We start from the raw sequence: 56,946 nt of genomic DNA on the forward strand, positions 1-56,946 counted from the left end.
ATCATTCAGAGTTAAGTGACGATAGCCTAGGAGATACACCTGTACCCATGCCGAACACAGAAGTTAAGCCCTAGAACGCCGGAAGTAGTTGGGGGTTGCCCCCTGTGAGATATGGTAGTCGCTTAGCAAGGTTGAGTCTAGTGGAAACTAGGCTCATTTGGGAGTTTAGCTTAGTTGGAATTGAGAGGCAATCGAGATTCCAATCGGCGGATAAGAGAAACGTAGTTTCTCACCGTTGGCTGAGTTAAACGACCATTTGGGAGTTTAGCTCAGCTGGGAGAGCATCTGCCTTACAAGCAGAGGGTCAGCGGTTCGATCCCGTTAACTCCCATAGGTCCCGTAGTGTAGCGGTTATCACGTCGCCCTGTCACGGCGAAGATCGCGGGTTCGATTCCCGTCGGGACCGTAGAAACGAAGTTTCTAGCAGATAATGATACGACTCGTTAGCTCAGTTGGTAGAGCAATTGACTTTTAATCAATGGGTCACTGGTTCGAGCCCAGTACGGGTCATTATAGCGGGTTTGGCGGAATTGGCAGACGCACCAGATTTAGGATCTGGCGCTTTACGGCGTGGGGGTTCAAGTCCCTTAACCCGCATAAAAGAATAATAATGAGCCGGCTTAGCTCAGTTGGTAGAGCATCTGATTTGTAATCAGAGGGTCGCGTGTTCAAGTCATGTAGCCGGCATTTTTTTATATAAAGAAACAGATGCGAACGTAGTTCAGTGGTAGAACACCACCTTGCCAAGGTGGGGGTCGCGGGTTCGAATCCCGTCGTTCGCTTGAGGAGGCCGGGGTGGCGGAACTGGCAGACGCACAGGACTTAAAATCCTGCGATTGGTAACGATCGTACCGGTTCGATTCCGGTCCTCGGCATAGACTTAGGTTGGAGAAGGCGCACCCTTAGCTCAACTGGATAGAGTACCTGACTACGAATCAGGCGGTTAGAGGTTCGACTCCTCTAGGGTGCATGGTCGCAAGACTATGTAAGAATTGAATAAGAATGAGCACCCTTAGCTCAACTGGATAGAGTACCTGACTACGAATCAGGCGGTTAGAGGTTCGACTCCTCTAGGGTGCATAAAGCGTAAGCTTTAGTTCGGGAAGTAGCTCAGCTTGGTAGAGTACTTGGTTTGGGACCAAGGTGTCGCAGGTTCGAATCCTGTCTTCCCGATATTATTGAAAGGTCATATGACCTTTTTTGTTTTGTAAAGAAAAAAGGCCATTAGGCCTTTTCTTTTATAAGAGTTGGTATTCATCAATCAGCATGATTGTTTCTCGTCCTTTGTTATCAACAATTCTGACTTGTCTTGGATAATAGGGGTCGAAGGGAATTAGGAAATCAACTGCGATTTCTAAAGGAAAGTCTTTTTGACTGAACCGTAAGGTTGTTTTTCCTTTCCGATTGATGAGTTCAAATTTTAAAACGGGGTTTAAGGGATAGACATGTTTGAGGTAGTTGTCAATAACAAACCAGAAACTATCGATGATATCATCCGGTAAGCTGGTTACGACCCCAAAACTTGCATAGCGACCTCTTGTATTTGTAAACGCCATAGTGTCTCCCTTCCTATTTTTATTAAGTACATAGTACTTGTTTTAGGTGGATATTGCAAGTATTAAGTTCGAAAAAAAGAGCTTTCGCTCTTTCCAACTTTATTTATTTCGCAGTTCAACATAACGGTTGTACCAAATTTTAATGTATTCCTCAGAGAATGGACCTAACTGGTTGTTAATCCAGTCGACAAGAGTTTTGACATTTTCTTTTAGGATAAAGTCAATGTCATCTGAATAGTTCATTTTGCGTTTGTGCTGTTCGTATTCTTCTACGTCCAGCAGTTTCTTATCACCATCTGGAAAGACTTTGACATCAAGATCATAATCAATATACTTTAGTGCCTCTTGGTCCATATAATATGGACTGGCAAGATTACAATAATAGGATACTTCATTATCTCGGATCATAGCAATGATATTAAACCAGTACTTCTTATGAAAGTAGACGATTGCTGGCTCTCGTGTAATCCATCTTCTACCATCGCTCTCTGTAACGAGAGTATGATCATTGACGCCAATAAGTGCGTTTTCCGTAGTTTTTAGTACCATGGTGTCCCTCCAGGTTCGGTGGAGACTTCCATCATGTTTATAACTTTGAATTGTAATAAAGTCGCCTTCTTTAGGTAGTTTCATAACTTACCAACTTTCTACAATCTAAGTACATCCTCTATATTGTATCATATTTTCATGAAAATAAGGGATTTTCATGTGATTTTTTATTTAAAGGAATTCGCGAAGTGCTGTAGAAATGTCTGAGTAGTCGTATCCCTTGCGCGCAAGGGCTTGAGTGAGGCGTTGTTTAAGCTCGTAGCCCTTGTATTTTCGGGAGTATTTCTGGTGCTGTTTTTCTAGTTCCTTCATAATCAGGTCAAGAGTTTGTTCCTCGTCTGGTTCGATATCTAATTGGTGATAGGCTTGCTTGGCAACTTCATAACTAAAGCCTTTATTGATAAGAGTTTGTGTGATTTTATCTTTTAAGGCTCTTGGTGGAAGTTTCTTAACGTATTGCTTGGCTAGTTTCTGAGCAGTTCGTTGAACCACTTCGGAGAAATCAAATTCTGAGGTGATTTTGTCGATATAGTGGGAAGAGACACCTTTTTGAATGAGCTTTTGCTTGAGGAGATAGGGGCCCTTGTCTCCTGAGAGGTGATTGGATTGAAAGATAGCCCGAGTATAGGCCAAGTCATCGATCCATTTGTCTTCTTTTAGGGTGTTAATGACGGTTTCGATGGTAAATTCGTCGATTTCGTGCTTGATTAAGTAGTCTCTAACCTCGCGAGCTGTTCGTGCCTTAAAGGAAAGGTGATAGAGGGCCAAGTTTTTAGCATGGGAAAGCTGGGCATAGGTTTGAATTTCCTTGAGTTCTTCCTGGCCAATCTCTTTGTCTCGTGAGAGCATGAAGCGGACGATGGTGTCTTCTGTAATGTAGAGGGATTCGGCTTGATCCAGCTCTAGAAGGTAGAGACGTTTTTTCTTTTCTAATTTGGTAATTTTCATAGGTTTCCTGTTTCGTTTGTGTTTTATTGCGGTAAATGATCAGTCTTTCTCTTTATATTATTCGTAGTTCTTTTGAGAAATGGTCCCTGATTCCTTGTTTTTCTTCTCAATTCTATCATATTCTAAACGAATGAGAAACTACATGGTATAATAGACATATGAATCTAAAAGTTAAACAAAGAATTCCCTTGAAAATCAAGCGAATGGGAATTAATGGTGAAGGGATTGGCTTTTACAAGAAGACCTTGGTCTTTGTGCCTGGGGCTTTAAAGGGTGAAGATGTCTTTTGCCAAATTACGGCGATTCGGAAGAATTTTGCAGAAGCCAAGCTCTTGTCCGTCAACAAGGCTTCCAAGTATCGGGTAACGCCAACCTGTGATATTTATGAGACCTGTGGGGGCTGCCAAATCATGCATCTGAAGTACAGCAAGCAGTTGGAGTTCAAAACAGACTTATTGCAGCAGGCCTTGAAAAAATATGCTCCTAAAGGCTATGAAAATTATTTGATTCATTCGACGCTTGGGATGAAAAAACCTCAGTATTATCGGGCTAAGCTCCAATTTCAGACGCGTAAATTTAAGGGGCAGGTCAAGGCTGGTTTATACGCTCAAAATTCCCATTATTTGGTGGAATTAAGGGACTGTCTGGTCCAGGATCCGGTCATTCAGGAAATCGCTAATCACGTAGCTGAGCTATTGACCTACTACCAGATTCCGATTTCAGATGATCGGAAGCAATTGGGAGTTCGAACCATCATGGTGCGTCGGGCTCGTAAGACTGGACAGGTCCAAATGATCGTGGTGACGAGTCGACAAATTAATTTAACAGACTTGGTCGCAGACCTAGTAGAAAAATACCCTGAAATTGTAACGGTGGCAGTCAATCTGAACACTTCTAAATCAAGCGAGATTTATGGGGAGAAGACGCAGATTATTTGGGGACAGGAGACCATTCGTGAAGGGGTCTTGGATTATGAATTTTCCTTGTCTCCTCGGGCCTTTTACCAGTTAAATCCTGAGCAAACTGAAGTCCTCTATAGTGAGGCTGTCAAGGCCTTAGATGTATCACCAGAGGATCATTTGATTGATGCATACTGCGGGGTTGGAACTATTGGTTTTGCCTTTGCGGACAAGGTCAAGAGTGTACGGGGGATGGACATTATCCCTGAAGCGATTGAGGATGCTAAATACAATGCTAAGCAGATGGGATTTGATAACACCCACTACGAAGCTGGGACGGCTGAGGAAATTATTCCTCGCTGGTACAAAGAAGGCTATCGGGCGGATGCAGTCATTGTGGATCCACCACGGACAGGACTGGGTATTCAATTGATTGATACCTTGTTGCGCTATGCCCCTCAAAAGATGGTCTACGTTTCTTGCAATGTTTCCACCCTGGCGCGGGACCTTGTGGACTTGACCAAGGTGTATGATGTCGTCTACATCCAGTCAGTAGATATGTTTCCCCATACAGCTCGGACAGAAGCTGTGGTGAAGTTAGTCAAGAAAGCTTAATAGAACAGGAATCAACAATGGATATTTGGGAAATCATGTATGAAAAGGCCAAAGCCCTCTATCGTCCCCATGAAGTATCTGATTTTGTCTATGCGCAACACGTGGTTGCGGCTATTGAGGCAGAGGATGGGCAAATCTATACAGGCTTTTGTATGGAAGGGACCTGTGGAGTCTTTCATTTGTGTGCAGAACGAGCGGCTCTCTTTAATATGTACCAAGCATCTGGTCAAACCAAGGTGAAACGAATTTTAGCCTTCCGAGATCGACCACCTTATGGCGGCGACTCTGGAATGCCTTGTGGGGCTTGTCGAGAGTTCTTAATGGAACTTGATCCAGCCAATAGCCAGTTGGAGTTTATGGTCGATTATGAGAGTCGAAAGACTATTACTCTGGGAGAATTGATGCCCTTTTGGTGGGGAGAAGAACGGGCCAATCAGAGGGCTGAGGAGCTTCCCCAGGAGGAGTCTTAGTTTCCCAGGAGCTAAGATGAGAGAAGAAATGTGAGAGTGAGAGATGGACAATAAAATTGATGTATCGATTCCAGTGGCTCAAGTCATTGACCAACATCCAGAAGTATTGGATTTGTTGGTGGAATTGGGCTTTAAACCCTTAGCCAATCCGATCATGCGCAATACAGTTGGGCGCAAGGTTTCTTTGAAACAAGGATCAAAATTAGAGGGAACTCCCATGGAAAAGATTGTGCGAACATTAGAGGCCAATGGCTATGAAGTAGTGGGGCTAGACTAATGAGCGATGAACGAATTCATGTCTTGAGAGACATCTTATTAGACCTTCATCATGGAGCCTCTCCTGAGTCGGTCCAAGAGCGCTTTGATGCGACCTTTAGCGGGGTGTCTGCGATTGAGATTTCCCTCATGGAGCATGAGCTAATGAACTCTGATGCAGGCATTACCTTTGAGGATGTCATGGAGCTTTGTGATGTCCATGCCAATCTCTTTAAGAACGCTGTACAAGGGGTTGAAGTAGCAGATACTGACCATCCAGGCCATCCGGTTCAGATCTTTAAACAGGAGAACCTGGCCCTTCGAGCGGCTATGATGCGGGTCCGTCGTTTGCTGGATAATTATGAGACGACAGAGGATCCTGAGATGATCCAGGAGATTCACAAAGGCTTGTTGCGTCAGCTAGGCTTGGTGGGTCAATTTGATCGGCATTACCGCCGCAAGGAAGAGTTGATGTTTCCTATTATGGAACGCTATGGACATGATTCCCCTCCCAAAGTCATGTGGGGGGTAGATGACCAGATTAGAGACCTCTTTGCGAAAGCCTTGGAAGTAGCTAAGGAACTTCCTAATTGTGCCATTTCGGAGGTCAAAGAGCGCTTTGAAGCCTTTGCGCAAGAGTTTGAAGCCATGATCTTCAAGGAAGAGTCCATCCTCTTGATGATTTTGCTGGAGGCCTTTAGCCAAGATGATTGGCTCTCCATCGCGGAAGAAAGTGAGGCTTACGGTTATGCCATTATCATTCCGAGTGAGAAATGGGTGCCGAAACGTGTGGACTTTAAGGAAGAGGAAGCAAGAGAGACAGAAGGTTTAGGTGAAGCCCTTCCTTCTTCAAATGGAGGCGAGCAGCGACAGGTCATTGAGACTCCAGAGGGGCAGTTGACCATTACCTTCACGCCTAAGAAAAAAGAAGAGAGCTTCGATCGTCAGCAACCACAGGCTTTTGGCCATGGCTTCCTCTCTGTAGAGCAGGCTAACTTGATCTTGAACCATCTACCGATGGAGATCACTTTTGTTAATAAGGATGATATTTTCCAATATTACAATGATGCAGCACCTTTTGAGGAGATGATTTTCAAACGGACACCGTCGCAGGTAGGACGCAATGTCGAATTGTGTCACCCTCCGAAATACTTGGAGAAGGTCAAAGCAATCATGCAGGGGCTTCGCGAAGGAAAAAAAGACAAGTACGAAATGTGGTTCAAATCAGAATCACGTGGTAAATTTGTCCATGTTACCTATGCAGCAGTGCGCGATGAAGCGGGAGAATTTCAAGGTGTCTTGGAATATGTCCAGGATATCCAACCCTATCGGGAGATCGATAGTGAGTTTTATAGAGGATTGGAGTAAGAATGAGCTACGAAAAAGAATTTATGAAAGAATTTGAGGCTTGGATCAAGACCCAGGTCATGATCAATGAGATGGCCCTGACAGAAAGCAAAAAGGTCTATGAAGAGGATCAGGACGAGCGGGCCAAGGAAGCCATGATCCGCTATGAGAGTCGTTTGGATGCCTATCAATTCCTTCAAGGGAAGTTTGCCAACTACCACGCAGGGAAAGGTTTCCATGATCTTCCAGATGGCTTGTTTGGAGAGAGAACCTATTAAAGGCTCTCTGTAAAGGCTTTTGACTAGCTGGATTTGGCTGAAAATAGTGCAATGACTTGATTTTTCGAGGGATTGTGTTACAATAAAAAAGTTGAACAGACATCAACGAATTATTGAAAGTAATATTGGTGATGAAACCTTGTTGCCTTAGGGATTGATCACTGGATACTTAGGAGGAAAAATGGCAAAGAAGAACGTTAACCGTGCGAAACAATACAAACATCAAAATAGACATCTTGTGAAAAAAGCTGTCGCAACTGTAGGAGCAGCTGTTAAAGAGGCACCTAAGAAAGTTGAGAAAGCAGCAAAAGCAGCAGCGAAAGAAGTGAAACAAGTAGCTTCTTCAGTGGAAGAATTCGCTGCAAGCTTGGAAGGTGTAGCCCTTGATCGTGCGCAAACATTCTATGATGAAGGTATTCGCTCTGTTGCGGACTTCGCAAACTGGACAGAGAAAGAGTTGTTGGCCCTTAAAGGAATCGGCCCAGCAACTATCAAAAAATTGCAAGAACTTGGTGTCAAGTTTAAATAATCGCTTTTGTGATTTCTTGCTATTTCCGGGAAAACTTGATAAAATAAACCTGTTAGAGGTGTTTTGAATTCCACATTTTACAGAAAGTGGCGGTGCTGAGAAGTCCACAAATGTGTCAAAACTAGTTGCTAATGGATGAAAATGAAATAAACAAAGTTGCGGGCAAGGGCCCGAAATTGGGTGGTACCGCGGATAAACACATTCGTCCCTGTCAGATTGATGGCAGGGACGTTTTTTCTTTTATCCCCTAGCCAAAGGAGGTTGTTATGAAACAATCTTTTAAAACAAGTAAGCTCTACTATGGTTTTCCTATCTTCATCTTGGGCTATCAGGACCAGAACTTTGGGCACAATATCACGACCTGCAGTTCCTCTTATAGTCTGGGAGATTGGTTGGTCATCGGTGTTGGTGCTGAGGAAAATGCAGCTGACCAGATTAAGCATTATCAACAGTTTACCGTGAACATTCCTGGTGAACATTTCATGCTGGAGATGGAGCAAGCTGGTTTCATCAGCCACCGTGAAAAGTTGGAACACTTGGGATTAGACTATGAAATTTCTGAACGGACCCAGGCACCGATTTTAAAGGCTTGTCTAGTCGTATTGGACTGTCAGGTAGATCGGATTATCGAGGAAGATGGCATCTGCCATATCTTTGCTAAGATTCTAGACCGACTGGCTGATCCAGAACTACTAGACGATAAAGGGCATTTTAAAAATGACCGCTTTGCCCCGACTTACTTTATGGGGGATGGCAATCAACGTGTTTACCGTTATCTAGATGACCGAGTCGACCCCATGGGAAGCTTTATCAAGAAAGCGAGAAAAAAGATGACCAGAGCAGAACTACCTGAACGAATCGAAACGGAGCGTCTGGTCCTGCGAGTCCGTACAGTGGCGGATGCCGAGGATATCCATGCCTACGCCAGTTTGCCGGAGGTTGCCTACCCAGCAGGCTTTCCACCCGTCAAAACCTTGGAAGATGAGATTTATTATCTCGAGCATATCCTTCCTGAGCGCAATCAAAAGGATAATCTCCCAGCAGGCTATGGCATTGTGGTCAAAGGAACGGATACCATCATCGGCTCTGTGGATTTCAATCATCGCCACGAAGACGATGTACTGGAGATTGGCTATACCTTGCACCCAGACTATTGGGGTCGAGGCTATGTTCCAGAAGCGGCGCGTGCCTTGATTGACTTAGCTTTTAAAGATCTGGATCTTCACAAGATAGAACTGACTTGCTTTGGCTACAATCTCCAAAGTCAACGAGTCGCTGAGAAACTTGGCTTTACCCTTGAAGCTCGCATAAGGGATCGCAAAGATGCCCAGGGAAACCGTTGTGATAGTCTGATATACGGCTTGTTGAAGAGTGAGTGGGAGGTGGATTGATGCATGTTTTCATCATTGGAGCTCCAGCTTCAGGGAAAATGACCATTGGTCAGGAACTTTCGAAACTCACCGGCGCGACTCTCTTTTTCAACCATCAACCCATTGATTTTGCCCTCGAAATCTATCAAGATTTTACAGAGGAAATGTGGGAATTTGTTCGTGGAATTTACTTTTCTTTTCTTGGGACAAGCGCCAGGAATCATCGGTCGGTGATTTTAACAGGCGTAATTGACTTTTCAAATCAGTACAATCTGATGTATTTAAAGGAAATTCAGAATTTGTTGGATGATTATCATCAAGAGATTCTTTTTGTTGAGTTGGAAACAAGTCTTGAAGAGCGCTTACGTCGAAATCGAACGGAAAATCGATTAAAGCACAAACCCTTAAAACGACATATTGAGGTATCTGAAAGAGAAATTTTAGAGACCGCTGAAACACTTCAATTAAATTCTCAATTTCAACCAAATGAGTTGCACCACTACTTTAAAATAAATAATACGAATTTGTCTGCAGAAGAAGTTGCTAAGCAGATTCAAAATAAAATAAAAATAATAGAGAAAGGACACACACATGTCTAAGGAACTTTCACCTAAATACAATCCAGCCGAGGTTGAGGCTGGTCGTTACCAAAAATGGCTTGACGCTGATGTTTTCAAGCCTTCAGGAGATCAAAAGGCGAAGCCTTATTCGATCGTGATTCCACCACCAAACGTTACAGGTAAACTTCACCTTGGTCACGCTTGGGATACAACTTTGCAAGATATCATCATCCGTCAAAAACGCATGCAAGGTTTTGATACACTTTGGCTTCCTGGTATGGACCACGCGGGTATCGCGACTCAGGCTAAGGTTGAGGAGCGTTTGCGTGGTGAGGGCATTAGCCGTTACGACCTGGGTCGTGAAAAATTCCTCGAGAAAGTCTGGGAATGGAAAGACGAGTATGCCACTACCATCAAGGAACAATGGGGCAAGATGGGTCTCTCTGTAGACTACTCTCGTGAGCGTTTCACTCTTGACGAAGGTTTGTCAAAAGCTGTTCGCAAGGTCTTTGTGGACCTTTACAAGAAAGGCTGGATCTACCGCGGTGAGTTTATCATCAACTGGGACCCAGCAGCTCGCACAGCCCTTTCTGATATCGAGGTGATCCACAAGGACGTCGAAGGTGCCTTCTACCACATGAACTACATGCTGGAAGACGGTTCACGCGCCCTTGAAGTGGCGACCACTCGTCCTGAGACTATGTTTGGGGACGTTGCCGTTGCGGTCAATCCAGAAGATCCACGCTACAAGGACTTGATCGGTAAAAACGTCATCCTTCCAATCGCTAATAAACTGATCCCAATCGTTGGAGATGAGCACGCAGACCCTGAATTTGGTACGGGTGTTGTAAAAATCACGCCTGCCCATGATCCAAACGACTTCTTGGTTGGTCAACGCCATAACTTGCCACAAGTCAACGTCATGAACGACGACGGAACTATGAATGACTTGGCCTTCGAATTTGCGGGTATGGACCGTTTTGAAGCTCGTAAGGCAGTCGTTGCTAAGTTGGAAGAAATCGGTGCCCTTGTTAAAATCGAAAAACGTATCCACAGCGTTGGTCACTCAGAACGTACAGGTGTAGTAGTTGAACCACGCTTGTCTACTCAATGGTTCGTCAAGATGGACCAATTGGCTAAGAATGCCATTGCCAACCAAGACACAGAGGACAAGGTCGAATTCTACCCACCTCGTTTCAACGATACCTTCCTTCAATGGATGGAAAATGTCCACGACTGGGTTATCTCTCGTCAGCTCTGGTGGGGTCACCAAATCCCTGCTTGGTACAATGCTGAGGGTGAATTGTATGTCGGCGAAGAAGCTCCAGAAGGTGACGGATGGACTCAAGACGAAGATGTCTTGGACACTTGGTTTAGTTCTGCCCTTTGGCCATTCTCAACTATGGGCTGGCCGGATGTAGACTCAGAAGACTTCAAACGTTACTTCCCAACTTCAACTTTGGTGACTGGTTATGATATTATTCCGTTCTGGGTGTCTCGGATGATTTTCCAAGGTTTGGAATTTACTGGCAAGTCGCCATTCAAAAATGCCTTGATTCATGGTCTCATTCGTGATGAGCAAGGACGCAAGATGTCGAAATCTCTTGGTAACGGGATTGATCCAATGGATGTTATTGATAAGTACGGAACAGATAGCCTTCGTTGGTTCCTTTCAAACGGTTCTGCACCAGGCCAAGATGTCCGCTTCTCTTACGAGAAAATGGATGCTTCATGGAACTTCATTAACAAGATCTGGAACATCTCTCGCTACATCCTCATGAACAATGAAGGCTTGACCCTCGAGCAAGCAACGGCCAACGTGGAAAAAGTGGTCAAGAAGGAAGCTGGTAATGTCACAGACCGCTGGATTCTCCACAACCTCAACGAAACGATCGGAAAAGTCACTGAAAACTTTGACAAGTTTGAATTTGGTGTAGCTGGTCACATCCTCTACAACTTTATCTGGGATGAGTTTGCGGACTGGTACGTTGAGTTGACTAAGGAAGTCCTTTATAGCGATAATGAAGAAGAGAAAGTCATCACACGTTCTGTTCTCCTTTACACTTTGGATAAGATACTTCGTCTCCTTCACCCAATCATGCCATTCGTGACAGAGGAAATCTTTGGACAAATCTCAGAAGGTTCTATCGTTACAGCAGAATACCCAACTGTCAACCCAGCCTTTGAAGACCTTGCGGCTCACACAGGTGTGGAAAGTCTTAAAGACTTGATCCGTGCCGTTCGTAATGCGCGTGCGGAAGTAAACGTTGCCCCAAGCAAACCAATCACCATCCTTGTTAAGACGAGTGATAGCGACTTGGAAGCCTTCTTCAACAGCAATGTTAACTACATCAAACGCTTCACAAATCCAGAACACTTGGAAATCGCTTCAAATATCCCTGCACCTGAACTGGCTATGTCAAGCGTCATCACAGGAGCAGAAATCTACTTGCCTCTCGCAGACCTCCTCAATGTCGAAGAAGAACTGACTCGTCTCGACAAGGAACTGGCTAAATGGCAAAAAGAACTGGACATGGTCGGTAAGAAGCTCTCTAACGAACGCTTCGTAGCCAATGCCAAACCAGAAGTTGTCCAAAAAGAACGCGACAAACAAGCCGACTACCAAGCTAAGTACGACGCGACCGTCGCACGTATTGATGAAATGAAGAAGTTGGTTAAATAAACATAGAAACACGGCTGAATGCCGTGTTTTTTTGGTATAATAACATCAAACATACATTAACAGAGAGGTAGAATTATGCCTTATGAATCAGGTGGAAGAGCGGGGAAATTAGGGAATAATTATGAACTGAATTGGATTGTTTTAAAATTAATTGATATTGTTTCCGAAAAAATTGAAGCTATTAAGGTTGAAGCAATAGGTGAAGAAGAAGAGGGAGTGGACGTTTGGGTTAGATATTTTAACGGAAATACAGAAGCCCAACAATGTAAAGGAAGAAATGCTAGTAAAGATTATTGGACTTTATCAGATTTAAATAGTCGTGGAATTTTGAAAAGTTGGAAATTTCATCTAAGCAGAGACTTGATAACTACAGTTTCATTAGTTAGTCCACTTCCGTTTACAAACTTTTCTGATTTAATTTATAGGGCTAAGACTAATGATAATGCTCAGTCTTTTATTGATTATCAAGTTAATACATCTTCAGAGATAAAAAGCTTATTTGATAACTATATTAATTATTTAGGATTTTCTAAGGAAAATGATATTCTAAAAATTATAAATTTTTTAAGTAGAACTATGATTAGACAAGAGCCATCTCCAGAAAATGAAGAATATATTAGAGATAAAGTTAGTCAATATTTTATTGGTGATACTGTTAGCATAAAGTCAAAATTCATAGATTTAATTTCACGTGGTGAGATTTTTGGAAGATGGTTTACTCTTAGTGATTTAAATTCATTTTTAGCTAAAGAAAAAATTGAACTAAGAAATTTGGCACGTGATGATAGGATCCTCCCTAGAATAAAGACTTTAAATTATGAGTATAAAAATGGCTTTAGAACATTGGATTCCGGTCTAAAAATCCGCACACAATTTAGTGAATGTAAGAAATATATTGAAGAAGGAAAATCAATTGTCATTCATGGAAAAGCTGGCAATGGAAAAAGTGGCTTAACAGAAAATATTATTGATTGGTGTGATAAAAATAACATTTTACACTTAGATTTAAAACTAGATTGTTATATTCCCGAGGATACAACACAAAGATGGGGAGAGAGATTAGGGTTTCCTGCTAGTATCAGTTATTGTTTGAATGCTTTTTCTAAAGATAGGAATGCTGTTCTTATATTAGATCAACTAGATGCATTAAGATGGACAGCAAGAAATTCTAAAAACTCACTTGCGACTTGTTTAGAGTTGATTAGTGAAATAAGGGATCTTAATTCGGACAGGGAAAACAAAATTTCAATTATTTTCGTTTGTAGAACTTATGATTTAGAAAACGATAACGGAATTAAATCACTATTTGACAGAGAGATGAAAAATGATACTGAAACTTGGAAAAGAGTTGAAGTTAGTGAATTAATGGAAAATGAAGTTGAGGAAATCTTAGGGAGTAGATACCATAGTTATCCAAATAAATTAAGACAGTTACTAAGGCCCCCTAGTAATCTCTATATATGGGAGCAAATTAATAATAAAGAAGAATACTACCAAATAACAAGTACATATAATCTAGTTAATAAATGGTGGACAGACTTATCAGAAAAGTGTCAAGATGCCAATTTAAATGAACATAACCTGAGTGATCTAAAAGAAAAACTTGTTAAACTATTTACCGACACTGGTAAAACTGTATTTAGTAAGAGAAGAATAAAAGTTGATGAGAAGGCATTACGGTATCTAATTAGTCAAGGAATGCTAACGGAGCGTTCCAACAAAGTCTCTTTTGTTCATCAATCATTCTTAGACTGTTTTGTTGCAGAGAGAATGATTCTTGATTACTACAATGATTATGACGATATTAACGAAATAATTGGAAATAAAGCACAACAGAATCCAACAAGACGCTATCAATTTCAAATTTTTCTTCAATCATTATTAGAAGAGTCAGAAAAAGATTTTTTAGATTTTGGAACTAAACTGTTAATGAATGATAATGTCAGGTTTAATTTCAAATATGTTTTCTTTGAAATCTTAGGAAGTATTGAAGAACCATCTGAAGAGATTTTAAATTATGTAGAAGAGCTGATTCAAAATACAGAATATAGAAATCATTTGTGCCAAACGGTAATTAGTGGTCATCAATTGTACGTTAATTTTTTAACAAAAAAGAGAGTTTTACAAAAATGGTTAGGTATAAATAGAGCACTTGTAATTAACTTACTTAGTAGCATTTCACCATATTATACACCTGAAACCACTCAATTTATAAAAGATTCAATAGAAAATTCTGATGATAAAAATGAGTGGCGAGGTTGTTTCTTTAATGATTATCATAATGATTCAGAAGAATTTTTTAAGGTGAGATTGTATTATTGGAAATCTTACCTTAAAACCCCAGATTTGTCGGATGATTTATATAAAAATATAAATGCATATACAATTAAAATTTTATGCTTATTTCTTGATAAATTTCAAAATAGTGATGACAGTGTGCAATTCTATAGGGAATCGAAAAAGTTTGATAAAGTATCAAAAGAGTATATAAATAGAAATTGCAAGCACATCATACATATATTGTTGCCTTATCTTCAAAAGTTTTCAGAAAGTAATTCTACCAAATATAACTTTGCAAGAAAAGAACGAGATCATCTACAAAAATATTATCTTGATTTATTACATGAAGCAAATAAGTGTCTAATTTCGAAACATCCTAATATTTTTTTTGAAACTTATAGCAATTATATGGGAAGTGGTGATTATCTTTATAATGAAGTTATTTTAGATGCAATGTATTATTTGCCTACGAAATATTTTGATAAGTGTATTGAATATTTACTGATTGATTTTGACAAAACACTTTTTGAAAAGTCTCAAGGTTATGAAAAAAAATTAACTTTAGCCAAACGATTAATTTCTAAAGTCTCAAAGAAATGTTCAATGGAAATGTATGGTAAACTTGAAAAACAGATTATTCACTATATATCACCAGAGGCCACACAAAGACTAAAACGGAGGATTGACACAAATAAATCTAAAAAGGATTACAGGGTTTATTGGCCGTTCTGGGGAGATTTACAGTTTAGATTGTTATCGATTTTACCGAAAGAAAGAATGAGTGCAGAAGCTATTGAATTATTGAAGGTATTAGAACGCTCTAATAGGCTTCCCGATTCTTTTTATGATTCACACTGTGGAAGTGTAGTTTCTCCATTACAAGGTAAGAATATCTCTCCTGAATCTTGGAGGAATATTCTTATCAGTCCCAAAGGTGATACTAAATGTAGATGGAATAGTGAGAGAAACGTATTTATTGAATCTTCTCCTAGAGAATTAGCTGGGGATTTTAGAAATGCTGTTTCTAAAGATCCCCATGTATACATACCTTTGTTTTTACAATTGTCTTCCAAGAATATCATAAATGTAAACTATATAGATGGTTTATTGGGAGGGATTGTGGACTTGGAAGAAATTCCAGTTTTTATTCTAAGAGATATTGAATTTATTTTATTAAATTATGTAAAGGAAGATAGTTGGGATAATCTTTATCATTTTTTCCAAGTTATAGAGAAACATTCAGATATAGCATGGTCCAACAAAGTTTTAGAAAGACTTGATTATTATCTTAAGAAAACTGATTTAGATTCTCTTGATAAATTTAATGAGAATCATTCACTAGAAGATTATCTGCATCAATCGTACTCAACTTTGAGAGGTTATGGAATTCATGCTTTGACGAAACTAATAGAAAATTCATCAACATATATTTCGTACTTCAATGATACTATTATTTCACTTGCTAATGATAAGACTGACTATGTACGATTAAATTCTATTTTTCTTCTTCATATAATTTTAGATTTGAATAAAGATTTTGCTAGAGAGTTATTTATTGGGATTTTTAAAGATAAAAAGATGTTAGTTCATTTCCATAGTAACTACATTTTGTATAGACTATACGAAGATGAAAAAGAACGAATTCAATCTCTATTGCAATTAGCTTTCGACTCAAAAGATACATTACTTGTAAAAAATGCCTCATCTCTGATTACAGAAATTTACTTAAATAAAGGAGAAATGGAATCATTTGTTTATAGTGGAAGTGGACTTCAAGCAGAAGGTATTTGCCAGATGGCAATTAATTATTTAAAGATAAAGAAACATGAAGAGAAATCAAAGAAGATTATACTTCATTATTTAAGTGAGAATATTACAAATTTAGAAAAAATTTTACCTCAGTTATTCAGGGATGGTTTGTTGGATATTAAAGAAGATAGAGATTTAATACTTAAACTACTAACTTCAGAATATAAAGATAAGTTATATTATTATTTTTTAGAATCTCTTGAAAAACAAGTATCGATTTCAGATTATGCAACCATCATTTTTGAAACGGTGTCTAATATTGTTAGCAAAAACAATGAATTGAAATTGGAACCATATTATTATAGACGAATAGAAGAATATCTTTCTAGGTTAATGATACAGCTTTATGATGAACACAAAGGCGATGATGTTGCTGATAAGTGTTTAGATATTATTGATCAAATGTTTGAAAATGAGTTTGGTAGCTCACGAATTCTAATCGAAGAATTGATGAATAAATAAAAAATGCTGAATCTCTGTTCTCAATGAATTATTCATGTTATACTAGAAAAGTCAATATTTTAGAAAGCAGGTTACTACATGACAAATTCTGTAAGTTCGAACCGACCTGAGAAGTACAACATTGCAGCTTTCTTCTCAGGTGTTGGGGGAATTGAGTTGGGATTTGAACAGACCAACGAGTTCAGAGTGGTGTATGCCAATGAATTTGATAAGTATGCGCGTCAGACTTATCAGTTAAACTATCCAGATACCTATTTGGATGGTCGTGATATTCACGCTGTTCAGCCAGAGGATATTCCGAGTGAGCGCGTGGATGTGATTATGGGTGGTTTCCCTTGTCAGGCCTTTAGTATTGCAGGTTATCGCAAGGGTTTTGATGATGATCGTGGCGATCTTTTCTTTGAGTTGCTTCGGATGATTGAGGGATGCAAACCTCGTGCTATCTTCATCGAAAACGTCAAGAATATGGTCGGTCATGACCATGGCAATACCTTCAAGGTTATTCGTGAAGCCTTGACGGAGAACAACTACTTTATCAAGTGGAAGGTTCTCAACGGGAAAGACTACGGAAATATCCCACAAAACCGTGAGCGGATCTACATTGTTGGTTTTGATACTAAAGAAGCCTACGACTTATTTGAATTCCCAGAGGAAATCAAACTAACAACGACCTTGAGTGATGTTATTGATTTTGGTGCCAAGCCAGATGAGGCCTACTATTATCGAGAAGGCAAGCAAAATTTCTACGACCAATTGAAGTTTGAAGTGACTAGTCAAGATACGGTTTACCAATGGCGTCGTCAGTATGTCCGTGAAAACAAAAACGGTGTAGTCCCTACCTTGACAGCCAATATGGGAACAGGAGGGCACAATGTCCCTCTTATCCTGACAGATAGTGGGGAGATTCGTAAGTTGACACCAAAAGAAACCTTTAATGTCCAAGGCTATCCTAAATCCTTTAAAATTCCAGAAGGGGTTTCTAACGGTCAGCTCTACAAGCAGGCTGGAAATAGTGTGGTTGTTCCTGTGATTAAACGCATCGCAGAGCGGATTTCTTTTGCCCTTAATGAGAGCAATGGGCCGTCACAACTGGATCGTTCAGGAAAATTTGCCATTATCTACACAAAGATGAATGGTCAATTTGAAGGCCAGTCTTATGTGAAAGATTTTGTCTCCACTTATGAGGAAGCAGAGAAGAAGATTGCCTCCTATGAGGATGGGCTTGCAATTTTATCTGATGAAGATTATTTCAGATTGGTAAAAAAACGTGGAAATTTAGAGTTTTATAGCATTATTTAACGAATTATATAAATAAGGGGACTAGTGAAAAACTAGTCTTCTTTTGATATACTTAAATAAGAAGTGAGGATTGATTTATGTGGGAACACCTAAAACAAGAACAAAAAGAGAAATACAAGACTCTCATTACCAACTTTGCTAGTCTGAGTGAGGCCTTTTCTCAGAAAGCAGAAGGTGAAGATTCTGATGATCGAGAAAGCTATGTTGCTCCGATTGTCAATTCAAAATTTCAAGAGACTGTTTTTCAAAAGGCTTTTCATGCCGTTGGTGAGGATATTGCCAATACTTCCTATGATGCTTCGCTTGTCGTTGATGAGCAACATAAGTATTTGGTTGGGATTAAATCCTTTGGTTTGGACTCAGGGGATCAAAAGATTGCGCAGTTCAAGAAAGATTCACAGTCTTGGAATGAGTTGTTGAGTGAAATTCGATTTCACGCTGAGATTTCACCGGACAAGGAGACAGCTGATAAAGAGAATAGTGCTCGTTATGAAAAACTGGCCCTTGAGATTGCGACCTTGCGAAATCAACGGATTGAATCCTCAAAAGCACTGATAAGGGGATTTCATTCTGATTCTAGCCATGTGGAAGCAGTATATCATGTCTTGATGCCGACTTTCAAAGGACACAAGCCTCAGATACATGTAGGAGAGACAACTTATCTGCCTGTTGACCTAGACCATCTCAAGATTCTGGGTTCTACAACCAAGAATAATCCGACAAATTTCCGTTTTACAGATGGCCAGCACGATTACAAATACACGGCTGCAGATAGTCAGCTCCATATGACTTTTAGGAATAAGGAGATTGTAGTTGACACCTGGGATGTGAATTATGTCGAAGATCCCTTTTATCTTTTTGAACACCTTCATTTATTGACTTCGGAGAAAAGTGATTCGGAGATTCTTGAGTCGGTGTCGTGGGTGATCACAGATAAGCATGGAAATGTAGAAGAAAATTCTGGCTTTAACGCTTTTAATGGTGGTTCAAAGTTAGCCAAGAAAGATCGCTTGCCACGAATTTTAAAGATTCAGGATAAATTTAAAGATAGTCTGGCTCCAGAAGAACTAGCTTTTGTAACCTTCTCTTTGGAAGAAATCCTCTTGAAAAAATGGTCTACCAAGGAAGAAAAAGCTCAGATGAAGTCCATTCGTGAGGACTTGATTCGCTTTGTACATGGGACAGGGAACGAAAAACTCATTAAAGAAATTGAACAGCTGGTGTATCGTCCGGTTAGTGAAGTGTATATCCCTCTTCCAGACTCCAAACATTTCCATGAGGAGCGTCCAGACTTTTTTGGTAAAGGGATAGGTAGGTTTGAGCCAGGTACTAGTAAACTTGCGCTTCCAAAAGAGGAACGGACCTTTAAGCTACGATTTTTATCATCAGGTGATGTGATTACTGCCTATATCAACCAAGAAGCTGGGAAGGCCATTCAATCAACTGATAAGCAAGAAATCCTTGGGAATTGGATCCTTCGAGGGGTCTTTCAGTTAAAAGACAGAGAGATCCTAACGGGTAAGAAATTATCTCAGTTAGAAATCAATGGTATCCGTCTTTCCAAATTCAAAAACGGTGAAATCGGCATTGACTTCATCTGGATCGATGTGGACAATCCTCCTGTAGACGCGATTGGTTGGGTTGCGAAATCCTCTTCATCTAGATGATAAAAGAACCTCCTAGTTTTCTAGGAGGTTGCTTTGTATTCTGTGGTGAGGCTGTGGCCTAGGTAGGTATAAATCCGTGTCAGTGGGGATTGGGGATGGGTAGAGACGCGAAAGTGAAAGTAGTGGTCACGATGGTCGCGACTCTGGGTGTGGTGGAGTCTGAAATAGTTGCGCTGGCCTGTCGACATGGAACGGAGCAGGTCATCTTCTAAAAAGACCAAGGGGGTCGCAGTCGTTGCCAAGCGGTAAAAATCATGCTCGAACTGCTGGTAATTGTCTGAAAAATAATCGAATTGGAGTTCGTGTTTATTCAGGGCTGGTTTCATAGCTAGAATCTCCTGGTTCAATAGAAAAAATTGTCGAAAGAAGGAGAGAGTGGTAGTGCTGGCCATTTTTAATGAGGACTTCAGAGGGGCTTAAGGTATAGACCTGGCCGTAGTAGACGGCGATTTGATCGTCCTGGAGGGTAGAGAGGGAGAGGGGAGACTTTTGCTGGTAAGCCTGCTCGAGAAGGCGACGCATTTCTTCGTTTGAGAGGAGGCGGAGCTCTTCTAGGGAGAGGTGCTTTGTTTGTAAGGCCGTCGAATGCTCAGAGAGGAAGAAGCCAGCCCACTTGGCCATGCCTCGGTCTTGAAAGTCCCGTGCCGACTGATAGGGGAGATAAGAACGATCGATCATGCTAAGCCATCTAAACCTCCTGCAGAGTGGCCTCCGGTCAGTTTGCTTCGAGCCAGAGCGCGTGAATTTTCTAATAGGGCAGATCCCTTCTGTAGAGAAGCAAAGCCAAATCGGTCACGGATGTGGTCAATGGTCTCTTGGAGGGCTTCTTCTTTTTGAGTTTGCTCAGGGTCATCAAATAGGGAGATCAGCTGGAAGCTCTCCTCTACGAGCTTCCCATAAAAGACTCCAATCTGCCGGATGGCTCCTCCCTGGTAGTGAGAGCGAAAGAGCTGGATGACTTCCTTGGCTAATTGAGCTGTAGAGTTGGTCGGTTCAATCTTTCGCTGGCAGTGGATGGAGGGGAGCTGTTCCTGTTTGGAGTAGCTAGCGTGGATGGAGACCAATTGGGTCTTTTTCTTTTCCCGACGCAAGCGGATAGCGACCTGCTCGGCCATCTCACGAAAGACTAATTCAATATCGCTTTGGCGGTGGTAGTCACGGGGAAGGATTTGCGAATTTCCTAGACCGTGAGACTTTGGCCGATAGGGGCGATGGACATTACTTTCATCGATCCCATGGGCATGAAACCAGAGCTGAACGCCCATGACTCCAAATTCTTTTTTGAGATAGTCTGGATTGGCCTGGGCCAGTTCATAGATGGAGTGAATGCCGAGCTTGTTCAGGCGTTTTTCTGTTCGATGACCAATCCCCCAGAAATCAGTTAGTTTTTTTATCTGCCAGACACGACTGGGGACGTCTTCGTAAGACCAGTTAGCCCGCATGGTTTTCTGGTGCTTGGCTTCGTTGTCTAGAGCCAGTTTGGCTAGGAGCGGATTGGCATTGCTCATCCCGACAGTAGCATAGATCCCAGTTTGCTGCCAAATGCGCTTTTGGATCCGAGCAGAAAGGAGATCTAGCTTGGAGCGTCGGTCTAGCTGAGGATCAGGAATAAAGTAGTTGAGAGAGCTGGTCAAATCGATAAATCCCTCATCGATGGAATAGGGGTAGATATCATCTGGAGCAGCAAATTCTTGAAAGACTTGCTGGATTTCCATGTTGACCTGGATATAGGCGTTCATGCGAGGGGGCACGATAAAGGTACGCTTGGCCCAACTTTCGATATAGTGGACAAAGGATGGATCTGTAGGGAGGCCTTGCTTACGGGCCAAGTAGTAATTGAATTTCCTAGTCTTGAGATCAAAGGGCAGATCGTAGCTACGCCCGACATTTTTCTTTCCAAAGACTTGCTTAAAAACGGGGGAACTAGCTAAGATGAGGCCAGCAGAATTATCGCTCCGACTCATGACACAAAGAGACGTCGTCAAGGGATTGAGGCCGAGGCGGACACACTCACAACTGGCATAGAAACTTTTCATATCCACAAAAGCAATATCAGACCTTGGCTCACGTGAATAATCAAAAAGCATATCTAGACCTCCAGAGGGAGGAAGTGGCCGACCACGATACCGACAATTTTTGGTTCATCTTCGTAGGGAGCAAAGAGGTCATCATAGGCGGGATTGATGGACTCTAGGCGGAGGCCCTCCTCTTCCCGATAGACTTTTTTGATATAGGTCTTCCCGTTCCACATAAGGGCGTAGACCGCTCCATCATAGTCAAATCCTGTCTGTTTCATCAAGGCAACGGAACCGTTTGGATAGCTTGGTTCCATCGAATCACCAGAGACCCAAGAGGCAAAGTCGTGTTGGATCTCTTGGTCAAAATAAACGGTCTCGTAGTCGGTCTCATTGTCATAAAAGGTATGACCATGTCCAGCTGCCAAGTCGATAGAGAGGACACGGTAAGGGACCAAAGAGACCACCTTTTCTTGCTCTGCTAAGAGTTGGCTAGCCAAGAGATCGACCTTTTTCTGATGGGGTGGGGTTAATAAAGGGTAGGTGAAAAGCGCTGAGCTCTTGTCGACAAAGTAGTCCTCTTTAACGGAGAGGCGCTTGGCCAACCTCCTGAGATTTTTATCGTGTGGCTCTGCTAAGCCATTCTCCCAACTAGAGTAGGCCTTGCGACTAATCTCTAAGGATTCGTAGACCTGGGCTTGGGTTAGGCCCAGCTCCAGTCGCCGGTCTTTTAATTTTTTTGCATCAAACATTTGCATTCTCCTATGTAACGTTTTAAAAGTTACGTATAGTATAGCAAAAATAAATTCGGACTTCAAGAGAAAAGTGAGAGGATTTTTCTTTGGCGGCGAAAGGGATTTGGTTCAGCAGATCTCAGAATGTAGAAGGTGGGTGTTTTTGTATCTTTTATCCAAATTTTGATATAATAATCTCTATGAAGATTGTATCAGGTACCTATGGAGGGCGTCCTCTTAAGACGCTCGAAGGAAAGACAACGAGGCCCACTTCAGATAAAGTGAGAGGGGCTATGTTTAATATGATCGGTCCTTATTTTGATGGGGGGCGGGTCTTGGATCTATATGCTGGCTCAGGTGGCTTGTCCATCGAAGCGATATCTCGGGGGATGGAGCAGGCTGTCTTGGTCGAGAAAGACCGCAGAGCCCAAGGGATCATTGCCAGCAATATCCAAATTTCAATTGCTGAAGATGGAGGCTCACCAAGCACTCAGTCAATTGCAGGGGACGTTTGACCTTGTTTTCTTAGATCCTCCCTATGCCAAGGAGCAGATCGTAGCCGATATTGAAACCTTGGCTGAACGAGACTTGCTGGGAGAAGAGGTCATGGTCGTCTGTGAGACGGACAAGGCAGTAGACTTGCCTGAGGAGATTGCTTGTCTAGGAATCTGGAAAGAAAAAATCTACGGAATTAGTAAGGTAACGGTTTATGTCAGATAAAATCGGGTTATTTACAGGTTCATTTGACCCAATGACCTTGGGACACTTGGATTTGATAGAGCGAGCTAGTCGCTTGTTTGATTGCTTGTATGTAGGCATCTTCTTTAATCATGAGAAGAAGGGTTATTTTACCATTGAGCAAAGAGAGGCCATGGTGATAGAGGCAGTAGCTCATTTATCCAATGTAAGAGTCATCATCTCAGAGGCAGAGTTGGCAGTAGAAGTGGCTAGACGGTATGGAGTGACGAGCTTGGTTCGCGGTTTGCGCAATAGCCAAGACTTCCTCTATGAAAGCAACATGGACTACTTCAATCACCAGCTGGCTCCAGAGCTTGAGACCATCTATCTCTGTGCCCAGCCCCAGTATCAGGCCTTGAGCTCGACGAGAATTCGCGAGTTGCTGACCTTCCAGCAAGATGTCAGTGCCTATGTCCCAGAGAGTGTTATAAAGGAGATGAAATAAAAGGAATGAATGAATTTGAGAAACAAAGGGCTCAGTTACCAGAAAGCCCATTTGAACCTGTACGCAAAAAAGATAGTGTGTGGAGAACCTATCGCTGGCCGATTATTGGGACCTTGCTTCTGATTTTGGCCTTGCTAGCTTTCTTTGTTCCCCTACCCTACTATCTGGAAATGCCCGGGAGTTCAGAAGATATTCGCCAAGTGATGCGCGTCAACCAGAAAAATGATGAAGCATCCGGTTCGTATGATTTTGTCACTGTTGCCGTCAAGCAAGCGACCTTCTCGGATATAGTCTATGCCTGGGTGACTCCTTTTACAGATATCCACTCTGAAAAAGAAATGACAGGTGGCAGTTCCAGTGAGGAATTTTTCCGGATTAATCAATTTTATATGGAAACCTCTCAAAATACTGCCAAATACCAAGGATTGAAAACGGCAGGTAAAGAGACAGAGATGGAATTCTTAGGTGTTTATGTCATGCAAGTAGCAGAAGACTCTACTTTCAAGGGCGTTCTAAATATTGCGGACACGGTTACGGCTGTGAATGACAAAACCTTCAAGAGCTCAAAAGAACTCATCGAGTATGTTGGTTCCCAAAAAATTGGGGACAAGGTCTCAGTGACCTACACAGAAGATGGTCAGACCAAGACAGCTGAAGGAAAGATTATTAAGTTGGTCAATGGCAAGAATGGGATTGGGATTAGCTTGATTGACCGGACAGAAGTGAAGAGTGACGTGCCGATTGAGTTTGCGACAGCTGGCATCGGTGGTCCAAGTGCCGGGATGATGTTTAGTTTGTCCATCTATACTCAAGTAGCGGATCCAGACCTTCGTCAGGGACGCCACATCGCGGGGACAGGGACCATTAACCATGATGGGACTGTCGGAGATATTGGAGGAGTGGATAAGAAAGTCGTGGCGGCAGATCGCGCTGGTGCTGAAATCTTCTTTGCCCCTGATAATCCGGTGACAGAGGAAGTTAAAAAGAACAATCCGAATGCCAAGAGCAACTACGATGAAGCGGTAGAAACAGCTAAGAAAATTAAAACCAAGATGAAAATTGTTCCTGTTAAAACCTTGCAGGATGCCATTGACTATTTGAAAAAGAATTAAAGTAGCTTGCTCGAAAAGAGAGTGGGACAGAAATCGGTCATTCGTTAGAATTCGATTTCGTCGTCCCACCTCCGCACAGTTGAGTAGGGCTGTAAAAGTTGATGAAATCAGCGTAGTAGAGCCCTACTCAACCACTGCGTCTTGCTCGATAATCCAAAGACAATATCGAGGCTAGGATTTTTGTCCCAGCCTCGATATTGGTAGATAGGGATATTCATCTCCCAATTAAATTCAAGTTTTTGCATATCAATCTCTCTATTTTTAGAGAGATTTTTTCTTTATACTAGTGTCAGAAAGTAAGGGAGGTAATTGGAATGATTGAAAATAGTTTGTTTTCCATTTCAGTGTTCTTAGCGGGGATTCTATCTTTTTTCTCTCCGTGTATTTTGCCGTTGATGCCAGTCTATGTAGGGATCTTATTAGATTCTGAGCACGAAAAAACGGTGCGTATTTTTGGAAAAGATGTTTCTTGGTATGGTTTGGTCAAGACCCTCTGTTTTATTGCTGGTCTATCAACCGTATTTCTCATCCTAGGTTATGGTGCGGGTGCCCTGGGTCAGGTACTCTATGCTCCCTGGTTCCGTTACCTACTAGGAGGGATTGTCATCTTATTGGGAATCCATCAGATGGGTCTCATCAATCTTCGGCAACTCCAAAAACAAAAGAGTATCCAACTGAAGAAGGACGAAAAACGCAACGAATTCTTCAATGCCTTTCTAATTGGAGTGACCTTTAGTTTTGGGTGGACTCCTTGTGTCGGACCTGTATTAAGCTCGGTTTTAGCGCTTGCGGCTTCTGGAGGAAATGGTGCTCTACAAGGAGCGCTCTTAATGCTGGTTTACACCTTGGGCTTAGCTCTTCCCTTCTTACTCTTGGCCCTGGCTTCAGGCTGGGTCTTGCAACGCTTTGCCAAACTCAAGCCTCATATGGGGACCTTGAAAAAAATCGGTGGTGCTCTCATCGTCTTGATGGGCATCTTGCTGATGCTGGGTAATCTCAACAGCCTAGCATCCCTGTTTCACTAATCTTGAATGATTAAAGGAGAAAAATCATGAAAAAAATTCTTGCACTTACCATTGCTACCCTTAGCATCGTCACTTTAGCAGCTTGTTCTGGACAAAAATCTGATTCAGATATGAAAAAAACGGACGATAGTAGTATGATGAAGAAGGACGATATGAAGGATTCGTCCATGTCCGATGATAAAATGAAAAAAGGCGATATGAAAGACTCATCTATGATGTCTGACAGCAGTTCTGAAATGAAAGACAACATGAAAGAAGATAAGATGAAATCGAGCGATTCAGAGATGAAGGACGACATGAGTGACTCATCTGACATGAAATCAGACCAATAAAGGACAATAGGAAGAGGAGGTCGTCTGTTTGGGCGACTTTCTCCCTATTTGAAGAGGAGGAAGACATGAAAAAAATGGCCATAGTAGCGACAGGGCTTTTGTGTGTAGGATTGTTAGGGGCCTGCTCCGGCCAGGGGATGGAGTCATCCAATAAAGGCGAGACTAAGCAGACAGCCAAAACGGGAGGTTCAGAGCAAGCTGGCAAGAAAGTTCTGGATTTTAGCCTGCAAGGAGTAGACGGCAAGACCTACCGCTTATCAGATTACAAAGGGAAGAAAGTCTATCTCAAGTTTTGGGCTTCCTGGTGCTCAATCTGTCTTTCAACATTAGGTGACACAAATGATTTAGCAAAGGCAGAGGAGGGTAAGGATTATGTAGTTCTAACTGTTGTCGCTCCGACATTCAATGGGGAAAAATCAGCCGATGACTTTAAAAATTGGTACCAGGCTTTGGACTACAAAGATTTCCCAGTCTTAATGGACAGTAAGGGCGATTTACTCAAAGAGTATGGGATTCGCTCTTATCCATCTGCTCTCTTTATTACGAGCGATGGAACACTCGCCAAGACCCATATCGGCTATATGAGTAAGGAAGACATCGTCCAGACTCTAAAAGAAATGAAGTAAGGAGGACATAAAATGGAAACAAAATGGAAACTCATTTCCGTTCTTTTAGTAGGCCTGCTTTGTTTTGGACTCTTTTTCCTTATCAAAGGATCCATGGCCTTGGATACATCAGATGCGACGACTGAGCAGATCAAAAAAGCGTCCATGAGTCAGACACCAGTAGCAAACAAAAAGAAGGAAGAAAAAGTCAATCCAGAAGACCAACGAGAAATCTATCTAGCTGGTGGCTGCTTCTGGGGTGTGGAAGAGTATTTTTCCCGTGTTCCAGGCGTCATTGATGCCGAATCAGGTTATGCCAATGGAAAAGGGGATACTACCAAGTATGAACTGGTCAACCAAACAGGGCATGCCGAAACGGTACACATCACCTATAATGTCAAGAAGGTTTCCTTGAAAGAACTGCTTCTACACTATTTCCGGATTATTGATCCAACATCAAAAAACCGTCAGGGAAATGATCAGGGAAGTCAATATCGGACAGGAGTTTATTACACCGATCAAGCAGATTTGCCAACCATAAATCAAGTATTTGAAGAAGTGGCGAAGAAATATGATAAGCCTTTGGCTGTAGAAAAAGAAGAACTTGCTAATTATATCAAGGCGGAAGACTACCATCAGGACTATCTACAGAAACATCCGAATGGCTATTGTCACATTGATGTGAATCAAGCTTCTTATCCGGTTATTGACGCTAGTCGCTATCCAAAGCCGAGCGATGAAGAGATCAAGAAGAAGTTATCGCCCGAAGAATATGCAGTGACGCAAGAAAATGATACAGAGCGTGCTTTTTCTAATCGCTATTGGGATAAGTTTGAAGCGGGCATCTATGTGGATGTCGTAACAGGAGAGCCCCTCTTCTCCTCAAAAGATAAATTTGATTCCGGTTGTGGTTGGCCAAGCTTTAGCCGGCCGATCAGTCCCGATGTGGCAACCTACAAGGAAGATAAGAGTTTCAATATGACTCGGACAGAGGTTCGGAGTCGAGTAGGAAATTCCCATCTAGGCCACGTCTTTACGGATGGACCTAAGGAAAAAGGTGGCCTTCGCTACTGCATCAATAGTTTGTCAATTAAATTCATTCCTAAAGCAGAGATGGCAGAAAAGGGCTACGGCTATTTGTTGGACTATGTCTGAGACTTTTTGCGACCTACTTTGATATAATGAGTATAACAAGGATAAGTAGGTGAAACACATGTATTCAATCATGATTGTAGAAGACGAAGAGCTGGTTCGGCAGGGACTGACTTCTCTAGTGAATTATGAACAGTTTGGGATGAAGGTCATTGACCAAGCGGAAAATGGGCGAATAGCTTGGGAAAAATTTCAAGCACAACCGGCTGATCTCCTCTTGACTGATATTAATATGCCACAGTTGAATGGCTTAGATTTGGCCCAACTAGTCCGAGAGAAAGCTCCATCCTGCCATATCATCTTTCTAACAGGCTATGATGATTTTGAGTTTGCTCAGAAAGCCATTCGACTCGGAGCAGATGACTATCTCCTCAAGCCCTTTTCAAAAGCAGATATTGAAGAGATGCTGGAGAAAGTCAAGAATAAGCTAGACGAGGAAGGAAAGAAAGCCCAGGTTGAAACCTTGGTGGATCAGGGGCATTCGACGGAGTTGGAAGAGGCTATTCATTCCCGCTTAGCGGATTCCCAATTAACCCTCAAGGACTTGGCTCTTCAACTGGGTTTTAGTCCCTCTTATCTGAGTGTCCTAATCAAGAAAAAATTGGGCCTCCCTTTTCAAGAATACTTGATCCAAGAACGGATGAAAAAGGCCAAACTTTTACTCTTGACGACCGATCTCAAGATTTATGAGATTGCAGATCAGGTTGGCTTTGAGGATATGAACTATTTTTCTCAACGCTTTAAACAAGTAGTCGGTGTAACCCCAAGACAATACAAAAAAGGAGAGTATGAATGAAACGATACCCTTTGCTGATTCAGCTGATTGTTTATGTATTTGTCTTCATTCTCTTGCTCTTGGGTTTAGTCGGTAGTCTATACTATCAAACTAGCTCAGCAACCATTGGCCAACTGACGGAGCGAACAACCCGCAATAGTATCGACCAGAGTAGTCAGTTTATCGCCTCCTATCTGAAAAAATTGAAGCAGACCACCTCGGTCCTCAGTAAAGAAGAGAGTATTCGTCAGTTTGCTCAAGACAAGGAGGTGAGCCCAGAAGCCGTTCAAAGTCTGATGCGAACCATTATTGAGACAGACCCAGATCTGGTTTCGGCTGTCTTAGTAACTAAGGATGGACGCCTTGTTGCTACGGATTCTCAAATTAGCATGCAGACCTCATCGGATATGATGAACGAAAGCTGGTATCAGGAGGCTATCAAAGAGAGGGCCATTCCTGTCTTGACGCCAGCCCGGAAGGAATCTTTGTCTTCAGAGAAGGACAAGTGGGTGATTTCTATCACCCAGGAAGTGGTGGATGCTTCTGGTCAAAATCTAGGAGTTTTGCGCCTAGATATTGGCTATCAGAGCCTAGAAGCTTATCTGGATCATCTCCAACTTGGCAAAAAAGGCTTTAGTTTCATCATCAATCAGAAGCATGAATTTGTCTACCATCCTAAAAAGACAGTCTATTCTTCCAGTCAGGAAATGCAGGCCATGCAACCCTATATTGCTGTCAAGGATGGCTATGCCCAAAAGGGGCAGAACTTTGTCTACCAAATTGCTATACCAGAGAGTGATTGGACCTTAATTGGAGTGGCTTCTCTAGAAGGTCTACAGATGCTTCAATCGCAAATGCTCTATTCCTTTATAGGTTTAGGTGCTCTCGTCCTCATCATGTGCTGGCTGGGAATCTGGTTCATTCTGCGCTTGTGGATCAAACCCCTACAAGATTTGCAGGCCGTCATTCTGAAAATAGGATCTGGTCATTCCCACTTGCGGGCAACTACCAAGGGATCGCCTGAATTGGTAGATCTTGCTCAAGCCTTCAACCGTATGTTGGATCAAATTGAAAACCTTATGCAATTGGTTAAAGAAGAGGAACAAAACGCACGACGTTATGAACTGCGAGCTCTTTCAGCCCAAATCAATCCTCATTTCCTCTATAACACCTTGGATACCATTGTCTGGATGGCTGAGTTTAATGATGGTCAGCGCGTGGTTGACTTGACTAAGTCCCTAGCCAAATATTTCCGCCTTGCTCTCAATCAAGGACAGGAACAAATTAGGCTTCAGGACGAAATAGACCATGTGCGCCAGTATCTCTTCATTCAGAAACAACGCTATGGAGATAAGTTGAATTATGAAATTTTTGAAGAGGGGACGTTGGGAGATTATCAGCTTCCAAAACTGGTTCTACAACCCTTAGTGGAAAATGCCATCTATCACGGCATCAAGGAGATGGATCGGCCGGGCATGATACGAGTCACTTCGGAAATCAGAGAAGAACAAGTAGTTCTGACGATTTACGATAATGGACGAGGCTTTGCCTTGTCTGAGTCGACAGACCAAACCCTTCTTCGGCTAGGAGGAGTTGGTTTGCAAAATGTGGATCAACGCTTGCGGTTACAGTTTGGGGCTAGCTATCATATGGAGATTAATTCTAAGCCTAATAGCTATACGAAAATCACTCTTTATCTACCCCTCACATCACGTGACGAACATTCATAGAGACAAAGATCACCCTCTTTGTCTCTTTTTACTTTCAAAATGAAAATAGAATCTTCTAAAAAACTTTCCTTAGGTGAGTACGGACGTTAGGTGAAATTATCCAGTGGATGATTTCAGCAATCCAAGAAGTTCCATGGCTAAATAAAGATACAAAGGGCGTCTGCGGATAAAGTCAAAATAGGAAGTTTGACGTAGAATCTTTCGATTCTAGGAGAATTTATCTTTTTGACACAATCCGCAGACCGTGTTCAATTAGTTTTGAGCCCCTTCGTTCTTTAATTTCTAGGCTCAGGCTAAAACAGTTCCCCAAACTGTTTTACTCTCAAAACTCCCGAGTGCCTGAAACAATTAGGTTTCATGCACTTTTCTCACATCGGAAAGTTTTAGATCTGCTTAAATGACTCAAAAAATAGAATCCTTTTTTGAAGAATCGTTTAGTTGTTTTCTGTAAAAAGTTTGTCTACATACTAAAGCAGGCTTTTTCTGATGAGACAGGAAGAAGAGGTAAATTAAATCGTCAGACTTTTTACAGATTATCTCTTTTCCGTTGAAATTCTATCTAAAGATAGGGATTTATGATAAAATAAAGTGTTACAACTAAAGGTATGAATAAAGGAAGACTATGCGCAAAGAAATATCCCCTGAATTATTTAATTATAATAAATATCCTGGACCGGAATTTCGTCTGGTTGGCAATCAAGTGCTAGCAGAACAATTGACATTTGAGCTAGTTGAGAACCAAAATGATGCCTTTGATGCGACGGTCTTTGGTCAGCGCTTTTCAGAGGTTTTAACCAAATTTGATTATATTGTCGGTGATTGGAGCAATGAACAGTTGCGTCTACGTGGCTTCTATAAGGACGACCGTCCGGTCACAGATACAGAGAAAATCAGTCGCTTGGAAGATTATTTATTAGAATACTGTAGCTATGGCTGTGCTTATTTTGTCCTAGAAAATGCAGAACCACGTCGAGCATCCTTTGACAAGAAATCTTCTCCAAAGCAACAGGAAGAGGGCAATCGTTCTGCTAAGCGTGGCGGTCGTCAAAATCGCCGCAATCGCTCCAAAAATCAGCCACGAGAACGTGAACAAGAGCAAAAACAAAAGGCTTCTCAACCAAAGAAAAAGAACCGTCAGCGGTCTAGAAAAAAAGATGCACAGGGTGAGCAAGAACGCCACTTTGTCATCCGTCAAAAGTAAAGAGAGAAAAGAGATAAGATGAAACCTTCAATTTATGGTCTGACTCGACAAGAACTGATCGAGTGGGCAGAAGAACATGGTGAAAAGAAATTCCGAGCAACCCAAATCTGGGAATGGCTTTATCGGAAACGCGTTCAGTCATTTGAAGAAATGACCAACCTATCGAAGGACTTGATCGAAACCTTGAATGACCAGTTCGTGATCAATCCTTTGAAACAACGGATCGTTCAAGAATCAGCAGATGGAACCGTCAAATACCTCTTTGAGTTGCCAGACGGCATGTTGATCGAGACGGTATTGATGCGCCAACATTATGGCTTGTCGGTCTGTGTCACCACTCAGGTAGGGTGCAACATCGGCTGTACCTTCTGTGCATCTGGTTTGATCAAGAAACAACGCGACTTGAACAGTGGGGAAATCGTTGCCCAAATCATGTTGGTTCAAAAATACTTTGACGAACGTGGACAAGATGAACGCGTCAGCCACATCGTTGTGATGGGAATTGGTGAGCCATTTGATAACTACAAGAATGTCTTGAGCTTTGTCCGTACGGTCAATGATGACAAGGGGCTGGCTATCGGTGCGCGCCACATTACCGTTTCAACGTCTGGCTTAGCCCATAAGATTCGTGATTTTGCTAATGAAGGGGTTCAGGTCAATTTGGCAGTATCCCTGCATGCTCCAAACAATGACTTGCGTTCTAGCATCATGAAAATCAACCGAGCTTTCCCAATTGAGAAACTGTTTGCGGCGATTGAGTACTATATCGAAACGACCAACCGCCGGGTGACCTTCGAGTACATCATGCTTAATGAAGTCAATGATGGTGTCGAACAAGCCTTGGAATTGGCAGAACTCCTTAAAAAGATCAAGAAGCTATCTTATGTCAACTTGATTCCTTACAACCCAGTTAGTGAGCATGACCAATATAGCCGGAGTCCAAGAGAGCGCGTGATGGCCTTCTATGACACCTTGAAGAAAAACGGAGTCAACTGTGTGGTTCGTCAAGAGCATGGTACGGATATCGATGCTGCTTGTGGACAATTGCGTTCTAATACGATGAAGAGAGACCGGGAGAAAGCCATTGTTGAAGAAGCTCAACCGTAACAACTGGCTGATAGAAGAAGGGCAATTAACAAAAAAAGGAAGACAACTGCTACTAGGTGGCAGTTTCTTCTATTTTGTCCTGCTCTGTCTCATGTGTTCTCTTCCCCAGCGGCCTGAACCAGGGATGGAAACACCTGGGATTCAACATTTTGGTCGTGTAGTCGTATTACTGATTCCCTTTAATTCTCTCATCAACCTAGGTCAAGTGACCAGTCTGCTCCAGCTGATCAAGGTGTTTGTACAGAATATAGCCAACATCTTTCTTTTATCCCCTTTGGTCTTTCAACTGCTTTGGCTCTGGCCTTGGCTAGGCACTCGGAAACGCGTCCTTTGCTTTAGTCTAGGGATGAGTTTGTGGATTGAGCTCAGTCAGATTGTCCTAGACCTTTTATTTGATTTCAATCGGGTGTTTGAGATAGATGATCTGTGGACCAATACCCTGGGAGGCTACCTAGCCTATCTGTGTTTTAAATGGCTGCAAGCTTCTATAAGTAAGGACAAGCTATCTTAGTTTGGTACAAAATCCGAACAATTGAATACGATTGCAAATTTTGGGTTGACAAACTGTAGGAAGGAAGCTATAATAGCTTCAAGACATCAGAAAAGTAGAGGTTTTTCTCACTTCCAGGGAGCTTGTGGTCATTGCGAACAAGCAGTGGTGAATCTTGAAATGGGCTGATGCGTTTATGATGATGAATTTGAAACAATAAAAATTCGGTGAGCACACCTTATCGTGCACCCTGTTGTTAGACAGGTCAGAGATGTAGGAGAAAGATTGTCTTCCTACAATTGAGGTGGCACCGCGGTATCGAATCGTCCTCACACAGATTTTTCTGTGTGAGGTTTTTTGTATCTCAAAGGAATCCAGTGAGACTGCAGCTCAAAGGACCAGCGAGAGAGAAAAAAGATCATAAACAGGATTGAAGATATAGAAAAGAGGACACAATCATGACAGAAACAAAAGGCTATTTCGGACAATTTGGTGGATCTTTCGTACCAGAACCTATTCAAAACTTGCTTGATCAATTAGAGGCAACTTTTGAACAGTATAAAAATGATCCAGAATTTATCGCAGAATACAAACATTATCTCAAAGATTATTCTGGCCGGGAAACACCGCTCTACTTTGCGGAAAGTTTGACAGAGCATTTAGGTGGGGCGAAAATTTATTTGAAGCGCGAAGACTTGAATCACCTAGGTTCGCATAAATTGAATAACGTCTTGGGGCAAATCCTCTTAGCTAAGCGCATGGGCAAAACGCGCGTGATCGCTGAAACAGGAGCCGGTCAACATGGTGTGGCTACAGCAGCTGCGGCAGCTAAGTTCGGTATGGCCTGTGATGTTTACATGGGAGCAGAAGACGTGGAGCGTCAACGTCTCAATGTCTTCCGCATGGAAATGATGGGGGCAACCGTTCATGCAGTTGAAACAGGAACCAAGACCTTGAAAGACGCCGTTGATGCTGCTTTTGGAGCATGGATGGCAGACCTCGATGCTTTTTATGTTTTGGGTTCTGCTGTTGGACCTCACCCTTACCCAACCATTGTCCATGAATTCCAAAAAGTGATCAGTGAAGAGTCTAAACGTCAAATCTTGGGAAAAGAAGGTCGTTTGCCAGACTATGTGATTGCCTGTGTTGGTGGTGGATCCAATGCCATCGGTGCCTTCTCCCAATATGTAGGCGATGAGGAAGTCAAATTGGTCGGTGTTGAAGCAGCTGGTCATGGTTTGGACACAGACCAGCACGCAGCGACCATGACTAAGGGGACTGTAGGAGTTGTCGATGGGATGAAGACCTACGCTGTCTTTGGCGAAGATGGAAAAGTAGCGCCAGTGTACTCGATCTCTGCTGGTTTGGACTACCCAGGGGTTGGTCCAGAGCATGCCTTCTTTAAAGATTCTGGTCGTGTTGAATATGTAGCAGCGACAGATGATGAAGCGGTTCAAGCTCTTCTTCTCCTCAGTAAGACAGAAGGGATCCTCCCAGCCATTGAAAGCTCACACGCGATTGCAGAAGCTGTCAAACGTGCTCCACAATTGGACAAGGACAAGATTATTATTATCAATGTCTCTGGACGTGGGGATAAGGACGTGGCTGCCATTGCAGATTATCTAGAAGCGAAAGCTACAAAATAAGAAATCTTATCTGCTTAAAATTGTAAAAAACAGTAAAGCATGATAACTCAGAAAAAGACAGGGAACAAAAGGAATCCGGTCTTTTTCTTTTTTAAAGAGAAAGGCAAGGAGACCAATGAGGGAAGCCCCTTGCATGACTAGGAGGACTTGGACGGCCGAGAGGGTCAAAGAAAAAGTAGCCAGCAAGAGAAAATCCCCTGCTCCAATGCCGATGGAGTAAACAGCTGACAGGACTCCTAAGAAGAGAAAGACTCCCATCAAGAGGGTAGGACTGGTGAAAAACAGGCAAAGAGCGTGGAGCACTAGCCAGAGGAGGAGAGGGTACTCCATGAATCGAAAATCATAGATGGCCAAAACGCAACTGCCAAGAAGAACCAGGAGATGAGGAATGGGAAGAAGACCCTGATAGCACAGTAAAAAAAGGAGACCACTCCAGGCTTCAAAGAGGGCATACCAATAAGGAAGAGAGCTCTGGCAGTAGCGGCAACGGAATCGAAAAAGGCATTGCGAAAGAATAGGAATCAAGTCTAGAAATCCCAAGGTCTGTTGACATTGGTCGCAATGGCTTCTTGGACGAATGATGGAGCTTTCTGGAAAACGGTCGATGACGAGACCTAAAAAGGAGGCCATACAGGCGCCGACTGTAAAAAAATAGAAGTTGATCATACTTATAGTATTCGTAAAAAAGATGACTAATGAGGATTAGAAATGAAACAATTTTCTAACTTTTCTTATTTGAGCATTTTCTCTTGCATTTCTTAATTAGAAGGATTATAATATAACTAAATTAGAATAATTCTAAAAAAGGAGAACTCATTTATGACAACAATCAAAAAAGAAGCAGCAAAAGATGTAGCAACATTTGCAACTATTAGCGAAGTAAGCAAGAGCTTAACCGATACAAAAGCGGTTTTGAATCAAGTGGTGGCAGACCTTTATGTCGCTCATATTGCCTTGCACCAAGTACATTGGTATATGCGTGGTCGTGGCTTCCTCGTATGGCATCCAAAAATGGATGAGTATATGGAAAGCTTGGATGCGACTCTTGATGAAGTAAGTGAACGCTTGATTACCTTGGGTGGTGCTCCGTACGCTAGCATGGTTGAGTTCTTGGAACATAGCAACATCCAAGAAGAAAAAGGTTCATTCGAACGCTCTATGGAAGAAAATTTTGGACGTGTCCTTTCTATCTTCCGCTACTTGGTAAGTCTTTATCAAAAAGCCTTGGATATCACAGATGCTGAAGGAGATGACGTGACCAACGATATCTTTGTTGGTGCAAAAGCTGAATTGGAAAAACATATCTGGATGATTGCCGCTGAATTAGGACAAGCACCAGGTTTGTAATCTGAAATTAAACAAACGAGCCTTCCTTGCTTGGGAGGCTCGTTTTTGGGAGGAGATTTTTCCTGTAAATAAAACAGGGGCCATCTTGAAAATACTTGAAAGATTTGATAGAATAAGCACATGAAAACCCTGTACGATGTTCAACAATTTCTGAAAAAATTTGGAATCATTATTTATGTCGGAAAACGGCTTTACGACATTGAATTGATGAAGATTGAATTGAAAAGGATCTATGACGCTGGGCTGATGGAAAAATTGGATTATCTAGAAGCAGAAGCTGTCTTACGTAGAGAACACGCACAGGAATTACGTTATTTAGAAGAGGAGAAAGAAAAGTGAATGTAACAAGTGTTTTAGTATGGTTGATTGTTTTAGGGATGTTTGGCTGGATGGGCTACAATTACTTCCGTATCCGTCGTGCTGCAAAAATTGTGGACAATGTAGAGTTTGAAGAATTGATCCGCAAAGGCCAATTAGTGGACTTGCGTGATCCGAATGAATTCCACGCTAAGCATATTTTGGGAGCTCGGAACATTCCATCCAACCAATTAAAAGTGAGCTTGGCTGCCCTTCGCAAAGATAAGCCAGTCTTGCTCTATGAGAACAGTCGTGGGTCCCGTGTGACCAATGCGGCCCTCTTCTTGAAAAAACAGGGTTACAAAGATATCTATATCTTGTCCTATGGTTTGGATTCTTGGGATGGAAAGGTAAAAACGAACTAAGATTAAAACTCCAGAAGTATGAGCTTCTGGAGTTTTTTAGCGGGTTTCTTCTAAAAAAGAGCGAATCGCGTCACATTCAACTGATGTGAGGGGGCGATAATGCCCCTCTTTCAGCTCATCCTCTAAAGTAAAAGGCCCAAAGCGAACTCGTTTTAAAGTAGTGACTTTGACCCCAATGGATAAAAACATCTTTTTCACCTGATGAAATTTTCCTTCAGACAGGGTGACCAGGGCCTGGCTTTCGGTAAGGCTGGAGTTAAGGATTTTTAGTTTGGCAGGCTTGCATGTTGTCCCGTCTAAGAAGGTGATTCCTTCTTGAAATTCCTCTATATGAGCGGGTTCAAGAGGGCCGTTGACTGTTACCGCGTATTCTTTTTCAATATGGTATTGGGGATGAAGGAGTTGGAAACCTAGAGGTCCATTGTCTGTGAGTAGGAGGAGCCCGGTCGTATCCCGATCCAGTCGACCGATAGGATAGGTCTTGGGGGTCCGGTCTTCTGCTCGGAGGAGGTCCAATACTGTAGGATGTTGGGCATCCTTGGTAGCCGTCACTAGTCCTTGAGGTTTATGAAGAAGAAAATAGTGGTGGGAACAGTCGGTAAGAATCCGATCCTTCCAGCGAACTTCTTGGAGACCTGTATCGACATTTTGGGATAATTTTGTTGCAGCAAGTCCGTCGACTAGGATCTGCTTTTTGGCTAGGCACTGTTTGATTTCTTTGCGGGGAATTTGGTAGTGGGCCAGTAATTGATCTAATCTCATAAAAGACAGGATAGCATGAAATGGAGAGAATCACAAGTATTCGGAAAAAGGATGAAGAAAAGGGATAAAGAGGTGAAAGATTTTCATGAATAGAGTGGTTAGGAGTGGGAATGAGAAAGAAGGTTTTCGAAAGAAAGCATGAAAACATTTACACTTACTTGAGTTAAGTCATTTGCTTAAAATTGTGGTATAATCGTTCAGTTAGAAAATAAATTTTTGAATACAATAGAGGAAATCATGACAAAATTAAGAGAAGATATCCGTAATATCGCGATTATCGCCCACGTCGACCACGGTAAAACAACCCTCGTTGACGAATTGTTGAAACAATCTGAAACTCTTGACGCGCGTACAGAGTTGGCAGAGCGTGCAATGGACTCAAACGATATCGAAAAAGAGCGTGGAATCACCATCCTTGCGAAAAATACAGCCGTTGCTTACAACGGGACTCGTATCAACATCATGGACACACCAGGACACGCGGACTTCGGTGGAGAAGTTGAGCGGATCATGAAAATGGTTGATGGTGTTGTTTTGGTAGTAGATGCCTACGAAGGAACCATGCCACAGACTCGTTTCGTATTGAAAAAAGCCTTGGAACAAGACCTTGTGCCGATCGTTGTAGTTAACAAAATCGATAAGCCATCTGCTCGTCCAGCAGAAGTAGTAGACGAAGTCTTGGAACTCTTCATCGAGCTTGGTGCGGATGATGACCAACTTGACTTCCCAGTTGTTTATGCGTCAGCGATCAACGGAACATCTTCCTTGTCAGATGATCCAGCAGATCAAGAAAAGACCATGGCGCCAATATTTGACACCATTATCGACCACATCCCAGCTCCAGTTGATAACTCAGATGAGCCCCTTCAATTCCAAGTGTCTCTTCTTGACTACAATGACTTCGTAGGACGTATCGGTATTGGACGTGTCTTCCGTGGTACCGTAAAAGTTGGTGACCAAGTTACCCTTTCTAAACTTGACGGTACAACCAAGAACTTCCGTGTCACAAAACTCTTCGGTTTCTTTGGTTTGGAACGTCGTGAAATCCAAGAAGCCAAGGCTGGTGACTTGATTGCCGTATCAGGTATGGAAGATATCTTCGTTGGTGAAACCATCACTCCTACAGACGCAGTTGAAGCTCTTCCAGTTCTTCATATCGATGAGCCAACCCTTCAAATGACCTTCTTAGTTAACAACTCACCTTTTGCTGGTCGTGAAGGGAAATGGGTGACTTCACGTAAGGTCGAAGAGCGCCTTCAAGCAGAATTGCAAACAGACGTATCTCTTCGTGTAGATCCAACGGACTCACCAGATAAATGGACCGTTTCAGGACGTGGGGAATTGCACTTGTCAATCTTGATCGAAACCATGCGCCGTGAAGGCTATGAGCTTCAAGTATCTCGTCCAGAAGTTATCGTAAAAGAAATTGATGGTGTGAAGTGCGAGCCATTTGAGCGTGTGCAAATCGATACTCCGGAAGAATACCAAGGGTCTGTCATCCAAAGCCTTTCTGAACGTAAGGGTGAAATGTTGGATATGATTGCAACAGGTAATGGTCAAACTCGTTTGGTCTTCCTAGTTCCTGCGCGTGGTTTGATTGGATATTCAACTGAATTCTTGTCAATGACTCGTGGATACGGGATCATGAACCATACCTTCGACCAATACTTGCCATTGATTCCAGGTGAAATTGGCGGTCGTCACCGTGGTGCCCTTGTTTCTATCGATGCTGGTAAGGCAACAACCTACTCTATCATGTCTATCGAAGAACGTGGTACTATCTTTGTCAACCCTGGTACTGAGGTTTACGAAGGAATGATCATCGGTGAAAACTCTCGTGAAAATGACTTGACTGTTAACATCACGAAGGCTAAACAAATGACCAACGTTCGCTCCGCTACTAAGGACCAAACAGCGGTTATCAAGACTCCTCGTATCTTGACGCTTGAAGAATCACTCGAGTTCTTGAACGACGATGAGTACATGGAAGTAACGCCTGAATCAATCCGTCTACGTAAACAAATCTTGAATAAGGCAGAACGCGAAAAAGCAAACAAAAAGAAAAAATCAGCTGCAGCTGAATAAAAAATAAGAAAGGAGTGACAAAATGGTTTATTTAATTATAGGTATTTTGATCCTCCTTTTTTACCTTTTTGCAGCTCCAAAGAGCATTAGAGGAACTCTGAATGTAGTAACCCTGGTCGTATTATTGGTCTCTTTGGTCATCCTACTTTGCTTAGCGATTTTCCAAATTTTCCAATTGCCATCAGAATTTTTTGTTGGCGCCTTCCTTGCTTTTGTGGGCTACCTGGCCCTCGTTGATATTTCGCGATTGCCGACCAAGTCTTCTAAACGCTTGGATAAATCAGAATAAACTGGAGATCTTGTCTCCATAAAAAAGAGTTGTTGTGATAGAAAATCATGGCGACTCTTTTTTATGAAAGATGCTGAAGCGGTCATTTTTATACGTGTTGCTTCTTTTGCTGTCTTAAGGCTTTTTAATTTGTCTAAAAAAGGGTAAAATAGAAGGTGAACAAATTGGAGAGAAAAAAGCTATGAACGTCATTGAAACATTTAAAAATAAAAAAGTCCTTGTTTTAGGATTGGCTAAGTCTGGAGAATCTGCAGCGCGACTACTCGATCGCTTAGGAGCTATCGTAACGGTGAATGATGGCAAAGCCTTTGAAGAAAATCCTGCAGCCCAAAGTTTACTGGAAGAAGGAATCAAAGTCGTGACAGGAGGACATCCTCTGGAACTCTTGGATGAAGACTTTGCAGTGATGGTGAAGAATCCTGGAATTCCTTACACGAATCCTATGGTTGAACGGGCCCTTGAAAAAGGCATCCCTGTTTTGACCGAAGTTGAATTGGCCTACCTCATTTCAGAAGCGCCAATCATCGGAATCACTGGTTCAAACGGAAAAACAACCACCACTACCATGATTGGAGAAGTATTAACTGCCGCTGGACAAAACGGTCTCTTGTCTGGAAATATTGGTTTTCCAGCTAGTCAAGTCGCTCAAACAGCGACAGCTAAAGACACATTGGTGATGGAATTGTCTTCTTTCCAATTGATGGGGATTGAAGCCTTCCATCCAGAAATCGCAGTCATCACCAATCTCATGCCGACACATTTGGATTACCACGGATCGTTCGAAGGTTATGTAGCTGCAAAATGGGCAATTCAAAAGAATATGACGGCCAAGGATTTTGTGGTACTAAACTTTAATCAGGATCTAGCCAAAGACTTGTCTCAGCAAACACAGGCTACTGTGGTGCCATTTTCAACCCAAGAAAAGGTAGATGGAGCATATTTAGAGGACGGTGTCCTTTACTTCCGAGGTGAAGCCGTCATGCGAGCAGACCAAATTGGAGTACCAGGCAGCCACAATGTAGAAAATGCTTTAGCTACCATTGCAGTGGCCAAACTTCGTGGTGTTGACAATCAAACTATCCAAGAAATCTTATCAGCCTTTGGCGGGGTGAAGCACCGCTTGCAGTATGTAGCTGAGATTGAAGGGGTGAAATTCTACAATGATAGTAAGTCTACCAACATCTTAGCAACCCAAAAAGCCTTGTCTGGCTTTGATAACGCTCATGTCATATTAATCGCTGGTGGCTTGGACCGAGGCAATGAGTTTGACGAATTGGTGCCAGATATTACTGGTCTTAAAAAGATGGTCATCCTTGGAGAGTCTGCTGAACGGGTGAAACGAGCAGCGGATCAAGCGGGTGTGGCTTATCTAGATGCGACGGATGTGGCAGATGCAACGCGCAAAGCCTTTGAAATAGCTGAGCCAGGTGATATCGTCTTGCTTAGTCCAGCCAATGCCAGCTGGGATATGTACGCGAATTTCGAAGTACGGGGCGATGAGTTCCTTAAAACAGTAGAAGAGTTGAAAAAATAATATGAAAAAAATAGTATTTACAGGGGGAGGTACAGTTGGGCATGTGACCTTGAACCTTCTCCTCATCCCTCGCTTCATCGAGGACGGTTGGGAAGTTCATTATATTGGGGACAAGAAGGGGATTGAACACCAAGAGATTTTGAAGTCTGGCTTGGACATCCATTTCCATTCGATTGCAACGGGCAAGTTGCGCCGTTATTTTTCTTGGCAAAATATGTTGGATATTTTCAAGGTCTTCTGGGGGATTCTCCAATCGATTTGGATCATGCTTCGTGTACGGCCGCAGGTTTTGTTTTCTAAAGGAGGCTTCGTTTCAGTTCCTCCGGTAGTGGCTGCGCGACTTTGCTTCGTTCCTGTATTGGTCCACGAATCTGACCGTTCCATGGGCTTGGCCAATAAAATTGCCTATAAGTTTGCAACGAAAATGTTCACAACCTTTGAACAGCCAAAAAGCCTAGTGAAAGCCCAACATGTGGGAGCTGTGACCAAGGTTCGTCAGGAACAACTTCCAATCCCACAAGAATTGGAAGCAGTATTTGCTCAATTTGATCCACAGTTGCCAACCCTTCTCTTTGTGGGTGGTTCTGCTGGTGCACGAGTGTTCAATGAGTTTGTCACAAAAAATCGAGAAACCTTGCTAGCAAGATACAATGTCATTAATTTGACAGGGGACTCCTCTTTGAATGAACAAGCACCTCATCTTTATCGCGTGGACTACGTGACGGATCACTATCTTCCTTTGCTCCAAAAGGCAGACCTAGTAGTGACTCGTGGAGGTGCCAATACGATTTTTGAACTCTTGGCCATGAATAAGCTCCATATCATCGTTCCCCTAGGGAAAGAGGCTAGTCGGGGAGATCAGATTGAAAATGCTCAATACTTTGTGGAAAAAGGCTATGCAGAAACCATCGCTGAGCCAGATTTGAGCATGGATCGTTTGCAAGAAACGATGGATAAAATATTCCAAGGGGCAGAAAGCTATCATCAAGCGATGAAGGATTCGAATGAATTGCTTTCCTTGGATGAATTTTATAACCTAGTCCATCAAGAAATTAATAAAAGGAAAAAATGACGGATAAGAAGAACCAAAAAACTCCTAAGGAAGTCACGAAGCTCTCTGAATGGCAGAGACGGAACCAGGAGTATCAAAAGAAAAAACAAATAGAAGAGCAAGAAGAAAAAGAAAAGAAGGCACAAGAAGAGAAGGAAAGACAGGAACTTCTGAATCAAAAAATTCCTTCTGAAGATCCAGAAGCAGGTGGGCAAGATGGCGAGTCTGCAGAAGTAGAGGAAGATGAGAACGTAGCTGGTGTAGCTGAGGAGGGATTGCAAGAAACACTTCCTGACGGAATAGACGAAGAGAATGAAGAAGAAAAAATCATCTACCTAACAGAGCCTTCAGAAGATAGATTCGAAGAAGAGGAACTAGCGAAGAAGACCAAAAAGGAAGGTCAGATTGCGAGACGTCACATCTATCGAGCTATTCCTGTTTTGGTGATCAGTACCTTGATTGCAGTCTTTTCTGTCTATCTTTTAACACCCTTAGCTAAGCAAAAAATCATCGAATTCTCAGGGAATAAAAATGCGGATCAGACTTTGTTGTTTGAAAAGAGTCAGATCCAAGATCGGGATTATACCTTGACAACTTTTTTGAATCGGGATCGCTATCTTGCCAATATGAAGGCAGCGAGTCCGTGGGTCAAAGATATTTCGATGACTTATGCCTTCCCTACGACTTTTAAGGTTCAGGTTGAGGAACACCAGGTCTTTGGTTACTATGTGACGGAGGAAGATCATTATCCTATTTTAGAAAATGGGGAAGTGGTAGAGACACCAGTTGTTGCTGATCAGCTTCCCAAGGCTTACCTGACTGTTCGTTTTTCTGATCGTGAATTGGTCCGACAATTTGTGAAACAACTGGGGAAAATACCATCTTCTGTGCGCGATGAAATTGAGTCAGTGGACTTGACACCGAGCAAGGTGACTAAGGATTTAGTGACGCTGACCATGAAGGATGGCACAAAGGTTTTAGTGCCTGTATCTCAGATCAAGCGTAAATTGCCTTATTACAATCAAATTCGCAAGCTAATTGAAGATGACAGTGTCATTGACATGGAAGCAGGTATATACAGTTACAATGCAGAAACAATGGCTACTTTAGCTCAGGAAAAGAAAGAAAAAGAAGAAGGGGAAGGGAACAAAACAGAAGAAGCTGATGCTAACTCGACAGATTCTGATGAGAGTGCAGTCGTAACCGAGCAACACGAAGAAGTTCCCGCTGAGTAAACCCTCATAAATTATCTGAAATAAATAAAGAAAATATGCCCACTATGGGCATTTTTGTGTTATAATGAAATTTGGATAGTTCTAACTAAAATGGAGCTATTAATTGACGTATAGGAAAACAAAAGAGAGAGGACTGGTGTAATGGCTAGAAACGGCTTTTTTACAGGTTTAGATATCGGTACTAGTTCAATAAAAGTATTGGTGGCAGAACATGTCAATGGAGAAATGAATGTAATTGGAGTCAGCAATGCGAAAAGTGCTGGCGTCAAAGATGGAATTATTGTTGATATTGAGGCTGCTTCTAATGCGATTAAAAGTGCAGTAAGCCAAGCAGAAGAAAAAGCAGGAATTTCAATCAATCTTGTTAACGTTGGGTTGCCAGCGAACCTTCTTCAAATTGAAGCAACTCAAGGAATGATTCCTGTAACCAGTGATTCAAAAGAAATTACAGATGCAGATGTTGAAAATGTTGTCAGATCTGCATTAACAAAGAGTATGACTCCAGACCGTGAAGTCATTACCTTTATTCCAGAAGAATTTACAGTTGATGGTTTCCAAGGAATTCGCGATCCACGTGGAATGATGGGGATCCGTTTGGAAATGCGTGGACTCTTGTATACCGGTCCTAGAACTGTCCTCCATAATTTACGGAAAACAGTTGAACGTGCTGGATTGCAAGTTGAGAACATCATTATTTCACCACTTGCAATGATTAAGTCTGTATTGAACGAAGGAGAACGAGAGTTTGGTGCGACCGTCATTGATTTAGGTGGAGGACAAACGACAGTAGCTTCTGTTCGTAATCAAGAACTTCAATTTACAAATATCTACCAAGAAGGTGGCGACTATGTTACAAAAGATATTTCTAAAGTATTGAAAACCTCTCAAAAATTAGCAGAAGGCTTGAAGTTCAACTATGGAGAAGCTTATGTTCCATCTGTGGGAGATGAGGTCTTCCATGTTGAAGTAATCGGTGAAGTAGAACCTGTTCAAGTATCTGAAAAATATTTGGCAGAAATTATTTCAGCACGAATCAAACACATCTTCGACCAAATCAAACAAGATCTTGAAAGAAGACATTTGCTTGATTTGCCTGGAGGAATTGTCATCATTGGTGGTGGCGCTATTCTCCCTGGTATTGAAGAATTGGCGCAAGAAGTCTTTGGTGTAAATGTGAAATTGTATGTTCCAAATCAAATTGGTATCCGCAATCCAGCTTTTGCCCACGTGATTAGTTTGTCTGAATATGCAGGGAATCTAACAGATGTAGATATTCTTGCTCAGGCTGCTGTACATGGAGACCAACGTCTTCGTCAGCAACCAATTCAATTTGAGCGTCCCGTACAGCAACCAGTTGTTCCAGCATATGTACCGGAAGAAATTGAACCTGTAGTTAACGTCGAGCAACAACATCCAGTTGAAGAACAAAAACAAGAAGAAAAAACTACCTTTACAGACCGAATGAAGAATTTTATCGGTAATATGTTTGATTAAGGAGTGTAAGCATTTATGACATTTTCATTTGACACAGCAGCGACACAAGGCGCAGTTATTAAAGTAATCGGTGTCGGAGGTGGTGGTGGCAATGCCATCAACCGCATGATTGACGAAGGAGTTGCTGGTGTAGAATTCATCGCAGCAAACACAGACGTACAAGCACTTTCAAGTGCAAAAGCAGAAACAGTTATCCAATTGGGTCCTAAATTGACTCGTGGTTTGGGTGCTGGAGGTCAACCTGAGGTTGGTCGTAAAGCTGCAGAAGAAAGTGAAGAAGTATTGACAGAAGCTTTGCAAGGTGCAGACATGGTCTTCATCACTGCAGGAATGGGTGGAGGATCTGGTACAGGTGCTGCACCAGTTATCGCTCGTATTGCTAAAGCTGTTGGTGCTTTGACAGTAGCCGTTGTAACTCGTCCTTTCGGATTTGAAGGAACTAAACGCGGAAACTTTGCAATCGAAGGGATCAATGAACTTCGCGAGCATGTGGATACTTTGTTGATCATTTCTAATAACAACTTGTTAGAAATTGTAGATAAGAAAACACCACTTCTTGAAGCTTTGAGTGAAGCAGATAATGTCCTTCGCCAAGGGGTTCAAGGGATCACTGACTTGATCACAAGCCCAGGCTTGATTAACCTTGACTTCGCTGACGTGAAGACTGTTATGGAAAATAAAGGAAATGCCTTGATGGGTATTGGTGTAGGTAATGGTGAAGAGCGTGTCATTGAAGCGGCTCGTAAAGCTATCTACTCACCACTCCTTGAAACAACCATTGACGGTGCTGAAGACGTGATCGTCAACGTTACTGGTGGTTTGGATATGACCTTGATTGAAGCAGAAGAAGCTTCTGAAATTGTTAACCAAGCAGCTGGTCATGGCGTAAACATTTGGCTCGGTACATCTATTGATGAATCAATGAAAGATGAAATCCGCGTAACGGTTGTTGCAACTGGTGTTCGTCAGGACAAAGTTGAAAGAGTTAGTGGAATTGCATCTCATGCACCAAGTTCAGCACGTTACTATCAAACTGGACCACGTGAACAACGTCCACAAACTCCACAATTCGATCGCGAATTCGATTTGAAGGAAGAAATTGACATGCCTACTCCTCAATCACGTGCTAAACAAGAAACACCTCGTGGATCTGCGTTTGGAGATTGGGACATTCGTCGTGAAAACATTGTACGCCAGTCTGATGCTAGCACTGGTCGTCAAGTAGAACGCTATGTAGATTCTTCTTCAGAAGATGATGAGTTGGAAACACCACCATTTTTCCGTAATCGTTAAGAATGAATCTGATTGAAAATAAAGAGCGTATATTCTCGCAGGTTGCACAAGCAATGGAAACAGCAAACCGCACTGATCAGGTGAATGTAATTGCTGTTACTAAGTATGTTGGTATCGACCAAGCTAAGGCTCTGGTTGATACAGGAGTCCGTCATATCGGTGAAAACCGTGTTGATAAATTTCTAGAAAAATACCAAGCTCTAAAAGATGAGGAACTGATCTGGCATTTGATCGGTAGTCTCCAACGTCGTAAAGTAAAAGAAGTTATCAATTTTGTAGATTACTTCCATGCTTTAGATTCTATGAAGCTTGCCCAAGAAATTCAAAAAAGGGCGAGTCACCCAATTAAATGTTTTATACAAGTCAATATTTCTGGAGAAGAAAGCAAGCATGGATTTGCTCCTGAAGAGCTAGATGCGGTTCTTCCTGAACTAGAAGGCTTGGATAACCTACGGATTGTTGGCTTAATGACGATGGCTCCTTTTGAGGCAAGTCAGGACGAGTTGCAAGCCATATTTGCAGCAACTCACCAACTTCAAAAAGAATTACAAAAGAAACAGTTGAAAAATATGTCCTTTACAGAGTTAAGCATGGGAATGAGTCGTGATTATGATCTGGCGATTGCTAACGGTGCGACTTTTGTGCGAATTGGGACCTCGTTTTTCAAATAGGAAAGAATTATGTCATTTAAAGATAGATTTGATCGATTGATTGATTATTTTACTGAAGATGGAGATGAGTACGATGTGCAAGAAGCGCCTGCTCAAGCAGTCGGTGCTAGCCAACCTGTACCATCATCTAAACCAGTACAACCATCATCAAAACCACGTCAAAAAGCTATGGTAGCTGCCAAGGAGCAGAAATCTACTCCTGTTGCAGTAAGTCGTCCACAAGTAGCTTCTACAGCAGTGGTTGAATCAGCTTCATCTCAAAAATCATCTTCTGAAAATATTACTCGACTTCATCAACGGCAACAAGAGTTGGCAAAAAATCGTTCTGCTGCAGATGAGAAGATTACGATTGATGTACGCTACCCTCGTAAATATGAAGAAGCAACTGAAATTGTTGACTTGTTGTTGGCAAACGAAAGTATTCTTATCGATTTCCAATACATGACAGAAGTTCAAGCAAGAAGATGTTTGGATTATTTGGATGGTGCTCGCTATGTATTAGCCGGGAATCTACGTCGTGTTGCAAGTACTATGTACTTATTAACACCAATCAATGTCGTTGTGAACATTGAAGATATTCGCCTTCCAAATGATGTCGAAGTTGCTGAGTACGACTTTGATATGAAACGAAATCGTTAATATGTTTGTCCTACAATTAGTTAGAAATTTCTTTCAGGTTTTTGAGCTAGTACTAATCATCTATGCTTTGCTTAGTTGGTTTCCAAATGCATCAGAATCGGCTTTAGCTAAAATGGTTCAACGGATCGTCGAACCATTTTTGAGCCTATTTAGAAAGATTCCTTTGCAATTTGGTGGGTTAGACTTTACAGTCATGTTTGCCTTACTTGCTCTATCCGTAGTGGAACGATTTGTCCTTCAATTTTTGGTGCAGTTCATATGACCAAGGGATTTTATCAACACTATAGTCCAGAAGCCCACGTCTTTATCGATCGAGTTCTAGAATTAGTAGCTCGGGTGGAGCAACAGTATAGTTTTGAACTGACATCCTTTTTAAATCCACATCAGGTTGATATTTTACGACAAATTGGTGCCCACCACGGTTTGCAGGTCTTTTCAAGTGCAAAAATCTATCCTACAGAATATGCACGAGTGATTCTAGCTCCTAGCTACTATCAGTTAGAGGCATCTGATTTTGAAATTAGCCTGTTAGAAGTTCTCTATCCGGATAAGTTTTATCGGTTAAGTCACTCTCAAGTTTTGGGTTCGCTTCTCCATCAATTAGGCATAGAAAGAAAGTCTTTTGGAGATATTCTAGTTGGACAAGGGAAGATTCATATCTATGTGGATCAACGTTTCTCCTCCTATTTCAAAGAGAATCTTAAGAAGATCGCAAAAGTATCTGTCAAGATTCGTGAGGTTGACTGTAGAGAACGGATCAGCGTAGACGAACCATCCAAACTTAAAGACCTATTGGTTACTAGTGTTCGACTTGATAAACTAGTAGCTTCTACCTTTAAGCTTGCTCGGTCTGTAGCTGTTCAATTAGTTCAGTCTGGCCAGGTAAAGGTAAACTATGCCACAATTGACAATCCTAGTCGGATGATCCAAGTAGCAGATTTAATTAGTGTTCGAAAGTATGGCCGATTTAAAATACTATCAGAAAATGGCCTATCAAAAAGTGGAAAATACAAATTAACGGTTGAAGTATTTTCCAGTAGAAAATAAGGAGGAACTATGGCACTTACAGCTTTAGAAATCAAAGATAAACGCTTTTATGTAAAATTTAGAGGCTACGATGCTAAAGAAGTTGAAGAGTTTCAAGACATGGTCTACCGAGACTATGAAAAATTAGTTCGTGAAAATCATGAATTGGAAACAAAAATTAGTGCGTTGGAAGAACGCTTGAACTACTTTGACGAAATGAAAGACTCCTTGAGTCAATCAGTATTGATCGCCCAAGATACAGCAGAACGTGTGAAACATGCGGCAAATGAACGCTCAGAAACAATTGTTCGTCAAGCGGAGCAAGATGCTCACCATTTAGTTGAAGAAGCAAAAGCAAAAGCAAATGAAATTCTCCGTCATGCTACAGACAATGCCAAAAAAGTTGCTGTAGAAACGGAAGAATTGAAGAATAAGACACGCGTCTTCCATCAACGTTTGAAATCAACTATCGAAAGTCAATTGAGCATTATTGATACACCAGAATGGGATGAAATTCTTCGCCCAACTGCTATGTATATTCAAACAAGTGATGAAGCATTTCGTGAAATTGTTGAGAAAGCTTTGGGTGAATCTGTTCATCATCATTCAGAAGATGCTAACATTGATTTGACACGTCAATTTACTTCAGCTGAAATTGAAGAATTGCAAAAACGTATTGAGGCAGCTAACTTAGAGTTAGGCGCAACTCAAGCTTTTCAAGGATTGAATGAAAAAGTGAAAGAAGCATTGGAAGAAGCAGAAAAAAATCATGAAGATCAAGATTCTATTGATGTTATCTTAGAAACTCCTGAAGCTGATGATATCGATGCTCCAGAAGAAGGAGAACGTGAATCTGTTTCAATCTTATAATCTGTAAAAACAGTGACCTTATCAAATAGTTTTAGCGAGCAGGTGATGGTGGAAGACTTGCACTTCCTTTGTTAAGGTTGATCCTTTTACGAATCTTAGTGGTGAAATGAGTAACCACTAACGCTGGTCAGCGTTAGCGACAAAAGAGGAGAAAGAGAGTACTCTCTTTCTTGAATGAAGGTGGTACCACGACTTGTCGTCCTTTTTGGCGAGGTCGTGGTCTTTTATTTTGTAGAATTATTTTTTTAGAGGAGACACCATGAAACTCAAAGAAACACTGAATTTAGGGAAGACAGAGTTCCCGATGCGGGCTGGTCTGCCTACAAAAGAACCAGTTTGGCAAAAAGAATGGGAAGAAGCAAAGCTTTACCAACGTCGTCAAGAATTGAACCAAGGAAAACCACATTTCACCTTGCATGATGGCCCTCCGTATGCCAACGGAAATATCCACGTAGGACATGCCATGAACAAGATTTCAAAAGATATCATTGTTCGTTCTAAGTCTATGTCAGGTTTTTATGCACCGTACATCCCAGGTTGGGATACACACGGTTTGCCAATCGAGCAAGTCTTGGCTAAACAAGGTGTCAAACGCAAAGAAATGGACTTGGTTGAGTACTTGAAACTTTGCCGCGACTACGCCCTTTCTCAAGTAGATAAACAACGCGAAGACTTTAAACGCTTGGGTGTTTCAGGTGACTGGGAAAATCCTTATGTGACCTTGACGCCTGATTATGAAGCGGCGCAAATCCGTGTCTTCGGTGAAATGGCTAACAAGGGCTATATCTACCGTGGAGCTAAGCCAGTTTACTGGTCATGGTCTTCTGAGTCAGCGCTTGCTGAAGCGGAAATTGAATACCATGACTTGGTATCAACATCACTTTATTATGCCAACAAGGTTAAAGATGGCAAAGGTGTCCTAGACACTGATACTTATATCGTTGTTTGGACAACAACTCCATTTACTATCACTGCTTCTCGTGGTTTGACTGTTGGTGCGGATATTGATTACGTTTTGGTTCAACCTGCTGGTGAAGCTCGTAAGTTTGTGGTTGCTGCTGAATTGTTGAACAGCTTATCTGAAAAATTTGGTTGGGCGGATGTTCAAGTTTTGGCGACTTACCGTGGTCAAGAATTGAACCATATCGTGACAGAGCACCCATGGGACACAGCAGTAGATGAACTTGTTATCCTTGGTGACCACGTTACAACAGACTCCGGTACAGGTATCGTCCATACAGCCCCTGGTTTTGGTGAAGATGACTACAATGTCGGTGTTGCTAATGGTCTCGAAGTTGCTGTAACTGTCAACGAACGCGGGATCATGATGGCCAACGCGGGTGAGGAATTCGAAGGTCAATTCTACGACAAGGTTGTACCAACGGTTATTGAAAAACTTGGAAATCTTCTTCTTGCTCAAGAAGAAATCTCTCACTCCTACCCATTTGACTGGCGTACGAAAAAACCAATCATCTGGCGTGCTGTGCCACAATGGTTTGCCTCAGTATCGAAATTCCGTCAAGATATCCTAGATGAAATTGAAAAAGTGAAGTTCCACTCAGAATGGGGGAAAGTCCGTCTTTACAACATGATCCGTGACCGTGGTGACTGGGTTATCTCTCGTCAACGTGCTTGGGGTGTGCCACTCCCAATCTTCTACGCTGAAGATGGGACACCTATCATGACGGCTGAAACCATCGAACATGTAGCTCAACTCTTTGAAGAGAACGGTTCCATCATCTGGTGGGAACGGGATGCTAAAGATCTCTTGCCAGAAGGATTTACCCATCCGGGTTCACCAAATGGAGAGTTCAAGAAAGAAACAGACATCATGGACGTCTGGTTCGACTCAGGTTCATCATGGAATGGGGTTGTAGTGAACCGTCCGGAACTCAAATACCCAGCTGATCTCTACCTTGAAGGTTCAGACCAATACCGTGGTTGGTTCAACTCATCTCTTATCACATCTGTGGCGAATCATGGTGTCGCACCATACAAACAAATCTTGTCACAAGGTTTTGCCCTTGACGGTAAAGGTGAGAAGATGTCTAAATCACTTGGAAATACCATTGCTCCAAGCGATGTTGAAAAACATTTTGGTGCTGAAATCTTGCGTCTTTGGGTAACCAGTGTTGACTCAAGCAACGATGTGCGTATCTCTATGGATATCTTAAGCCAAGTTTCTGAGACTTACCGTAAGATCCGTAACACTCTTCGTTTCTTGATCGCCAATACTTCTGACTTTAACCCAGCTGAGGATGCAGTAGCTTACGAAGAACTTCGTTCCGTTGACAAGTACATGACCATTCGTTTTAACCAGCTTGTCAAGATCATTCGTGATGCTTATGCTGACTTTGAATTCTTGACAATCTATAAAGCACTTGTTAACTTTATCAACGTTGATTTGTCTGCCTTCTACCTTGACTTCGCCAAAGATGTTGTCTACATTGAAGGGGCTAAGTCACTTGAACGCCGTCAAATGCAAACGGTCTTCTATGATATCCTTGTAAAAATCACTAAACTCTTGACACCGATCCTTCCTCACACAGCAGAGGAAATCTGGTCATATCTAGAGTTTGAAGCGGAAGACTTCGTTCAATTGTCAGAATTACCAGAAGCTCAAACATTTGCCAACCAAGAGGAAATCTTGGATACCTGGTCAGCCTTCATGGACTTCCGTGGCCAAGCTCAAAAAGCCTTGGAAGAAGCGCGTAACGAAAAAGTCATCGGTAAATCTCTTGAAGCTCGCTTGACCGTTTATCCAAACGAAGTTGTGAAAACTCTTCTTGGAGCTGTTGATAGCAATGTAGCACAACTCTTGATTGTCTCTGAATTAACCATCGCAGAAGGACCAGCCCCAGAAGGTGCAGTGGCCTTTGAAGATGTAGCCTTTACAGTTGACCGTGCTGCTGGTGAGGTTTGTGACCGTTGCCGTCGTATCGACCCAACAACTGCAGAACGTAGTTACCATGCAACTATCTGTGACCACTGTGCAAGCATCGTTGAAGAAAATTTTGCAGACGCAGTTGCAGAAGGTTTTGAAGCCAAATAAAAGAAATCAAAAGAAGTTCCATAACGGAACTTCTTTTTTGGTGGCTAGAATAGTGTATCGTATCCATCGTCAGGGCAATAAAAAAGTAAGGCGGAATAGCCTTACTAAATAATTGGGAAAGAAATTTCGATCAGTTTATCGGAGTAGAGCGTTTTAATAGTGGATTGGTCGATGATTTTGAGATCAATCTTGCGTTTTAAAAAGAACTCACGAATTTTTTCAACTTCTGTTTCACGAATGGCACGGTGTTTGTTACTAATCAGCAATTCGTAATGAGTAGGAGCTTTGGTAAAGATAACATCGGTGTTACCAGCTGAATAGACCTCAACAAGGGTAGCATCGGTACTTTCTAATTGACTTTTGACCAAATTAGCATGACTATTTGTTGTATTCATAAGCTTCATGTGAGATCCTCCTAAGCTCTTTCTCCATTTATTATAGCACTTTTTTTTATTTTGTGAAAGAAGTCGCTTACAATTTTTGGGCAGATTTCCACATTTTGATTCCCCATTTATGGCTTCCTCTTTTCAACTTTTCAATGGCTTCGTCAATGGGGAACCAGGCAATGTTATTGAAATCCTCTAGTGGCTTTTGAGCTTCTACAAAGTCAGTTACTTCATAGATATAAGCAGGATTGTAGTAGTGGGTGTCGCGGTGACTGGAGTAGAAGTACTCATCTGCTTGTCCATAATACTCGCCGATGGTCGCAGTGAATCCCAGCTCTTCGATCAGTTCGCGCTCGAGTGCCAAGAAATGATCTTCTCCTGCCTCGATCTCACCACCTGGTAGGAACCAAGCCCCATTTGGAGCTTGGACCAGGATGATTTTATCCTTTGCTGAATTTGGAATCACCGCATAGACTCCATAACGATTGACATAGTCAACATTTTCTTCTTTTGTTCCAAAAGTTGCAACAGTCATAATGATACTCGCTTCTTATTTTTTTATCATTATAACATAGATGGACATAAAAAGCAGTAGGAGATGAAAATAAGAGAGATTCCTGGTAGCTACTAGGAATCTCTCTGTGGATTGCGATTATTCAGTTACTTTTTCTGCTTCGTTCGCAGGTTTGCTCTTTCCTTTGATACAAATCTTCCCATTGCTGGTCATGACAGCCTTCAGATCTTTCTCACTAGGATTTTCTAGGTAGTAATCTGTAATGGCATCTTCAATATAGTCTTGAATGGTGCGACGAAGAGGACGTGCCCCCATTTTCGGATCGTAGCCCAAATCAACCAGTTTCTCCTTGACCTTATCGGTAACATCCAGGTGGATATCATTGTGGGCTAGGCGTTGGTTGACATCGTCTAACATGAGAGTGACGATTTGAAGGAGGTTTTCCTTAGACAAGGCTTTGAATTCAATGATGCCGTCAAAGCGGTTCATGAATTCTGGACTAAAGAAGTTTCCCAGTTCACCTAGGATAGAATTGGTACGACCTTCACGAGCTGCCCCAAAGCCGACATTAGCCTCCGCTTTTCCAGTTCCCGCATTGGAAGTCATGATAATAATGGTATCTTTGAAGCTCACCGTTCGGCCTTGCCCATCTGTCAAGCGACCATCGTCTAAGACTTGGAGGAACATATGCATGACATCTGGGTGGGCCTTTTCGACTTCATCCAAGAGGATGAGAGAGTAAGGGTTGCGACGCACCTTTTCAGTCAGCTGGCCTGCTTCTTCATAGCCGACGTAGCCTGGAGGAGCACCGACCAATTTGGCAACGGCATGTTTCTCCATATACTCACTCATATCAAAGCGAATCATACTGTCAGCAGAACCAAAGAGTTCGATGGCCAATTGCTTGGACAACTCGGTCTTCCCGACACCAGTTGGTCCAACAAAGAGGAAGCTACCAATTGGACGGTTTGGTGTTCCAAGCCCTACCCGGTTGCGACGGATGGCCTTAGCAATTTTTTCAACAGCCTCATCTTGACCGATGACATGAGCCTTCAAGTCAGCTGCCAAGTTGATCAATTGGGATTGTTCTTTTTCTTTCAAATCGCCAACTGGAATATTGGTCTTTTGCTCGACGATGTGTTCGATGGTCTTTTCGCTAATGACTGGCGTATCTTGATCAGTGACCTGTTGCCCTTGCATTTCTTTGTACTTAGCGATTTGGTCGCGGAAGTAGGCTGCCTTTTCAAAGTCTTCATCACGCGTCGCTTGAGCCTTGAGATTTTCGGCTTCAATTAAGCGTTGGTCGATGACTTTGGGATCGACAAAATTGAGGGTTAAGTTCATCTTAGAGCCTGCTTCGTCCAAGAGGTCAATGGCCTTGTCTGGCAAGAAGCGGTCTTGGATATAGCGATTGGAAAGGAGAGCCGCAGCTTCGATTGCACCATCGGTGTAGTGGACGTGGTGGTAATCCTCGTATTTCTTTTGAATGCCTTTGAGGATGGTGATGGTTTCTTCCACTGTAGGTTCGTCAACCTTAACGGGTTGCATCCGGCGTTCAAGTGCCGCATCCTTTTCGATAATTCGGTATTCATTGAGGGTTGTCGCACCGACTAATTGCAATTCGCCACGAGCGAGGGCTGGTTTGAGGATATTTCCAGCATCCATATTGCCATCACCAGCAGATCCGGCACCGACAATTTCATGGATCTCATCGATAAACAAAATCACATCTTCCCGGCGACGGATTTCCTCCATCAATTGTTGCATGCGCTCTTCAAATTGCCCTCTAATCCCAGTTCCTTGAACCAAGCTGACAACGTCTAAGCGAATGACTTCCTTACCTTGAAGCTTGTGAGGGACATCCCCATCAACAATCTTTTGCGCTAGTCCTTCTACGACAGCTGTTTTTCCGACACCGGGTTCCCCAATCAGGACAGGGTTGTTCTTGGTTCGACGGTTGAGGATTTCAATGACGCGAAGAATTTCATCGTCACGGCCAATGACCGGATCGATATCCCCACGACGAGCAATTTCAGTAACGTTAATTCCAAACTCTTCTAGGAGGCCCTTTGATTGTTGTTTGGCTTGAGCTCTACTTGGTCCTGAAGAACGACCGTTTCCATTTGAGCCATAGCCATTTCCACCACCATAGCCTCCTCCAGATTGGGTCGGAGGGGTTTGGGGTTCTTGCGGAGCCTGGAAGTTTCCTAGTTGATTGAAGAAATCTTCAAAAGGATCCCGTCCTCCGCGATTTTGTTGGTTTAATCCTGCGAGCAGACTATTGTTAGGATCCGTTTTCATAATTTGATAGCAGTTCTGGCAAAGGTCTACTTGTTGTTGGTGGCCATTCACGTTCGTATAAAGATGAATGGTTGAATCATTGATTTTACAGTTTTGACAAAGCATTCTCTTACCTCTTTCTCTAGGGTAAAAAGTGTAAAAACTATTGGTCAGAAATAGTCAAACTTTTATAGTTTCATTATAGCAGTATTCTAAAAGTTTGCAAGAATTTAGTATGAAGTCCGGTTTTAGGCATGGAATAAAGAGGAAAATAGCGGAAAAGTTGATTTTTATTGGAATTTCCTCCTTCTTTTATGATAAAATAGGAGAGTAGAAAGTAAATAGGAGAATCAAAATGGAATCACATTTGGTACGAATTATCAGCCGTTTGGAAGCGATGATGAAAGACGGTGGAAACTTAAAACGTAATTTTGAACGTGAAGGAGTTGTAGTTGCTGAAGTAGCTTACAACTATGATGAAGAAAATGGATCAGTATTTACTCTTCGTGATGTAGAAGCGCGTGAGACCTATACATTCGATAGCATTGACTTAATCGCAATGGAAATCTACGAATTGTTGTACTAAGAAGTATCAAACAAGAGTCTAGACCATCTAGTCTCTTTTTTGTTGGAAGAAATTAGTTATAGTTTCTTCTTATAACCTTGTCTAATCAAGAAGTGTTAGGAGCAGGTTCACAAATCTGATATAATAGAGAAGATATTGAATAGAAAAGAGATTGAGATGACACATGTAATTGATGGGAAGGCCTTGGCAGTAAAATTGCAGGGGGAATTAGCAGAAAAAACCGCTCGCTTAAAGGCTGAGACTGGTCAGGTCCCAGGCTTGGTAGTGATTTTGGTAGGAGAAAACCCAGCTAGCCAGGTCTATGTCCGCAATAAAGAACGGTCAGCTTTGGCAGCAGGATTTCGAAGTGAAGTGGTTCGAGTGCCAGAAAGCATTTCCCAAGAGGACTTGTTGGCCCTCATTGACCGCTACAATCAGGATCCACTCT

Annotated in this window: 54 protein-coding genes, 10 tRNA genes, 1 rRNA gene, 2 pseudogenes and 2 other annotated features (1 of these 69 only partly in view); of the genes and pseudogenes, 55 read left to right on the forward strand and 12 right to left on the reverse strand. The window is 42.2% G+C overall.

Features of this window, described 5'->3' with window-relative positions:
• Window positions 1–11: 11 nt before the first annotated feature.
• From rrf to FJR71_RS00055, 11 genes are all read left to right on the forward strand, one after another.
• Window positions 12–127 (forward strand): 5S ribosomal RNA (gene rrf, locus FJR71_RS00005).
• A gap of 131 nt (window positions 128–258) precedes the next feature.
• Window positions 259–331 (forward strand) — tRNA-Val (locus FJR71_RS00010).
• A 2-nt stretch (window positions 332–333) separates the two neighbouring features.
• Window positions 334–406: transfer RNA gene (locus FJR71_RS00015), tRNA-Asp, on the forward strand.
• Window positions 407–437: 31 nt separating this feature from the next.
• A tRNA-Lys gene (locus FJR71_RS00020) sits at window positions 438–510 on the forward strand.
• A 5-nt stretch (window positions 511–515) separates the two neighbouring features.
• A tRNA-Leu gene (locus tag FJR71_RS00025) sits at window positions 516–597 on the forward strand.
• Window positions 598–614: 17 nt separating this feature from the next.
• A tRNA-Thr gene (locus tag FJR71_RS00030) sits at window positions 615–687 on the forward strand.
• Window positions 688–710: 23 nt separating this feature from the next.
• Window positions 711–782, forward strand: a tRNA-Gly gene (locus tag FJR71_RS00035).
• A gap of 7 nt (window positions 783–789) precedes the next feature.
• Window positions 790–875: transfer RNA gene (locus FJR71_RS00040), tRNA-Leu, on the forward strand.
• 21 nt (window positions 876–896) lie between these two features.
• A tRNA-Arg gene (locus FJR71_RS00045) sits at window positions 897–970 on the forward strand.
• A 36-nt stretch (window positions 971–1,006) separates the two neighbouring features.
• Window positions 1,007–1,080 (forward strand) — tRNA-Arg (locus FJR71_RS00050).
• 19 nt (window positions 1,081–1,099) lie between these two features.
• Window positions 1,100–1,173 (forward strand) — tRNA-Pro (locus FJR71_RS00055).
• A gap of 65 nt (window positions 1,174–1,238) precedes the next feature.
• Here FJR71_RS00055 and FJR71_RS00060 read toward each other — a convergent pair.
• From FJR71_RS00060 to recX, 3 genes are all read right to left on the reverse strand, one after another.
• Complete coding sequence (locus FJR71_RS00060) at window positions 1,239–1,556, reverse strand: DUF960 domain-containing protein (RefSeq protein WP_023022377.1); 318 nt, start codon at window positions 1,554–1,556, stop codon at window positions 1,239–1,241.
• Between the two features lie 99 nt (window positions 1,557–1,655).
• Window positions 1,656–2,189: a nucleoside tri-diphosphate phosphatase gene (gene ntdP / locus FJR71_RS00065; protein ID WP_140813764.1), complete on the reverse strand. Its 534-nt coding sequence runs from the start codon at window positions 2,187–2,189 to the stop codon at window positions 1,656–1,658.
• Between the two features lie 87 nt (window positions 2,190–2,276).
• Window positions 2,277–3,053, reverse strand: a complete 777-nt coding sequence (gene recX / locus FJR71_RS00070) for a recombination regulator RecX (RefSeq protein ID WP_140813765.1) — start codon at window positions 3,051–3,053, stop codon at window positions 2,277–2,279.
• Window positions 3,054–3,211: 158 nt separating this feature from the next.
• Here recX and rlmD point away from each other — a divergent pair, with 158 nt between their 5' ends.
• From rlmD to FJR71_RS00130, 13 genes and pseudogenes are all read left to right on the forward strand, one after another.
• The gene (gene rlmD / locus FJR71_RS00075; protein WP_140813766.1) at window positions 3,212–4,567 is read left to right on the forward strand and encodes a 23S rRNA (uracil(1939)-C(5))-methyltransferase RlmD; all 1,356 of its coding nucleotides are present in this window, start codon (window positions 3,212–3,214) and stop codon (window positions 4,565–4,567) included.
• A gap of 17 nt (window positions 4,568–4,584) precedes the next feature.
• A complete protein-coding gene (locus FJR71_RS00080) occupies window positions 4,585–5,037 on the forward strand; it encodes a cytidine deaminase family protein (protein WP_140813767.1) in 453 nt (150 codons plus the stop codon).
• 43 nt (window positions 5,038–5,080) lie between these two features.
• Window positions 5,081–5,314 (forward strand): DUF1858 domain-containing protein, encoded by a 234-nt coding sequence (locus FJR71_RS00085; protein WP_006596822.1) that lies wholly within the window; start codon window positions 5,081–5,083, stop codon window positions 5,312–5,314.
• The gene (locus FJR71_RS00090) at window positions 5,314–6,660 is read left to right on the forward strand and encodes a DUF438 domain-containing protein (protein ID WP_140813769.1); all 1,347 of its coding nucleotides are present in this window, start codon (window positions 5,314–5,316) and stop codon (window positions 6,658–6,660) included. The genes FJR71_RS00085 and FJR71_RS00090 overlap by 1 nt, the downstream gene beginning before the upstream one ends.
• Before the next feature lie 2 nt (window positions 6,661–6,662).
• Window positions 6,663–6,917 carry a DUF1912 family protein gene (locus FJR71_RS00095; RefSeq protein ID WP_123159991.1) on the forward strand — a complete coding sequence of 85 codons (255 nt, stop codon included), beginning with the start codon at window positions 6,663–6,665 and terminating at the stop codon, window positions 6,915–6,917.
• Window positions 6,918–7,098: 181 nt separating this feature from the next.
• Window positions 7,099–7,446 (forward strand): helix-hairpin-helix domain-containing protein, encoded by a 348-nt coding sequence (locus FJR71_RS00100; protein WP_117745093.1) that lies wholly within the window; start codon window positions 7,099–7,101, stop codon window positions 7,444–7,446.
• A gap of 266 nt (window positions 7,447–7,712) precedes the next feature.
• Window positions 7,713–8,276 (forward strand): annotated as a pseudogene (locus FJR71_RS09940) (flavin reductase family protein); the annotation flags it as partial.
• The gene (locus FJR71_RS10025; protein WP_216363963.1) at window positions 8,277–8,837 is read left to right on the forward strand and encodes a GNAT family N-acetyltransferase; all 561 of its coding nucleotides are present in this window, start codon (window positions 8,277–8,279) and stop codon (window positions 8,835–8,837) included. It begins immediately after the preceding pseudogene.
• The gene (locus FJR71_RS00110; protein ID WP_117745091.1) at window positions 8,837–9,415 is read left to right on the forward strand and encodes an AAA family ATPase; all 579 of its coding nucleotides are present in this window, start codon (window positions 8,837–8,839) and stop codon (window positions 9,413–9,415) included. The genes FJR71_RS10025 and FJR71_RS00110 overlap by 1 nt, the downstream gene beginning before the upstream one ends.
• Window positions 9,408–12,059: a valine--tRNA ligase gene (locus FJR71_RS00115; protein WP_140813771.1), complete on the forward strand. Its 2,652-nt coding sequence runs from the start codon at window positions 9,408–9,410 to the stop codon at window positions 12,057–12,059. Before FJR71_RS00110 ends, FJR71_RS00115 begins: the two co-directional genes overlap by 8 nt.
• 75 nt (window positions 12,060–12,134) lie before the next feature.
• Window positions 12,135–16,610, forward strand: a complete 4,476-nt coding sequence (locus FJR71_RS00120; RefSeq protein WP_140813773.1) for a hypothetical protein — start codon at window positions 12,135–12,137, stop codon at window positions 16,608–16,610.
• A gap of 78 nt (window positions 16,611–16,688) precedes the next feature.
• The gene (locus FJR71_RS00125; protein WP_140813775.1) at window positions 16,689–17,909 is read left to right on the forward strand and encodes a DNA cytosine methyltransferase; all 1,221 of its coding nucleotides are present in this window, start codon (window positions 16,689–16,691) and stop codon (window positions 17,907–17,909) included.
• A gap of 77 nt (window positions 17,910–17,986) precedes the next feature.
• Window positions 17,987–19,576 (forward strand): hypothetical protein, encoded by a 1,590-nt coding sequence (locus FJR71_RS00130; RefSeq protein ID WP_140813777.1) that lies wholly within the window; start codon window positions 17,987–17,989, stop codon window positions 19,574–19,576.
• A 20-nt stretch (window positions 19,577–19,596) separates the two neighbouring features.
• Here the strand turns inward: FJR71_RS00130 and FJR71_RS00135 are convergent, their stop codons facing one another.
• The 4 genes from FJR71_RS00135 to FJR71_RS00150 are packed head-to-tail and all read right to left on the reverse strand — an operon-like array spanning window position 19,597 to window position 22,343.
• On the reverse strand, window positions 19,597–19,902 hold the full coding sequence (locus tag FJR71_RS00135) for a DUF5960 family protein (RefSeq protein WP_023026420.1): 306 nt from the start codon (window positions 19,900–19,902) through the stop codon (window positions 19,597–19,599).
• Window positions 19,883–20,254 (reverse strand): hypothetical protein, encoded by a 372-nt coding sequence (locus tag FJR71_RS00140; protein WP_140813778.1) that lies wholly within the window; start codon window positions 20,252–20,254, stop codon window positions 19,883–19,885. Before FJR71_RS00140 ends, FJR71_RS00135 begins: the two co-directional genes overlap by 20 nt.
• Window positions 20,251–21,663, reverse strand: a complete 1,413-nt coding sequence (locus FJR71_RS00145; RefSeq protein WP_140813782.1) for a Y-family DNA polymerase — start codon at window positions 21,661–21,663, stop codon at window positions 20,251–20,253. The genes FJR71_RS00140 and FJR71_RS00145 overlap by 4 nt, the downstream gene beginning before the upstream one ends.
• A 2-nt stretch (window positions 21,664–21,665) precedes the next feature.
• Window positions 21,666–22,343, reverse strand: a complete 678-nt coding sequence (locus tag FJR71_RS00150; protein ID WP_140813783.1) for a helix-turn-helix domain-containing protein — start codon at window positions 22,341–22,343, stop codon at window positions 21,666–21,668.
• Window positions 22,344–22,525: 182 nt separating this feature from the next.
• Here FJR71_RS00150 and rsmD point away from each other — a divergent pair.
• The 13 genes and pseudogenes from rsmD to trpB all read left to right on the forward strand — a co-directional run bounded on the left by rsmD (window position 22,526) and on the right by trpB (window position 34,683).
• Window positions 22,526–23,045 (forward strand): annotated as a pseudogene (rsmD, locus tag FJR71_RS00155) (16S rRNA (guanine(966)-N(2))-methyltransferase RsmD).
• Window positions 23,035–23,508, forward strand: a complete 474-nt coding sequence (gene coaD, locus FJR71_RS00160) for a pantetheine-phosphate adenylyltransferase (RefSeq protein ID WP_140813784.1) — start codon at window positions 23,035–23,037, stop codon at window positions 23,506–23,508. The pseudogene rsmD and the gene coaD overlap by 11 nt, the downstream one beginning before the upstream one ends.
• 5 nt (window positions 23,509–23,513) lie before the next feature.
• Window positions 23,514–24,620, forward strand: coding sequence for a SepM family pheromone-processing serine protease (locus tag FJR71_RS00165; protein ID WP_123159438.1), 1,107 nt, complete (start codon window positions 23,514–23,516; stop codon window positions 24,618–24,620).
• Window positions 24,621–24,934: 314 nt separating this feature from the next.
• Window positions 24,935–25,645 carry a thiol-disulfide oxidoreductase-associated membrane protein CcdA2 gene (ccdA2, locus tag FJR71_RS00175; RefSeq protein WP_140813786.1) on the forward strand — a complete coding sequence of 237 codons (711 nt, stop codon included), beginning with the start codon at window positions 24,935–24,937 and terminating at the stop codon, window positions 25,643–25,645.
• Window positions 25,646–25,671: 26 nt separating this feature from the next.
• Complete coding sequence (locus FJR71_RS00180; protein ID WP_140813787.1) at window positions 25,672–25,977, forward strand: hypothetical protein; 306 nt, start codon at window positions 25,672–25,674, stop codon at window positions 25,975–25,977.
• 65 nt (window positions 25,978–26,042) lie between these two features.
• Window positions 26,043–26,603: a TlpA family protein disulfide reductase gene (locus FJR71_RS00185; RefSeq protein ID WP_140813789.1), complete on the forward strand. Its 561-nt coding sequence runs from the start codon at window positions 26,043–26,045 to the stop codon at window positions 26,601–26,603.
• 12 nt (window positions 26,604–26,615) lie between these two features.
• Complete coding sequence (gene msrB / locus FJR71_RS00190; protein ID WP_123159436.1) at window positions 26,616–27,737, forward strand: peptide-methionine (R)-S-oxide reductase MsrB; 1,122 nt, start codon at window positions 26,616–26,618, stop codon at window positions 27,735–27,737.
• 58 nt (window positions 27,738–27,795) lie between these two features.
• Complete coding sequence (locus FJR71_RS00195) at window positions 27,796–28,530, forward strand: response regulator transcription factor (protein WP_140813790.1); 735 nt, start codon at window positions 27,796–27,798, stop codon at window positions 28,528–28,530.
• Window positions 28,527–30,239 carry a cache domain-containing sensor histidine kinase gene (locus FJR71_RS00200; RefSeq protein WP_140813791.1) on the forward strand — a complete coding sequence of 571 codons (1,713 nt, stop codon included), beginning with the start codon at window positions 28,527–28,529 and terminating at the stop codon, window positions 30,237–30,239. The genes FJR71_RS00195 and FJR71_RS00200 overlap by 4 nt, the downstream gene beginning before the upstream one ends.
• Before the next feature lie 622 nt (window positions 30,240–30,861).
• On the forward strand, window positions 30,862–31,440 hold the full coding sequence (locus FJR71_RS00205) for a YutD family protein (protein WP_048687726.1): 579 nt from the start codon (window positions 30,862–30,864) through the stop codon (window positions 31,438–31,440).
• Between the two features lie 18 nt (window positions 31,441–31,458).
• Window positions 31,459–32,547: a dual-specificity RNA methyltransferase RlmN gene (gene rlmN / locus FJR71_RS00210; protein WP_048687731.1), complete on the forward strand. Its 1,089-nt coding sequence runs from the start codon at window positions 31,459–31,461 to the stop codon at window positions 32,545–32,547.
• Window positions 32,525–33,058 (forward strand): VanZ family protein, encoded by a 534-nt coding sequence (locus FJR71_RS00215; protein ID WP_172605083.1) that lies wholly within the window; start codon window positions 32,525–32,527, stop codon window positions 33,056–33,058. Before rlmN ends, FJR71_RS00215 begins: the two co-directional genes overlap by 23 nt.
• Window positions 33,059–33,135: 77 nt before the next feature.
• Window positions 33,136–33,371, forward strand: a binding site (T-box leader).
• A 124-nt stretch (window positions 33,372–33,495) separates the two neighbouring features.
• Complete coding sequence (gene trpB / locus FJR71_RS00220) at window positions 33,496–34,683, forward strand: tryptophan synthase subunit beta (protein WP_140813792.1); 1,188 nt, start codon at window positions 33,496–33,498, stop codon at window positions 34,681–34,683.
• 6 nt (window positions 34,684–34,689) lie between these two features.
• On the opposite strand, the gene FJR71_RS00225 is transcribed toward trpB, so the two are convergent.
• Window positions 34,690–35,349 carry a prepilin peptidase gene (locus tag FJR71_RS00225; protein ID WP_140813793.1) on the reverse strand — a complete coding sequence of 220 codons (660 nt, stop codon included), beginning with the start codon at window positions 35,347–35,349 and terminating at the stop codon, window positions 34,690–34,692.
• Between the two features lie 153 nt (window positions 35,350–35,502).
• Here FJR71_RS00225 and FJR71_RS00230 point away from each other — a divergent pair, with 153 nt between their 5' ends.
• From FJR71_RS00230 to FJR71_RS00240, 3 genes are all read left to right on the forward strand, one after another.
• Window positions 35,503–36,030, forward strand: coding sequence for a Dps family protein (locus tag FJR71_RS00230; protein WP_048687737.1), 528 nt, complete (start codon window positions 35,503–35,505; stop codon window positions 36,028–36,030).
• A 120-nt stretch (window positions 36,031–36,150) separates the two neighbouring features.
• Window positions 36,151–36,369 carry a YqgQ family protein gene (locus FJR71_RS00235; protein ID WP_006596794.1) on the forward strand — a complete coding sequence of 73 codons (219 nt, stop codon included), beginning with the start codon at window positions 36,151–36,153 and terminating at the stop codon, window positions 36,367–36,369.
• 38 nt (window positions 36,370–36,407) lie between these two features.
• Window positions 36,408–36,752: a rhodanese-like domain-containing protein gene (locus tag FJR71_RS00240; RefSeq protein ID WP_048687808.1), complete on the forward strand. Its 345-nt coding sequence runs from the start codon at window positions 36,408–36,410 to the stop codon at window positions 36,750–36,752.
• Between the two features lie 36 nt (window positions 36,753–36,788).
• Here the strand turns inward: FJR71_RS00240 and FJR71_RS00245 are convergent, their stop codons facing one another.
• Window positions 36,789–37,514, reverse strand: a complete 726-nt coding sequence (locus tag FJR71_RS00245) for a pseudouridine synthase (RefSeq protein WP_048687741.1) — start codon at window positions 37,512–37,514, stop codon at window positions 36,789–36,791.
• A 237-nt stretch (window positions 37,515–37,751) separates the two neighbouring features.
• On the opposite strand from FJR71_RS00245, the gene typA reads away from it, so the two are divergent.
• From typA to ileS, 13 genes are all read left to right on the forward strand, one after another.
• On the forward strand, window positions 37,752–39,599 hold the full coding sequence (typA, locus tag FJR71_RS00250; RefSeq protein ID WP_061563670.1) for a translational GTPase TypA: 1,848 nt from the start codon (window positions 37,752–37,754) through the stop codon (window positions 39,597–39,599).
• Between the two features lie 22 nt (window positions 39,600–39,621).
• Window positions 39,622–39,888, forward strand: coding sequence for a DUF3165 family protein (locus tag FJR71_RS00255; protein WP_023026447.1), 267 nt, complete (start codon window positions 39,622–39,624; stop codon window positions 39,886–39,888).
• Between the two features lie 181 nt (window positions 39,889–40,069).
• Complete coding sequence (murD, locus tag FJR71_RS00260; RefSeq protein ID WP_140813794.1) at window positions 40,070–41,422, forward strand: UDP-N-acetylmuramoyl-L-alanine--D-glutamate ligase; 1,353 nt, start codon at window positions 40,070–40,072, stop codon at window positions 41,420–41,422.
• A 1-nt stretch (window position 41,423) separates the two neighbouring features.
• Window positions 41,424–42,494, forward strand: coding sequence for a UDP-N-acetylglucosamine--N-acetylmuramyl-(pentapeptide) pyrophosphoryl-undecaprenol N-acetylglucosamine transferase (locus tag FJR71_RS00265; RefSeq protein WP_048687746.1), 1,071 nt, complete (start codon window positions 41,424–41,426; stop codon window positions 42,492–42,494).
• Window positions 42,491–43,708, forward strand: a complete 1,218-nt coding sequence (locus tag FJR71_RS00270) for a cell division protein FtsQ/DivIB (protein ID WP_125329692.1) — start codon at window positions 42,491–42,493, stop codon at window positions 43,706–43,708. Before FJR71_RS00265 ends, FJR71_RS00270 begins: the two co-directional genes overlap by 4 nt.
• A gap of 141 nt (window positions 43,709–43,849) precedes the next feature.
• Window positions 43,850–45,202, forward strand: coding sequence for a cell division protein FtsA (gene ftsA, locus FJR71_RS00275; protein WP_140813795.1), 1,353 nt, complete (start codon window positions 43,850–43,852; stop codon window positions 45,200–45,202).
• 15 nt (window positions 45,203–45,217) lie between these two features.
• Entirely contained in the window at window positions 45,218–46,495 is a 1,278-nt protein-coding gene (gene ftsZ / locus FJR71_RS00280) for a cell division protein FtsZ (protein ID WP_140813796.1), read from the forward strand.
• Between the two features lie 2 nt (window positions 46,496–46,497).
• Window positions 46,498–47,166, forward strand: a complete 669-nt coding sequence (locus FJR71_RS00285) for a YggS family pyridoxal phosphate-dependent enzyme (protein WP_048687755.1) — start codon at window positions 46,498–46,500, stop codon at window positions 47,164–47,166.
• A gap of 9 nt (window positions 47,167–47,175) precedes the next feature.
• On the forward strand, window positions 47,176–47,805 hold the full coding sequence (locus FJR71_RS00290) for a cell division protein SepF (RefSeq protein ID WP_048687756.1): 630 nt from the start codon (window positions 47,176–47,178) through the stop codon (window positions 47,803–47,805).
• Between the two features lies 1 nt (window position 47,806).
• The gene (locus FJR71_RS00295) at window positions 47,807–48,067 is read left to right on the forward strand and encodes a YggT family protein (protein ID WP_006596781.1); all 261 of its coding nucleotides are present in this window, start codon (window positions 47,807–47,809) and stop codon (window positions 48,065–48,067) included.
• Complete coding sequence (locus FJR71_RS00300; RefSeq protein ID WP_140813797.1) at window positions 48,064–48,852, forward strand: YlmH family RNA-binding protein; 789 nt, start codon at window positions 48,064–48,066, stop codon at window positions 48,850–48,852. The genes FJR71_RS00295 and FJR71_RS00300 overlap by 4 nt, the downstream gene beginning before the upstream one ends.
• 9 nt (window positions 48,853–48,861) lie before the next feature.
• Window positions 48,862–49,701 carry a DivIVA domain-containing protein gene (locus FJR71_RS00305; protein ID WP_140813798.1) on the forward strand — a complete coding sequence of 280 codons (840 nt, stop codon included), beginning with the start codon at window positions 48,862–48,864 and terminating at the stop codon, window positions 49,699–49,701.
• Window positions 49,692–49,908: a binding site (T-box leader), on the forward strand. (Overlaps the previous gene by 10 nt.)
• Before the next feature lie 52 nt (window positions 49,909–49,960).
• Window positions 49,961–52,753 (forward strand): isoleucine--tRNA ligase, encoded by a 2,793-nt coding sequence (ileS, locus tag FJR71_RS00310; RefSeq protein WP_125329688.1) that lies wholly within the window; start codon window positions 49,961–49,963, stop codon window positions 52,751–52,753.
• A 104-nt stretch (window positions 52,754–52,857) separates the two neighbouring features.
• Here the strand turns inward: ileS and FJR71_RS00315 are convergent, their stop codons facing one another.
• From FJR71_RS00315 to FJR71_RS00325, 3 genes are all read right to left on the reverse strand, one after another.
• Window positions 52,858–53,157 carry a DUF1827 family protein gene (locus FJR71_RS00315; RefSeq protein WP_125329687.1) on the reverse strand — a complete coding sequence of 100 codons (300 nt, stop codon included), beginning with the start codon at window positions 53,155–53,157 and terminating at the stop codon, window positions 52,858–52,860.
• A 67-nt stretch (window positions 53,158–53,224) separates the two neighbouring features.
• The gene (locus tag FJR71_RS00320) at window positions 53,225–53,674 is read right to left on the reverse strand and encodes an NUDIX hydrolase (protein WP_140813799.1); all 450 of its coding nucleotides are present in this window, start codon (window positions 53,672–53,674) and stop codon (window positions 53,225–53,227) included.
• Window positions 53,675–53,791: 117 nt separating this feature from the next.
• Window positions 53,792–56,059 (reverse strand): ATP-dependent Clp protease ATP-binding subunit, encoded by a 2,268-nt coding sequence (locus FJR71_RS00325; RefSeq protein ID WP_048789757.1) that lies wholly within the window; start codon window positions 56,057–56,059, stop codon window positions 53,792–53,794.
• 229 nt (window positions 56,060–56,288) lie between these two features.
• On the opposite strand from FJR71_RS00325, the gene FJR71_RS00330 reads away from it, so the two are divergent.
• The gene (locus FJR71_RS00330) at window positions 56,289–56,519 is read left to right on the forward strand and encodes a DUF1797 family protein (protein WP_048789756.1); all 231 of its coding nucleotides are present in this window, start codon (window positions 56,289–56,291) and stop codon (window positions 56,517–56,519) included.
• Window positions 56,520–56,675: 156 nt separating this feature from the next.
• Window positions 56,676–56,946: the beginning of a bifunctional methylenetetrahydrofolate dehydrogenase/methenyltetrahydrofolate cyclohydrolase gene (locus FJR71_RS00335; protein ID WP_048789755.1), read on the forward strand. Its footprint extends 587 nt past the window's final position; only the first 271 of its 858 coding nucleotides appear in the window; the start codon lies at window positions 56,676–56,678; its stop codon lies beyond the right edge, outside the window.

The organism is Streptococcus xiaochunlingii (assembly GCF_006385805.1).
GTDB classification, from domain to species: domain Bacteria; phylum Bacillota; class Bacilli; order Lactobacillales; family Streptococcaceae; genus Streptococcus; species Streptococcus xiaochunlingii.

Bases quoted from the DNA above. Each gene is read 5' to 3' on its own strand.
- FJR71_RS00205 (WP_048687726.1), top strand. From the start codon at position 30,862: ATGCGCAAAGAAATATCCCCTGAATTATTTAATTATAATAAATATCCT.
- FJR71_RS00140 (WP_140813778.1), bottom strand. From the start codon at position 20,254: ATGATCGATCGTTCTTATCTCCCCTATCAGTCGGCACGGGACTTTCAA.
- FJR71_RS00255 (WP_023026447.1), top strand. From the start codon at position 39,622: ATGGTTTATTTAATTATAGGTATTTTGATCCTCCTTTTTTACCTTTTT.
- FJR71_RS00080 (WP_140813767.1), top strand. From the start codon at position 4,585: ATGGATATTTGGGAAATCATGTATGAAAAGGCCAAAGCCCTCTATCGT.
- ftsZ (WP_140813796.1), top strand. From the start codon at position 45,218: ATGACATTTTCATTTGACACAGCAGCGACACAAGGCGCAGTTATTAAA.
- FJR71_RS00290 (WP_048687756.1), top strand. From the start codon at position 47,176: ATGTCATTTAAAGATAGATTTGATCGATTGATTGATTATTTTACTGAA.
- ntdP (WP_140813764.1), bottom strand. From the start codon at position 2,189: ATGAAACTACCTAAAGAAGGCGACTTTATTACAATTCAAAGTTATAAA.
- ccdA2 (WP_140813786.1), top strand. From the start codon at position 24,935: ATGATTGAAAATAGTTTGTTTTCCATTTCAGTGTTCTTAGCGGGGATT.
- FJR71_RS00295 (WP_006596781.1), top strand. From the start codon at position 47,807: ATGTTTGTCCTACAATTAGTTAGAAATTTCTTTCAGGTTTTTGAGCTA.
- msrB (WP_123159436.1), top strand. From the start codon at position 26,616: ATGGAAACAAAATGGAAACTCATTTCCGTTCTTTTAGTAGGCCTGCTT.
- FJR71_RS00270 (WP_125329692.1), top strand. From the start codon at position 42,491: ATGACGGATAAGAAGAACCAAAAAACTCCTAAGGAAGTCACGAAGCTC.
- FJR71_RS00305 (WP_140813798.1), top strand. From the start codon at position 48,862: ATGGCACTTACAGCTTTAGAAATCAAAGATAAACGCTTTTATGTAAAA.
- ileS (WP_125329688.1), top strand. From the start codon at position 49,961: ATGAAACTCAAAGAAACACTGAATTTAGGGAAGACAGAGTTCCCGATG.
- FJR71_RS00245 (WP_048687741.1), bottom strand. From the start codon at position 37,514: ATGAGATTAGATCAATTACTGGCCCACTACCAAATTCCCCGCAAAGAA.
- FJR71_RS00060 (WP_023022377.1), bottom strand. From the start codon at position 1,556: ATGGCGTTTACAAATACAAGAGGTCGCTATGCAAGTTTTGGGGTCGTA.
- murD (WP_140813794.1), top strand. From the start codon at position 40,070: ATGAACGTCATTGAAACATTTAAAAATAAAAAAGTCCTTGTTTTAGGA.
- FJR71_RS00315 (WP_125329687.1), bottom strand. From the start codon at position 53,157: ATGAAGCTTATGAATACAACAAATAGTCATGCTAATTTGGTCAAAAGT.
- FJR71_RS00225 (WP_140813793.1), bottom strand. From the start codon at position 35,349: ATGATCAACTTCTATTTTTTTACAGTCGGCGCCTGTATGGCCTCCTTT.
- FJR71_RS00145 (WP_140813782.1), bottom strand. From the start codon at position 21,663: ATGCTTTTTGATTATTCACGTGAGCCAAGGTCTGATATTGCTTTTGTG.
- typA (WP_061563670.1), top strand. From the start codon at position 37,752: ATGACAAAATTAAGAGAAGATATCCGTAATATCGCGATTATCGCCCAC.
- FJR71_RS00235 (WP_006596794.1), top strand. From the start codon at position 36,151: ATGAAAACCCTGTACGATGTTCAACAATTTCTGAAAAAATTTGGAATC.
- FJR71_RS00330 (WP_048789756.1), top strand. From the start codon at position 56,289: ATGGAATCACATTTGGTACGAATTATCAGCCGTTTGGAAGCGATGATG.
- FJR71_RS00125 (WP_140813775.1), top strand. From the start codon at position 16,689: ATGACAAATTCTGTAAGTTCGAACCGACCTGAGAAGTACAACATTGCA.
- FJR71_RS00085 (WP_006596822.1), top strand. From the start codon at position 5,081: ATGGACAATAAAATTGATGTATCGATTCCAGTGGCTCAAGTCATTGAC.
- FJR71_RS00115 (WP_140813771.1), top strand. From the start codon at position 9,408: ATGTCTAAGGAACTTTCACCTAAATACAATCCAGCCGAGGTTGAGGCT.
- FJR71_RS00185 (WP_140813789.1), top strand. From the start codon at position 26,043: ATGAAAAAAATGGCCATAGTAGCGACAGGGCTTTTGTGTGTAGGATTG.
- trpB (WP_140813792.1), top strand. From the start codon at position 33,496: ATGACAGAAACAAAAGGCTATTTCGGACAATTTGGTGGATCTTTCGTA.
- coaD (WP_140813784.1), top strand. From the start codon at position 23,035: ATGTCAGATAAAATCGGGTTATTTACAGGTTCATTTGACCCAATGACC.
- rlmD (WP_140813766.1), top strand. From the start codon at position 3,212: ATGAATCTAAAAGTTAAACAAAGAATTCCCTTGAAAATCAAGCGAATG.
- FJR71_RS00150 (WP_140813783.1), bottom strand. From the start codon at position 22,343: ATGTTTGATGCAAAAAAATTAAAAGACCGGCGACTGGAGCTGGGCCTA.
- FJR71_RS00320 (WP_140813799.1), bottom strand. From the start codon at position 53,674: ATGACTGTTGCAACTTTTGGAACAAAAGAAGAAAATGTTGACTATGTC.
- FJR71_RS00090 (WP_140813769.1), top strand. From the start codon at position 5,314: ATGAGCGATGAACGAATTCATGTCTTGAGAGACATCTTATTAGACCTT.
- FJR71_RS00240 (WP_048687808.1), top strand. From the start codon at position 36,408: ATGTTTGGCTGGATGGGCTACAATTACTTCCGTATCCGTCGTGCTGCA.
- FJR71_RS00100 (WP_117745093.1), top strand. From the start codon at position 7,099: ATGGCAAAGAAGAACGTTAACCGTGCGAAACAATACAAACATCAAAAT.
- FJR71_RS00095 (WP_123159991.1), top strand. From the start codon at position 6,663: ATGAGCTACGAAAAAGAATTTATGAAAGAATTTGAGGCTTGGATCAAG.
- ftsA (WP_140813795.1), top strand. From the start codon at position 43,850: ATGGCTAGAAACGGCTTTTTTACAGGTTTAGATATCGGTACTAGTTCA.
- FJR71_RS00110 (WP_117745091.1), top strand. From the start codon at position 8,837: ATGCATGTTTTCATCATTGGAGCTCCAGCTTCAGGGAAAATGACCATT.
- FJR71_RS00120 (WP_140813773.1), top strand. From the start codon at position 12,135: ATGCCTTATGAATCAGGTGGAAGAGCGGGGAAATTAGGGAATAATTAT.
- FJR71_RS00130 (WP_140813777.1), top strand. From the start codon at position 17,987: ATGTGGGAACACCTAAAACAAGAACAAAAAGAGAAATACAAGACTCTC.
- FJR71_RS00230 (WP_048687737.1), top strand. From the start codon at position 35,503: ATGACAACAATCAAAAAAGAAGCAGCAAAAGATGTAGCAACATTTGCA.
- recX (WP_140813765.1), bottom strand. From the start codon at position 3,053: ATGAAAATTACCAAATTAGAAAAGAAAAAACGTCTCTACCTTCTAGAG.
- FJR71_RS00195 (WP_140813790.1), top strand. From the start codon at position 27,796: ATGTATTCAATCATGATTGTAGAAGACGAAGAGCTGGTTCGGCAGGGA.
- FJR71_RS00265 (WP_048687746.1), top strand. From the start codon at position 41,424: ATGAAAAAAATAGTATTTACAGGGGGAGGTACAGTTGGGCATGTGACC.
- FJR71_RS00180 (WP_140813787.1), top strand. From the start codon at position 25,672: ATGAAAAAAATTCTTGCACTTACCATTGCTACCCTTAGCATCGTCACT.
- FJR71_RS10025 (WP_216363963.1), top strand. From the start codon at position 8,277: ATGACCAGAGCAGAACTACCTGAACGAATCGAAACGGAGCGTCTGGTC.
- FJR71_RS00285 (WP_048687755.1), top strand. From the start codon at position 46,498: ATGAATCTGATTGAAAATAAAGAGCGTATATTCTCGCAGGTTGCACAA.
- FJR71_RS00325 (WP_048789757.1), bottom strand. From the start codon at position 56,059: ATGCTTTGTCAAAACTGTAAAATCAATGATTCAACCATTCATCTTTAT.
- FJR71_RS00200 (WP_140813791.1), top strand. From the start codon at position 28,527: ATGAAACGATACCCTTTGCTGATTCAGCTGATTGTTTATGTATTTGTC.
- rlmN (WP_048687731.1), top strand. From the start codon at position 31,459: ATGAAACCTTCAATTTATGGTCTGACTCGACAAGAACTGATCGAGTGG.
- FJR71_RS00300 (WP_140813797.1), top strand. From the start codon at position 48,064: ATGACCAAGGGATTTTATCAACACTATAGTCCAGAAGCCCACGTCTTT.
- FJR71_RS00165 (WP_123159438.1), top strand. From the start codon at position 23,514: ATGAATGAATTTGAGAAACAAAGGGCTCAGTTACCAGAAAGCCCATTT.
- FJR71_RS00135 (WP_023026420.1), bottom strand. From the start codon at position 19,902: ATGAAACCAGCCCTGAATAAACACGAACTCCAATTCGATTATTTTTCA.